The organism is Maritimimonas sp. 2405UD52-3, from assembly GCF_056591715.1.
In genome coordinates this window covers 288358-337729 of record NZ_JBWQOL010000005.1, presented here as the reverse complement: position 1 = coordinate 337729, position 49372 = coordinate 288358, and the positions used below count along the sequence as shown (strand labels likewise).

General features: G+C 33.8%; 47 protein-coding genes (1 of these 47 cut by a window edge). 18 read left to right on the top strand and 29 right to left on the bottom strand.

What is annotated here, in order from left to right:
• The coding region (gene xerA, locus AC1EU5_RS13415; protein WP_480192915.1) for a site-specific tyrosine recombinase/integron integrase at positions 1-1177 on the bottom strand (1177 nt) is incomplete at its 3' end.
• A 16-nt stretch (positions 1178-1193) separates the two neighbouring features.
• The gene (locus AC1EU5_RS13410) at positions 1194-2471 is read right to left on the bottom strand and encodes a metal-dependent hydrolase family protein (protein ID WP_480192914.1); all 1278 of its coding nucleotides are present in this window, start codon (positions 2469-2471) and stop codon (positions 1194-1196) included.
• Between the two features lie 79 nt (positions 2472-2550).
• Between AC1EU5_RS13410 and AC1EU5_RS13405 the strand changes: the two genes are divergently transcribed.
• Genes AC1EU5_RS13405 through AC1EU5_RS13390 form a run of 4 tightly spaced genes read left to right on the top strand, consistent with a single transcriptional unit; the run spans position 2551 to position 6351 of the window.
• Positions 2551-3228, top strand: a complete 678-nt coding sequence (locus AC1EU5_RS13405) for an SDR family NAD(P)-dependent oxidoreductase (protein WP_480192913.1) — start codon at positions 2551-2553, stop codon at positions 3226-3228.
• A gap of 3 nt (positions 3229-3231) precedes the next feature.
• Positions 3232-3825, top strand: coding sequence for a SprT-like domain-containing protein (locus AC1EU5_RS13400; protein ID WP_480192912.1), 594 nt, complete (start codon positions 3232-3234; stop codon positions 3823-3825).
• A complete protein-coding gene (locus AC1EU5_RS13395) occupies positions 3825-4898 on the top strand; it encodes a mannose-1-phosphate guanylyltransferase (RefSeq protein WP_480192911.1) in 1074 nt (357 codons plus the stop codon). The genes AC1EU5_RS13400 and AC1EU5_RS13395 overlap by 1 nt, the downstream gene beginning before the upstream one ends.
• A gap of 25 nt (positions 4899-4923) precedes the next feature.
• The gene (locus tag AC1EU5_RS13390; RefSeq protein ID WP_480192910.1) at positions 4924-6351 is read left to right on the top strand and encodes a DUF389 domain-containing protein; all 1428 of its coding nucleotides are present in this window, start codon (positions 4924-4926) and stop codon (positions 6349-6351) included.
• A 7-nt stretch (positions 6352-6358) separates the two neighbouring features.
• Here AC1EU5_RS13390 and AC1EU5_RS13385 read toward each other — a convergent pair whose 3' ends face one another.
• Positions 6359-7129 (bottom strand): ABC transporter ATP-binding protein, encoded by a 771-nt coding sequence (locus AC1EU5_RS13385; RefSeq protein WP_480192909.1) that lies wholly within the window; start codon positions 7127-7129, stop codon positions 6359-6361.
• On the bottom strand, positions 7129-7866 hold the full coding sequence (locus AC1EU5_RS13380) for an MlaE family ABC transporter permease (protein ID WP_480192908.1): 738 nt from the start codon (positions 7864-7866) through the stop codon (positions 7129-7131). The genes AC1EU5_RS13385 and AC1EU5_RS13380 overlap by 1 nt, the downstream gene beginning before the upstream one ends.
• 110 nt (positions 7867-7976) lie before the next feature.
• Between AC1EU5_RS13380 and pafA the strand changes: the two genes are divergently transcribed.
• Positions 7977-9608, top strand: a complete 1632-nt coding sequence (gene pafA, locus AC1EU5_RS13375) for an alkaline phosphatase PafA (RefSeq protein ID WP_480192907.1) — start codon at positions 7977-7979, stop codon at positions 9606-9608.
• Between the two features lie 167 nt (positions 9609-9775).
• On the opposite strand, the gene AC1EU5_RS13370 is transcribed toward pafA, so the two are convergent.
• The 5 genes from AC1EU5_RS13370 to porU form a co-directional block, all read right to left on the bottom strand.
• Complete coding sequence (locus tag AC1EU5_RS13370; protein WP_480192906.1) at positions 9776-10837, bottom strand: 3-oxoacyl-ACP synthase III family protein; 1062 nt, start codon at positions 10835-10837, stop codon at positions 9776-9778.
• 124 nt (positions 10838-10961) lie between these two features.
• Positions 10962-11345, bottom strand: a complete 384-nt coding sequence (locus AC1EU5_RS13365; protein ID WP_480192905.1) for a group III truncated hemoglobin — start codon at positions 11343-11345, stop codon at positions 10962-10964.
• Between the two features lie 5 nt (positions 11346-11350).
• Positions 11351-11833: a cytidine deaminase gene (gene cdd, locus AC1EU5_RS13360; RefSeq protein WP_480192904.1), complete on the bottom strand. Its 483-nt coding sequence runs from the start codon at positions 11831-11833 to the stop codon at positions 11351-11353.
• 72 nt (positions 11834-11905) lie between these two features.
• The gene (gene porV, locus AC1EU5_RS13355) at positions 11906-13048 is read right to left on the bottom strand and encodes a type IX secretion system outer membrane channel protein PorV (RefSeq protein WP_480192903.1); all 1143 of its coding nucleotides are present in this window, start codon (positions 13046-13048) and stop codon (positions 11906-11908) included.
• A gap of 27 nt (positions 13049-13075) precedes the next feature.
• Positions 13076-16534 (bottom strand): type IX secretion system sortase PorU, encoded by a 3459-nt coding sequence (gene porU / locus AC1EU5_RS13350; protein WP_480192902.1) that lies wholly within the window; start codon positions 16532-16534, stop codon positions 13076-13078.
• 176 nt (positions 16535-16710) lie between these two features.
• On the opposite strand from porU, the gene gldJ reads away from it, so the two are divergent.
• Both gldJ and AC1EU5_RS13340 read left to right on the top strand, forming a co-directional pair.
• Positions 16711-18501, top strand: coding sequence for a gliding motility lipoprotein GldJ (gene gldJ / locus AC1EU5_RS13345; protein ID WP_480192901.1), 1791 nt, complete (start codon positions 16711-16713; stop codon positions 18499-18501).
• Positions 18502-18570: 69 nt separating this feature from the next.
• Complete coding sequence (locus AC1EU5_RS13340) at positions 18571-19842, top strand: UDP-N-acetylmuramoyl-tripeptide--D-alanyl-D-alanine ligase (RefSeq protein WP_480192900.1); 1272 nt, start codon at positions 18571-18573, stop codon at positions 19840-19842.
• A gap of 103 nt (positions 19843-19945) precedes the next feature.
• Here AC1EU5_RS13340 and AC1EU5_RS13335 read toward each other — a convergent pair whose 3' ends face one another.
• The 3 genes from AC1EU5_RS13335 to AC1EU5_RS13325 form a co-directional block, all read right to left on the bottom strand.
• Positions 19946-20704, bottom strand: a complete 759-nt coding sequence (locus tag AC1EU5_RS13335) for an alpha/beta fold hydrolase (RefSeq protein WP_480192899.1) — start codon at positions 20702-20704, stop codon at positions 19946-19948.
• 1 nt (position 20705) lies between these two features.
• Complete coding sequence (locus AC1EU5_RS13330) at positions 20706-21134, bottom strand: hypothetical protein (protein ID WP_480192898.1); 429 nt, start codon at positions 21132-21134, stop codon at positions 20706-20708.
• Positions 21135-21211: 77 nt separating this feature from the next.
• On the bottom strand, positions 21212-21646 hold the full coding sequence (locus AC1EU5_RS13325) for a nuclear transport factor 2 family protein (protein ID WP_480192897.1): 435 nt from the start codon (positions 21644-21646) through the stop codon (positions 21212-21214).
• A gap of 57 nt (positions 21647-21703) precedes the next feature.
• On the opposite strand from AC1EU5_RS13325, the gene AC1EU5_RS13320 reads away from it, so the two are divergent.
• Positions 21704-22381, top strand: a complete 678-nt coding sequence (locus AC1EU5_RS13320; protein ID WP_480192896.1) for a peptidoglycan DD-metalloendopeptidase family protein — start codon at positions 21704-21706, stop codon at positions 22379-22381.
• A gap of 6 nt (positions 22382-22387) precedes the next feature.
• On the opposite strand, the gene AC1EU5_RS13315 is transcribed toward AC1EU5_RS13320, so the two are convergent.
• The 3 genes from AC1EU5_RS13315 to argS all read right to left on the bottom strand — a co-directional run bounded on the left by AC1EU5_RS13315 (position 22388) and on the right by argS (position 27349).
• On the bottom strand, positions 22388-23653 hold the full coding sequence (locus AC1EU5_RS13315; protein ID WP_480192895.1) for a DEAD/DEAH box helicase: 1266 nt from the start codon (positions 23651-23653) through the stop codon (positions 22388-22390).
• 261 nt (positions 23654-23914) lie between these two features.
• Positions 23915-25237 (bottom strand): glycoside hydrolase family 2 TIM barrel-domain containing protein, encoded by a 1323-nt coding sequence (locus AC1EU5_RS13310; RefSeq protein ID WP_480192894.1) that lies wholly within the window; start codon positions 25235-25237, stop codon positions 23915-23917.
• 327 nt (positions 25238-25564) lie between these two features.
• On the bottom strand, positions 25565-27349 hold the full coding sequence (argS, locus tag AC1EU5_RS13305; RefSeq protein ID WP_480192893.1) for an arginine--tRNA ligase: 1785 nt from the start codon (positions 27347-27349) through the stop codon (positions 25565-25567).
• Between the two features lie 211 nt (positions 27350-27560).
• Here argS and AC1EU5_RS13300 point away from each other — a divergent pair, with 211 nt between their 5' ends.
• The 5 genes from AC1EU5_RS13300 to AC1EU5_RS13280 all read left to right on the top strand — a co-directional run bounded on the left by AC1EU5_RS13300 (position 27561) and on the right by AC1EU5_RS13280 (position 30630).
• Positions 27561-27929, top strand: coding sequence for a cupin domain-containing protein (locus AC1EU5_RS13300; RefSeq protein ID WP_480192892.1), 369 nt, complete (start codon positions 27561-27563; stop codon positions 27927-27929).
• Positions 27926-28345 carry a VOC family protein gene (locus tag AC1EU5_RS13295; protein WP_480192891.1) on the top strand — a complete coding sequence of 140 codons (420 nt, stop codon included), beginning with the start codon at positions 27926-27928 and terminating at the stop codon, positions 28343-28345. Before AC1EU5_RS13300 ends, AC1EU5_RS13295 begins: the two co-directional genes overlap by 4 nt.
• Before the next feature lie 5 nt (positions 28346-28350).
• Positions 28351-28779 carry a DUF1801 domain-containing protein gene (locus AC1EU5_RS13290; protein WP_480192890.1) on the top strand — a complete coding sequence of 143 codons (429 nt, stop codon included), beginning with the start codon at positions 28351-28353 and terminating at the stop codon, positions 28777-28779.
• 82 nt (positions 28780-28861) lie between these two features.
• On the top strand, positions 28862-29443 hold the full coding sequence (locus AC1EU5_RS13285) for a hypothetical protein (protein ID WP_480192889.1): 582 nt from the start codon (positions 28862-28864) through the stop codon (positions 29441-29443).
• 68 nt (positions 29444-29511) lie between these two features.
• On the top strand, positions 29512-30630 hold the full coding sequence (locus AC1EU5_RS13280) for a DEAD/DEAH box helicase (RefSeq protein ID WP_480192888.1): 1119 nt from the start codon (positions 29512-29514) through the stop codon (positions 30628-30630).
• 61 nt (positions 30631-30691) lie between these two features.
• Here the strand turns inward: AC1EU5_RS13280 and folD are convergent, their stop codons facing one another.
• The 5 genes from folD to AC1EU5_RS13255 all read right to left on the bottom strand — a co-directional run bounded on the left by folD (position 30692) and on the right by AC1EU5_RS13255 (position 36040).
• On the bottom strand, positions 30692-31567 hold the full coding sequence (gene folD / locus AC1EU5_RS13275; RefSeq protein WP_480192887.1) for a bifunctional methylenetetrahydrofolate dehydrogenase/methenyltetrahydrofolate cyclohydrolase FolD: 876 nt from the start codon (positions 31565-31567) through the stop codon (positions 30692-30694).
• A gap of 171 nt (positions 31568-31738) precedes the next feature.
• Complete coding sequence (gene ffh / locus AC1EU5_RS13270) at positions 31739-33067, bottom strand: signal recognition particle protein (protein ID WP_480192886.1); 1329 nt, start codon at positions 33065-33067, stop codon at positions 31739-31741.
• Between the two features lie 54 nt (positions 33068-33121).
• Positions 33122-33733 (bottom strand): SGNH/GDSL hydrolase family protein, encoded by a 612-nt coding sequence (locus tag AC1EU5_RS13265; RefSeq protein WP_480192885.1) that lies wholly within the window; start codon positions 33731-33733, stop codon positions 33122-33124.
• 46 nt (positions 33734-33779) lie between these two features.
• Positions 33780-34691 carry a hypothetical protein gene (locus AC1EU5_RS13260; RefSeq protein WP_480192884.1) on the bottom strand — a complete coding sequence of 304 codons (912 nt, stop codon included), beginning with the start codon at positions 34689-34691 and terminating at the stop codon, positions 33780-33782.
• Positions 34692-34825: 134 nt separating this feature from the next.
• Positions 34826-36040 carry a DUF418 domain-containing protein gene (locus AC1EU5_RS13255; protein ID WP_480192883.1) on the bottom strand — a complete coding sequence of 405 codons (1215 nt, stop codon included), beginning with the start codon at positions 36038-36040 and terminating at the stop codon, positions 34826-34828.
• 113 nt (positions 36041-36153) lie between these two features.
• On the opposite strand from AC1EU5_RS13255, the gene AC1EU5_RS13250 reads away from it, so the two are divergent.
• Positions 36154-36969 (top strand): methyltransferase domain-containing protein, encoded by an 816-nt coding sequence (locus AC1EU5_RS13250; protein ID WP_480192882.1) that lies wholly within the window; start codon positions 36154-36156, stop codon positions 36967-36969.
• An 89-nt stretch (positions 36970-37058) separates the two neighbouring features.
• Here the strand turns inward: AC1EU5_RS13250 and AC1EU5_RS13245 are convergent, their stop codons facing one another.
• From AC1EU5_RS13245 to AC1EU5_RS13225, 5 genes are all read right to left on the bottom strand, one after another.
• On the bottom strand, positions 37059-37583 hold the full coding sequence (locus AC1EU5_RS13245; RefSeq protein WP_480192881.1) for a DinB family protein: 525 nt from the start codon (positions 37581-37583) through the stop codon (positions 37059-37061).
• Between the two features lie 51 nt (positions 37584-37634).
• The gene (locus AC1EU5_RS13240) at positions 37635-38150 is read right to left on the bottom strand and encodes a DinB family protein (protein WP_480192880.1); all 516 of its coding nucleotides are present in this window, start codon (positions 38148-38150) and stop codon (positions 37635-37637) included.
• Positions 38151-38159: 9 nt separating this feature from the next.
• Complete coding sequence (locus AC1EU5_RS13235) at positions 38160-38714, bottom strand: DUF1572 family protein (protein WP_480192879.1); 555 nt, start codon at positions 38712-38714, stop codon at positions 38160-38162.
• 66 nt (positions 38715-38780) lie between these two features.
• Complete coding sequence (gene msrB / locus AC1EU5_RS13230; protein ID WP_480192878.1) at positions 38781-39284, bottom strand: peptide-methionine (R)-S-oxide reductase MsrB; 504 nt, start codon at positions 39282-39284, stop codon at positions 38781-38783.
• 3 nt (positions 39285-39287) lie between these two features.
• Positions 39288-40154, bottom strand: a complete 867-nt coding sequence (locus tag AC1EU5_RS13225) for an alpha/beta fold hydrolase (protein ID WP_480192877.1) — start codon at positions 40152-40154, stop codon at positions 39288-39290.
• 59 nt (positions 40155-40213) lie between these two features.
• Here AC1EU5_RS13225 and AC1EU5_RS13220 point away from each other — a divergent pair, with 59 nt between their 5' ends.
• From AC1EU5_RS13220 to lhgO, 3 genes are all read left to right on the top strand, one after another.
• Positions 40214-41032, top strand: a complete 819-nt coding sequence (locus AC1EU5_RS13220) for a M48 family metallopeptidase (RefSeq protein ID WP_480192876.1) — start codon at positions 40214-40216, stop codon at positions 41030-41032.
• 70 nt (positions 41033-41102) lie between these two features.
• The gene (locus AC1EU5_RS13215) at positions 41103-42401 is read left to right on the top strand and encodes an MFS transporter (protein ID WP_480192875.1); all 1299 of its coding nucleotides are present in this window, start codon (positions 41103-41105) and stop codon (positions 42399-42401) included.
• Positions 42391-43590: an L-2-hydroxyglutarate oxidase gene (lhgO, locus tag AC1EU5_RS13210; protein WP_480192874.1), complete on the top strand. Its 1200-nt coding sequence runs from the start codon at positions 42391-42393 to the stop codon at positions 43588-43590. The genes AC1EU5_RS13215 and lhgO overlap by 11 nt, the downstream gene beginning before the upstream one ends.
• Positions 43591-43597: 7 nt before the next feature.
• Here lhgO and AC1EU5_RS13205 read toward each other — a convergent pair whose 3' ends face one another.
• Together AC1EU5_RS13205 and AC1EU5_RS13200 are read right to left on the bottom strand one after the other, a co-directional pair.
• Positions 43598-45286 (bottom strand): DEAD/DEAH box helicase, encoded by a 1689-nt coding sequence (locus AC1EU5_RS13205; protein ID WP_480192873.1) that lies wholly within the window; start codon positions 45284-45286, stop codon positions 43598-43600.
• Between the two features lie 119 nt (positions 45287-45405).
• A complete protein-coding gene (locus tag AC1EU5_RS13200) occupies positions 45406-46797 on the bottom strand; it encodes a TlpA family protein disulfide reductase (protein WP_480192872.1) in 1392 nt (463 codons plus the stop codon).
• Between the two features lie 169 nt (positions 46798-46966).
• Between AC1EU5_RS13200 and AC1EU5_RS13195 the strand changes: the two genes are divergently transcribed.
• Positions 46967-48583: an ABC-F family ATP-binding cassette domain-containing protein gene (locus tag AC1EU5_RS13195; RefSeq protein ID WP_480192871.1), complete on the top strand. Its 1617-nt coding sequence runs from the start codon at positions 46967-46969 to the stop codon at positions 48581-48583.
• A 55-nt stretch (positions 48584-48638) separates the two neighbouring features.
• On the opposite strand, the gene AC1EU5_RS13190 is transcribed toward AC1EU5_RS13195, so the two are convergent.
• Positions 48639-48911 (bottom strand): HU family DNA-binding protein, encoded by a 273-nt coding sequence (locus tag AC1EU5_RS13190; protein WP_480192870.1) that lies wholly within the window; start codon positions 48909-48911, stop codon positions 48639-48641.
• Positions 48912-49100: 189 nt separating this feature from the next.
• Positions 49101-49372, bottom strand: partial view of a methionyl-tRNA formyltransferase gene (gene fmt, locus AC1EU5_RS13185; protein WP_480192869.1) — the final stretch only. 673 nt of this gene lie beyond the right edge of the window; 272 of the gene's 945 nt are visible here — the last part of the coding sequence; the start codon falls outside the window, past its right edge; it ends in the stop codon at positions 49101-49103.

Here is a 49372-nt window from a genome sequence, read left to right as displayed (position 1 = left end):
ATATATCCGTTTTATGGTTAATTTGTTTAAAATCAGTAGTGTTAGATTCTATAAAAGTGTCTAACGGACTTTTAATCTTAGCCAGAACCTTGTTACTTACATGCGTATAAATTTCTGTAGTTTTACTACTTCCGTGGCCTAAAAGCTTTTGTATATATCTTAAATCTAACCCTTGCTCTAATAAATGTGTTGCAAATGAATGTCTTAGCATATGTGCACTTACATTTTTTTCTATTCCTGCCTTTTGAGCCATATTCTTAATAACTTTATTTACACTAGAACTACTGTATTTTGTACGATTAGGGCTTTCAACTAAATAGTACTTTGGTTTATATTCTTCCAAATATATCATAAGTAATTTTTTCAAACGAGCTGATAAAATGGTTGTTCTATCTTTTCTACCCTTACCTCCTCTAACAAAAATAATATTTTTGGTAAACGAAATATCTTCTTTTCTGAGTGCCAATAATTCACTTATTCGTAATCCGGCTGAATATAAAGTGCATATAATAACCTTGTGTTTTAAATTATCACATACCCAAATCATTTTTAAAATATCAACTTCAGATAAGACTTTTGGTAATTTCTTTTCCTTTTTAGGACGCTCTATAGCATAATAGAACTTTTCCCATCCTTCAATGTTTTCATAATAACATTTTAATGCATTTATGGCCTGATTTTGAGTGCTAATAGATGCTTCTTTATTTTTTATCAGATAATTGATATATCTTTTCAAATGGTTTTCCGTTACCGTTTGTAACTTTAGTGGATAGATAAATCTTGAAAAGTCAAGGATAAAAGAACAATACGTTTTAATGCTGTTCTCACTATACCTTCGCCTTTTCATAAAAAGGATAAATTCTTTTGGAACCGCTATTTTAGCTTCTGGAATGTTTTGCTTTCTTTGTTGTCCAGTAGTGGGTTTTTCACTTGCTTCTTTAGCAAATAAAGAAGAAGCATCAACAATGGCTTTCCCTCTAAAAGATGCAAAAATAACCTTCAAATTAGCTGGAGTATTATGAATGTACCATGTCTTTTTACTGGCACTCCATCTTGAACCAGAAATTGATCGCACTACATCAATAAGGTCTTTATTATATGCAAAGCCTACAAATAATTGATTTTCTCCTCTGTGCTTTCCTTTTGTAATAGTAACAATTGGTAATTTCTTTTTCATAACTTTAAATATAAACTTATTGTTTATATATTTTTCCGTCCTTCATTACAAAACGCACATTTTCCATAGTTCTAATATTCTTTATTGGGTTTTCATCTACAGCAATGATATCCGCCAGTTTTCCTACTTCAATAGAGCCTAATTGGTCTGTCATTTCTAGAACTTTAGCATTTGTAACTGTAGCTGACTGTATAGTTTCCATAGCGGGCATACCAGCCTCAACCATATAACCAAATTCCTTACCGTTGTCACCATGATCAAAAACACCGGCATCTGTGCCAAAAGCTATGGCTACCCCTTTTTTATATGCCTTACCAAAAGTATCTTGAATTTTAGGGCCTATTGCTAAGGCTTTAGGTACAATAATTTCCGGAAAATAACCTTTGATTTTTGCTTTAGCTTCAACAGATTTACCAGCTGTAATGGTAGGTACATAATACGCATTGTGTTTTTTCATAAGTTCCATAGTTTCCTCACTCATAAGTGTACCATGTTCTATGGTCTTTACACCGCCAATTACCGCCCGTTGCATACCTTCATCGCCATGCGCATGTGCCGCTACGTGCATTCCGTAATCTTTAGCAGTTTGAGTAATAGCTTTAATTTCTTCTAAAGTAAATTGCGGATTCTGCCCACTCTTTGCCACACTTAATACACCACCAGTGGCAGTAATCTTGATCATGTCAGCACCATTTTTATAACGTTGTCGTACTGCTTTTTTAGCATCATCAACACTATTAACAACACCCTCTTTAGGACCCGGATTTCCCATCAGCTCTTTACGTCTTCCATTAGTTGGGTCAGCATGTCCACCAGTAGTCCCCAATGCTTTTTCAGCAGTTATAATTCTTGGTCCATCTACTTTGCCTGCATTAATAGCATTTCTAAGTGATACATTAACACCACTTCCGCCAAGGTCACGCACCGTTGTAAAACCAGCCATCAATGTAGTTTTAGCATTTTTTTGGGCATTATAAGCAATATCAGCATCATTCAATACAAATGGTTCTACATAACTTTTTGGGTTCAATTCACCCTCAATATGCACATGCATATCTATCAAGCCTGGTAGCACAGTTTTATTCTTAAGGTCTATTACCTGGCTAGATGTTGATGTCGGATTTTGATATCCTTTTTCAACACTCTTTATTTTGTTGCCAGAAACCACTACTGTCATTTCTTTGAGAATCTTGCCTGATTTTGTATCAATCAATTTTCCGCAGTGCAAGTAAGTATCTTGTGCATGAATTAAAAAGCTAAAAGCAAGGCAAATGATAAAAAGTAGGTGTTTCATGAGTGTATAAATTATTAGTTAGTGCCATAAAAGTATCAAAAAAAAGTGGTAGATTTCTCTCATTATCGCATGAATTAAAATGAAACAAAAAAATATCATTATAACTGGTGCCAGCAGGGGTATCGGTTTTGAGTTGATAAAACAACTAACCAATTCAGGTTACAGTGTATTGGCGCTTTCACGGAATGTGAGTACATTAACTGAATTACCTTCAGAAAATATATCGGTAGATATTGGTAATGAAGAAGAACTAGAAAAGGTCAAAACATTTGTTGAAAATAATTGGCAAAAAGTAGATATACTTATCCATAATGCAGGAAAGCTCATCAATAAACCTTTTGCCGAAACTAGTACGCAGGATTTTTTGGATGTATATAAAGTTAACGTATTTGCAGTGGCTGAATTAACTAGAATCTTATTACCATTTTTAAAGAATGAAAGCCATGTGCTTACTATCAGTAGCATGGGCGGTATTCAGGGTAGTATGAAGTTCCCTGGTTTAGCTGCCTATAGTTCATCTAAAGGTGCCGTCATTACATTAACAGAATTACTAGCCGAAGAATATAAAGAAAAAGGTATAGCATTTAATGCATTGGCGCTAGGTGCTGTGCAAACCGAAATGTTAGAAGAGGCTTTTCCGGGCTTTAAAGCACCTAATACAGCTGCAGAAATGGCAAACTATATTGCTGATTTTGCTTTAACAGGTCATCAATTCTACAACGGAAAAGTGTTACAAGTATCTTCAAGTACACCTTAGTGAATGAGAGAGATTCTACAAAAGTATATTCCTGATGCTGCTTTAGATCAAGTAATAGTGTTGCTTGAAAGGTACCCTTGCAAACTTAAAATAGTTAATAAACGTAAGACCAAACATGGTGATTTTAAGAAATTGCCAAGTGGTATACCCCAAATAACAATTAATAATGACCTGAATCCGTATCGGTTTTTATTAACACTCATTCATGAAATAGCACATTTAGTTACGTTTCAAGAAAATGGGCGTGTAAAGCCACACGGTAAGGAGTGGAAAATAACCTTTCAACATTTAATGTTGCCTTTTTTGAACCCAGATATTTATCCAGAGGACGTGCTGTCAAAATTGGCATCTTATTTTAAAAACCCAAAAGCTAGCACTGATACAGATGTGCATTTGTCATTGGCCTTAAAGCATTATGATTCTCCTAGTAACGCCAATTATATTTTTGAAATACCATTGGCTAAAAAATTTATGTATAATAAACGTATTTTTGTTCGTGGTGAAAAAAGGAGAACACGTTATGGTTGTAAAGAACTGGCAACAGGCAGACTCTATTTATTTCATCAAAACGCTGAAGTTAAATCAATTGAAAATTAATGAATAAAAATTACTATGCAGTAATAATGGCAGGAGGTGTTGGCTCACGATTTTGGCCCGTAAGTACTCAAAATTTTCCTAAGCAGTTTCATGATATGCTAGGTGCAGGAAGATCGTTGATTCAGAAGACATTTGATCGTTTAGAAAGATTAATACCACAAGATCAAATTTTAATTTCTACTAATGAACGCTATAAAAAATTGGTGTTAGACCAGTTAAATATAACTGAAAAGCAATTGGTTTTAGAACCGGCCATGCGCAATACAGCACCTTGTATTTTATATACAGCCTTAAAAATTTATCAAGAGAATCCTGATGCCGTTATGATTGTGGCACCTTCTGATCATTGGATAGAAAATGAACCCGAGTTTATTGAAAATATTGAAACTTCATTTAAAGCGTGCTCAGAAAGAGATATTTTAATGACCTTAGGTATACAACCTTCATACTCCAATACGGGGTACGGTTATATTCATTTTGATAAGGAAAACACTACTATAAAAAAAGTTAAACAATTCACTGAAAAACCAGACCTTGAAACCGCTACTGAATTTTATAATAGTGGTGAATACCTTTGGAATGCAGGTATTTTCATCTGGAGTGTGAAAAGCATTCTAAAAGCATTTGAAAATTATTTACCTGAAATGTATACGCTATTTTGTGAAGGCAACAGTGTTTACAATACTGAATTTGAAGATGACTTTATTAGGTCAAACTATGAAAACGCCAAGAATATTTCAATAGATTTTGGTGTCATGCAAAGTGCCAATAATATTTATGTATTACCTGTAGATTTTGGATGGAATGACCTTGGTACCTGGAGCTCTTTATATGAAAAGCTTTCAAAGGATGCCGCTAAAAATACTATTGTAAACGGCGAGGCTATCTTTGAAGATGCCTCTGGAAATATGGTCAGAACCTCACCGGGTAAAAAAGTAGTCATTCAAGGCTTAAATGATTATATTGTAGTTGAAAAAGATGATGTTTTATTAATTTGCCCTAAAAAAGAAGAGCAACATATCAAACAATTGGTTGCTAAAGTTAAAGATGAATTTGGTGACAATTTAACCTAATATTCTACAACCAAACCTATAAGTTATGGAAGAAGATAAAAAAGTAGAAGTAGAATTTGATGTCAAAAAAGAACAGGTAAAAAAGGACTTTTCTGGTTTTTTTGGCAGTGTAAAACACTTTTTAAGAGACCTACTTGAAATACGTCATGATACCAATAAAGATGGTACCATTCAGCAGATAAAAGATGGTATTTCAATGAAAGGCCATACCGCTTGGATTTTGGTTTTTTCCATCACAATAGCTTCCATTGGTCTTAATGCAAACTCAACAGCGGTAGTTATTGGTGCTATGCTTATATCACCGTTAATGGGGCCTATTTTAGGTGCCGGTTTGGCCATTGGTATTAACGATATTGACACCTTAAAGCGTTCTATGACCAATTTAGGAGTGATGATAGGCTTGAGTCTATTAACTTCTTTTTTGTTTTTCAGCATTCCTTTATTTCAAGATGCAACCCCAGAAATCTTAGCCAGAACACGTCCTGATGTACGTGATGTATTTATTGCACTGGCTGGTGGACTGGCATTGATAGTTGCTGTAAGTAGACCTTCTGCCCAAACAAATACGGTAGCGGGTGTGGCAATTGCCACAGCTTTAATGCCACCTTTGTGTACTGCAGGTTATGGCTTGGCAACAGGTAACTTAGCTTATTTTGGTGGTGCCATGTTCCTATTTACTATCAATACTATTTTTATAGCGCTAGCAACTTTTGTTATTGTAAAGTATTTGCGCTTCCCTATGGTGAAGTATATCAATTCAGCTAGAAGAAAAACAATAGCCAGATTTGCTTCTGTGGTAGCTTTTGTAATTTTTGCAGGTAGTATTTACTCGTTTTATAACTTATTTAAAGAAAATCAGTTTAAGCAAATTGCCAGTAGTTTTATTACTGAGTTAAAAGATGGCGGAGTAGCTATTTTAGGTGAGGATGAAGAAAATATAGACTATTTAAATAGAACTATAACACTTCCTATATTAGGAAGCATGAGACCTGATTCTGAAATTGATGGATGGAAGGTAAAGATGCAAGAAATGGGCTTAGATGAAGTAAGATTAGATGTGCAGCAAGGCGATGACTCTGAAATTCGGCAGCAAGTTCAAGATCTTCAAGATCTGTATTCGCAGAATCAAAAAATTATCAACTCTCGCGATGAAACTATTAAAGAAAAAGACGAAAAAATACGATTGTTAGAACAGCAACTGTTCAAGTTCAATGAAAAAAGTGTACCACTTGTTCAAGTAGGGAAGGAGGCACAGGTATTATTCTCTGCATTACAGCAAATATCATATTCAGATAGAATAAACAATAATTTTAAATTAATTGATACAGTCAGGGTTTTTCATTTTAAGTGGTATGATTCCATTTCAAATAAGATCGCTAGGCAGCAAGACCCTGAATTGAGAAAATGGTTAAAAACAAGATTAAACCTTGATACGGTAAGGGTAGGTAGATAAGTACTGTTTAGTGGTGATCTTCTCGTATTTGTGCTTCTCTAATTTTTTTGAAAAGGTTAGAAGAATATACAAAATCGGTTACAGCTTCATTATCAGTTTTAAATAAGGTTTCATTTGAACCTTCCCATGCTTTAAGTCCATCTTTCAGAAAAATGATCTTTTCACCAATCTCCATAACAGAGTTCATATCATGAGAATTAATCATAGTAGTGATATTGTATTCTCTAGTAATCTCTTGAATTAAATTATCAATAACAATAGCCGTTTTTGGGTCTAAACCTGAATTAGGCTCATCACAAAATAAGTATTTAGGATTATTCACAATAGCCCTTGCAATAGCTACACGCTTTTGCATTCCACCAGAAGCTTCACTAGGCATTTTTTTATGGGCATTTGGTAGGTTAACACGTTTCAATACAAAATCTACCCGGTCTTCCATTTCACTTTTACTTTGCTTGGTAAACATTCGTAAAGGGAACATCACATTTTCTGCAATGGTCATAGAATCAAATAAGGCACTACCTTGAAATACCATACCCATATCACCTCTAAGGTCACTCTTTTCATTGTCAGTAAGGTCAGAGTATAATCTACCATCATAGCTAATAGTTCCTTTTTCTGGAGTATATAAACCTAGTAGACACTTTAAAAAGACGGTTTTGCCTGAGCCACTTTGCCCAATGATTAGATTGGTCTTTCCGTTTTCAAAAGAAGCACTAATGCCTTTTAATACCTTAGTATTTCCAAATGACTTTTCCAAGTTATCTACTACAATCATTAGCTTAGTAACATTTGGGTTAGTATATAATTTACTAGTATTATGATTACACTTGTCCAAACAAAAGAAGTAGTACTTGCTTTGCCTACTTCTAAGGCTCCCCCTTTCATAAAATAACCATAAAAGGAAGGTATGGTAGCTAAAATGAAGCCAAAGACAACAGTTTTAACGAAAGCATATACAATATGAAAAGGTATAAACTCTGTTTGAATACCTATGATATAATCTTCCATACTTGTAAACCCACCATATACACAAGCGGCTAATCCCCCTAAAATGCCTAAAAACATAGCAATTGATATCACAAAAGGGTAGAGCATCAAAGCAATAAATTTAGGAAATACCAGATAGTTTATAGCATTGATACCCATCACTTCTAAAGCATCAATTTGTTCTGTTACACGCATGGTACCAATACTTGAAGTGATAAATGAGCCTACCTTACCAGCCATAATAATAGAAATAAACGTCGGTGCAAATTCTAAGATTACAGATTGTCGGGTAGCAAAACCAACTAAATAATCAGGAATTAAAGGATTTGTAATATTTAATGCAGTTTGAATAGTAATTACACCTCCCACAAAAAAAGATATAAAAGAAACAATACCTAGAGAACCTATGATGAGGTCATCTATGTCTTTTAAGATCAATGTTCGCATTACTGACCACTTGGTGGGTTTTCTGAACATTTCTCCTATCATTATAAAATAGGTACCAATATTTTCTAGGTACTTCATGTAGTAATATACTATGTTAACAAAAGATCAAGCCTTTTGATGAAACAGTCAAAAATAGGATTTTAAATAGAATTTAAACTACTTTTGAGGAAGATAAAATATGAGCTTATATGAAGAAGGTTATACTACTTCTATTTATACTACTAATTTCTTTTAATGTAGAATCACAAACTATTGAAAGTCAGCGTCCAAAACTGATCGTTGGTGTTGTGGTTGATCAAATGCGTTATGATTACCTTACCCGTTTCTACAATAAATATGGCGATGGCGGATTCAAACGTCTGATGAACGATGGATTTAACTGTGAAAACAATCACTATAATTATGTGCCTACCTATACTGGACCCGGTCATGCATCAATATTTACCGGAACTACACCAAAATACCACGGTATTATTGCAAATAATTGGTATGATAAGGTTACAAAAGAAGAAGTATACTGTGTATCTGATAAAACAGTGAATCCTATTGGTTCAGGAAGCAATGATGATAAGATGTCACCACGAAGAATGTTAACGACTACTATAGCAGATGAAAACAAATTATTTACACAATCAAGAGGTAAATCAATTGGCATTTCAATAAAAGATAGAGGCGCTATTTTACCTGCCGGCCATAGTGCAAATGCTGCATACTGGTTTCACGGAAGCGCTATAGGAAAGTGGGTAACCAGCTCTTACTATATGAAAGAATTGCCTAAGTGGGTAAAAGACTTTAATGCAAGAAAAAATATAAAATCGTACCTCAAAACCTGGAATACTCTTTATGATATAGATACTTATATAGAAAGTGGTGATGATCTTAATAGTTTTGAGCGTGGTTTCGTAGGAAAGAAAACAGCTACATTTCCTTATGACTTGAAAGCACTTAAAGATGAAAATTGGGGATATAGTATCATAAAGTCTTCCCCTTATGGAAATACGTTAACCACTGATTTTGCTTTGGCAGCTATTGAAAATGAAAACTTGGGTCAGGATGAGTTTACTGATGTGTTAACAATAAGCTTTTCAAGTACAGATTATATTGGTCATAATTTTGGTGTAAACTCTAAAGAAGTAGAAGATACATACATTCGTTTAGACAAAGATTTGGAACGCTTACTTATTTATTTAGACACGAAAGTAGGTAAAGGGCAGTACACTATTTTTCTTACCTCTGACCATGGTGCGGTTGAGGTGCCTGCCTACTTGCAAACTAAAGGTATTCCATCTGGATATGTTGATGCTGATGCTACCAAAAAAAGATTTAATGACTTTTTGTCCAAAACATATGGAACGATAGATATTGTTGAAGATATAAGTAATCACCAAGTTTTTATAAATAGAGCTAAAGCTCAAGAACTCAAGTTGACCATTGAATCTATTCAAGAGACAATAGTTAATGAAATCATTAACTATCCTAACATTCAAAAAGTATATACATCACAAACTATAGCCAATGTTAATTTTACTGATGGTATTGAGGCTTTATTACAAAATGGATATAATCAGAAAAGATCTGGAGATATTTTATTTATAAGAGCTCCCGCTATGATCTCTTATGAAAGAACGGGTTCTACTCATGGCTCCGGGTATAATTATGATACACATGTACCATTACTATTTTATGGAAAAGGAATTAAAAAAGGGAACCTGAAGAGGAAGACAGTAATAACAGACATTGCGCCTACATTATCTATGTTGTTAAAAATTGGATTTCCCAATGGAAGTACTGGAACTGTAATTACAGAAGTACTAGATTAAAAGAATTATTTTTTTCTTTTGTGAATAGCTTTTTGCTTTCTTTTTTCAGAAAGTATGATTTGAAATACCATTATAAAAGCAAAAATGATGAGCGATAATATAATTTTATTTGCCATAATATTGGGTTGGTACAAATAAAATAACGTCTTCTTTTGCAATTTATTATGCTAATATTTATAAACAACAGCGTTTATATTCATGCCCGCACCAACTGAAGCCAATACAATTACATCACCTTTATTGACCTCATGATTTTCTAATTTTCCTTTTAAAACTAAATCGAGTAAAGTAGGTACCGTAGCAACTGAACTATTCCCTAACTTATGAATACTCATAGGCATGACATGTTCCGGTACTGCGGCTTTATAGAGTCTAAAAAATCGCTTAATAATAGCTTCATCCATTTTTTCATTGGCTTGATGAATGAACACCTTTTTTACATCCTGAATAGAAACCCCACTTTTATCTAAAGCCGTCTTCATAGCCAAAGGAACATTATTTAAGGCATATTCATAAATTTTTCTTCCATGCATTTTAATATAGCGTACTTTGGGATCAGTATCAGGAATATTTGATTTACCCATAAAGAGATAATTTGCCTCTTCATAAGTGTGCGATTGCGAGGCATGACTCATAATGCCTGATCTCCCATTTTCGCTAAACTCAACGATGCAAGCACCGGCACCATCAGAATAGATCATAGAATCTCTATCATGCATATCTAATACCCTAGACAAAGTTTCTGCACCAATAACAAGACATTTTTTTGCTATACCTGCTTGTATATAAACATGTGCCTGTATAACACCTTCTATCCAACCGGGGCAACCAAAAATGACATCGTAAGCAACACAATTAGGGTTTTTAATTTTTAATAAATGTTTGACTCTTGCAGCCAGACTTGGTAAGATATCTGTTTGTATGGTACCTTTTTTAATATCACCAAAATTCTGTCCTAATATAATGTAGTCTAATTCTTCAGGGTCTATATTAGCATCATCAATAGCTTTTTGGGCAGCTATTGCTGCTATATCACTAGATTGAAGATCATCTGTAACGTAACGACGCTCTTCTATACCCGTAATAGCCTTGAATTTTTCTATAATAATGTCATTTGAGGTCTCAAAAGGTTCATTCTTATCATTATAGAAGCGCTCTTGATTAAAATCAGCATTTGTTTTAGCTATTTTTGGGATATAACTCCCAGTACCAGTAATTACAGAATTCATTAACTTATTAGGGTTTTCAGTTGCCGCGAAACTAAGTTTTTTTTAATTAAACTAATGATTGTGTAGAAAATAGTTTTAAAATCAATTTTATTTTTGTGATAATTATAAAATTGAGTATTTAAAATTAAGAATTTAATAATTTTATTTCCATAATGGTAGCAATTGATTGCGCTCTGGTTTTCGCTAATAAGACTTTTTCACCTTCAAAATAAATGTCTAATGTGGCATTGAAATGAGAAAGCCAGATTTTAAAATGTTCGCTTTCAAACGAGATCTTTTTGTTGAGGTCAAAATGTGGTTTCATGGCATTTTTTTGATAATGATTGGTTCCTAAAAGAATATCTTCCCAAAAGTCAATGATGGTTTCTAAATGTTGAGCAAGGTGATTTTTACTAACAATATGCTGAAAAAAATGACTAATTCGTTGGTCATTTAAGAGTTTACCGTAAAATTCCGTAATAAGCAGATGGATATCTTCTCTTGAGCTAATATCACTCTTATTGTGCATATAAGTTATAACCAAGATTTATCAAATCCAAAAGGTAGTAAATCACTTAAAGAATTTGTTTTAATAATTTTACCTTCTTCACCCATAAATAATATTTCTATGGTTTTTTTTTGTTTTGATTCATATTCTGCGATAGCTTGTCTACAAGCTCCACATGGTCCTACGGGATCAGTAACAAGATTAAGAGAAGATTTAGCGGAAATAGCAATCTTTTTGATGCTTTCATTAGGGTAGTTGGCACCTGTATTATAAATAGCCACACGTTCTGCACACATACCAGAAGGATAAGCTGCATTTTCTTGGTTATTCCCTAAAACTATTTGACCATTTTCTAATAAGATAGCTGCACCTACACTAAACTTAGAATAAGGTGCATAGGCCAAATCTCTACTATCAATAGCTTGAAGCATTAAGTTTTGCTCTTCAGTAGGAAGTTCATCAATGCCTTCATAAACTGTAAAATGTACAATATGCTCTTGTTTTTTCATCTAAAAACAAAAAATCATTTTAGCTAATGTACTAAAATGATTTTTATAATTCTTAAAACGAAGACTGATTTGTTAAAAGTCTTCGTAGGTATCTCCAAAGCTGAATGACAATGAGAATCTAAGTGTATTTTCTAAAGGATTATTCACATCACTTGAATTTATTAGATATGATAAATCTAATTGAGCACTCTTAAATTTAAAACCGGCACCCAATGTAAAATATTGCCTTCCTCCTGCATAGTCACTTTCATTAAAGTATCCAGCTCTAAAACCAAAAGTATCATCATACATATATTCACCACCTAAAGCCCAAGTAAATTCTTTTAGTTCATCACCAAATCCACCAGGAGCATCTCCAAATGATTGAAACATACCACCTAAAAAGCCAACATCATCATCTTTGCCATCAATAATATCACCAGTGGTTTCATCACGTATTGGTGGTGATGGCACTAATAATTTATTAAACTCTAAATTGGCGGTAATAGAATTGAACTCATCTAATATGAATTCAAAGCCGCCACCCAGTCTTAGATTAGTAGGAATAAAGTTATCTTGACCGCCATCAGTTAAAGTAACTTTAGGGCCTATGTTTGATATGTTAAACCCACCACGCCAAATACCATTAAAGCTACCATAGTTTTTCTCTTGAGATTGGTAATAGCCACTAACATCTACTGCAAATGAATTTACAGTATTAATGGTAGAGTTTTCAACCCTCAAGGCATAATCAGATCTCAAATATCTAACCGCTACTGCCATAGAGTATTCAGGACTTAATTTTAAACCATATGATACATCAAGAGCCAATTCGTTAGGGTTTTCAGAACCAATACCTTGGCCATCTATAGCGGTAAGGTCTATAGTTCCTAAAGAAAAATATTTTAAAGAAGCACCAACAGAACTAGCTTCACTAAATCTATTAGAATACGTTAAATAAGCTACAAATACATCATTCGTCAAATTACGTAGCCATGGTGTATAATTAACTCCTATTCTGTGTTGCGCTTCAGAAAAGACATTTTTTGCAGCATTAAAGTGCTGCGAATTAGCATCTGGCGAAGTTGCTGCACCAATGTCACCCATACCTCCTGATCTGGCATCAGGCGCTATTAATAAAAAAGGTGCTGCCGTAGTAATTGGGTTTTCATCTTGGGCATAATTTTTTGAGATACCTAAGGTGAAAATCAAAAGAATTAATGTTAATTTTTTCATGAAATTGAATTAGTGTTTGGGGTCATGTTATTGTAAAATTACCAGTTTTTCAAACGTACTGGCTTTAGCATTTGATAATGTAGAAGTAACATTGAGTTTGTAGACATAAACGCCTTTTCCAATTTTATTACCAAAATCATCTAAACCGTCCCAAGAAAGTTCACGTGACAAATTACCTTCAGTTTGTACAACTTGATTAATAGTCTTAATCAGTTTTCCTGAAACAGTAAATATTTGAACCTGAACTTCTAAAGGCTCATTTGGTTTATTGTGATTAAACCAAAATTGGGTATAATTGATTAATGGATTGGGATAATTCAAAACATTATCTAATACCAAATCTCTGTCATCTACTACAACAAAATTTAACGTAGCTTCTGACGGATTATTGTATGTGTCCCAACATTTAAATGAAATAGTATGAGGTCCAGGTTCTAAGTCTCTAAACGGAAACTTTACTTTTCCCTTCGTAAAGTCATCTAATTCAGTCTGATAAAAGTCATTAAGAATAAATGGATTTGTTTGATCACCATCTAGAATAGCTACAATATCATGATCTACAGAAGTGATAGAGGTATTAATTCCTGATGCATCTTCTAAAACAGCCACAAAAAATGGCGATTCATTGGTATTACCACCATCAACAAAAGACTCATCATTCATAAATAGTTTTACGATAGGGCCAGTAGTATCTTCAGGAGCATTTTCATTAATTCCGCCTACGATAATATCTTGATTTAATCCTGACTTGTCTATTTCTTGATTTTCAGCATACATACTTATTTTAGACTTTCCAAAGGCTACACGGATGTCTTTAGGTACTATAAAGTCAAATTTAAAAGCTCCATTAGTCACAGATGCCTGCCCTCTAAAAATCTTACTTTCAATAGCATCAAAAGTTAGTGTTCTTCCAAAATTATCATTATCAAGCGTTGTTCTTTCAAGTGACTTATCAAAAATAGTGGTAGAAAGTGTACCATTAAAATCAGTTAAAATAGTATTAGATGAATTCGTAACAACACCTTCTAGAGTAACTCTCGATAAGGCTTTCAAAGTATCTAAAGATTGTGAAATGTCTCTATCGTTGATTTTGGTGAGCCTTATGTTTGGCTTTGGCTGCGCTAATTTCATAGCAGGATCACCAAAATAATATACAAATAGTCGCTGCTCACTATTTGAAGAGGCAGGGTCATTCTTTGTTTGCATTAAGGCCTGAGCCATCGTGTAATCTTCATCATTAAAGGCAAAGAGCTTTCTAGCTAACACCCTATTAAAACGTTGTCCAACACTAATAAAAATTTCTCGTGTTGTTGTGATCATGCTGGTCGCTCCTCCATTGGTATTAAGAAATACTGACTCACCAGCGGTAGGTCTTAGGGGGTTATCAAATCTTGAGAATTCGCAGGTAACGGTTATCAAAAGAGGTAATGTATTTGGGTTTCGCCAATTTTGAATTTGCCCAACATCTAATATACGCTCATTCGCCCAACCATCTTCACCACCATGACCGAAGTAATCAACTACTAAAGTTCCAGTTTCAATTACATTGTTGATTGCTTGATTTACATCTGGGTAGCGCTCACCACCTGCTGAGTTTTGTTGTACAAAGGCATCAGCGTATATTTTTGAAATATTGAATTCGGGTTTATTAAGAGTTATTTCATCGGCAATTTCTTCAACCGTTTGTTGCAAGATAAATTCACCGGCATTGTCAGGGTCATCAGCCACAAATGCTATTCTATTGCGCCAGTCACCAAAAGAAGAGGTAGCATAATAACTTAAAACTTTGTCAACTGCTGTCCGCGCTTCAGAAATGGTTGATACAGGAAACCTTCCTGTAGCTACATCTTGTGTATCACTAATTCTCAGCAGTCCTTCATCTTCATCCATTATACCATAATAGTCATCAGTAACAAAAGAATTTGCGAGATTAAAACTCTGAAAAGATTGAACTGCAGGCACTAAATTGTTATTACCTGTAATTCTATCCTTATAATCAAATGATGCATCTCCAAAAAGGGCTACAAATTTAATTCTGTTTTCGGTAGACGTAGCATTTACATATAGGTGTCTCACAAAATCGCGTATGGCTGTTAAATCAGGTGAGCCTGAGCTAAATTCATTATATACATATTGAAGATCAATAACCCGAACATCTAAACCTGAATTTGTTCTATGATATTCAGCCAGACGTTCAGCTTGTTGTATTAGAAAATCAGGAGAAACAATTACATAATCAATATCTTGTAAAATGTGTAAATTTTGATTTGGAATGGCACCATTAGAGATGATTTCAGGAGTGAAATAATCATTTTCATTTAACACAATAAATTCTTTTAGAACACCACCATTGGTGTTAAATGAGAAATTAGTATCAACAGACTCATTATTAATATTTATGGGATTGATATAATCTGTGACATCCCAAATTTTTGTAGTTGAAGTTGTGTTTTCAATACTATAATTTATAATATCTGTAAATGAAGTATTTGCCGCATTAAAGTTTCTAAATGAGAATTGTTTGTTCGTCAGAGCAACCAGCCTTTTTGTTCCAATAAGTTCTATATAATCTAAATGCCCTTTTGCAGAGGGGTTTCCATTATTATTGAATGTTACTTCTACTGATATCTGATCATTGCTTACAGCAATTCCTCTTTCTAATTCGCCCGGAGTAGCTAAGGTTAATGAGTTAGTAATTGCATTAAAATTAATAATCCCAAGATTTTGACCATTTACATTGAATTGCATTTGAGTAGGTGTAAATGATTCGGTTACACCTCTGGCTCTAACAAAAACATTTTCTGAAGCTTCAATATTTGAAAAATCAAAATTAATTGTTGTCGTATTATTGAAAGTCAAATTTTCTCCGAGCCACTGCTGGCCATTAGCGAACAAATTTACTTCGTCAATTTCATGTACTAAATAATCATTATAGGTAGTTACTTGCAATGTTTCAGATCCACTTACTGGAGTATTGTTTAGTAAGCGCTTACCAATTCCATTATCTACCGTGATAAAATAGTAAGCTTTATCTGAATAGATATTATTTCTATGTCTTGTTTGTTCGGGTTGTTGTGCGTTTACCTGCCAATCATAAGGCCCTTTACCGTAAAAAAGAATAAAGTCACCACTATCAAAACTATTATCCTCTTCACCTTCTACATAAATAGCATTTTCTTGTAATCCATCATACCTGAACTCACTATTTAATTCAGGTAATAGCTGTCCACCATTTCCAAAAATTCGAATGTTTTTTGGATTTAACTCAGAAGTATTAATACCTAATTGTTGTAAAAAAGAAGCATCAATTCTGAAGATTCCAGTTGTATCAATAGCAAATTTATACCAAGTACCTTGAGATAGAACAGAGTTTTTTACTGTAGCGTGCTTGTATTCAACCTTAGATTGTTTTGCTATGTCTTGAGCAGAAATACAAAGGCAAATAGATAAAAATAAGAACAGAGTTAAGTTTCTAATTTTTGGCATCATTATTCAAAACGCGGTTGTAAACAGTTATTTTAATATTTTGCAAGGTTACATATAATAAAGAAATAAAACAATCGTTATACATGCAACTGATGCCATTTTTTGGCTAGAGTAAAGTAAATAATAAAGTAAACAGAATAGGACTTTTTAACCCCTAAATTAAACATTAAATAAATATGAAAAGGTTTATTGTAAGAAATGTGGTATTAACCATTCTGGTAGCGGGCTTTTTAGCTAGCTGCGGTAGTAAAGGAAGATCTAGATCAGATTTGACAGGTTGGAACTTTAATGACCCAACTTATGGTGGTTTTACAGCTAATACTAACTATGCCGGTCAGAAGACGCCTCCTGGAATGGTGTTGATTGAAGGTGGTACATTTACTATGGGTAGTGTACAAGATGATGTTATGTTTGACTGGAATACAACTCCAACTAAACAACAGATCAGGTCATTTTATATGGATGAGGCTGAGGTAACCAACCTTGAGTATTTATTTTATCTACAATATTTAGAAAAGGTATTTCCTCCGTCTGATGATACGTACCGTAAAATTTATCAGGCTGCTTTGCCAGATACATTGGTTTGGAGAGATGCTTTAGGTTTTAATGAATTATTATCAGAAACCTATTTGCGTCACCCTTCATATGCAGATTATCCAGTGGTTGGTGTATCATGGATACAGGCTACAGATTACTGTAAATGGAGAACCGACCGTGTAAATGAAAAGATACTTTATGATAAAGGTGTATTAAAGAAATTATTTGACCAAGATTCTTTAAAAGTAGAAGGTAAAAATCGTTTTGACACTAGTGCTTATTTGGCAAACCCTGAGTTGTTATTTGATGGTGACGAGAGTATTTATGGAAAAGGATTGCCAGACTATTCTCAAAAGCCAAGTAAAAAGAAAAGTAGAAAAGAAAGAAAAGCCGAAGCAGAAGACGCTGGTGATGATGTTGTAGCTGAAGCTGAAGAGGATACTGGAAGAAAGGCAAGAAGAAAAAGAGGTAAGGAGCAACAAGGTTTTACAGGAAGACATGTAAAAACATCAGATGGTATTTTAACACCTCGTTTTAGACTGCCAACAGAATCTGAGTGGGAATATGCTGCCAAAGCTTTAATTGAAAATAGAGAGTATAATACTATTAGAGGTAGAAAGAAATATTCTTGGAATGGCCGTTATACAAGAGACAGGTCTAAAAGAAGAGCTGGTGATCAGTTAGCAAATTTCAAACAAGCCAAAGGAGATTATAGTGGATTGGCAGGATGGAGTAATGATGGTGCAGATATTACTATTGAAGTAAAATCTTACGACCCTAATGCTTTTGGATTGTATGATATGTCTGGTAATGTTGCTGAATGGGTAGCTGATGTATACAGACCAATTGTAGATAATGAAGCTAATGACTTTAATTATTTTAGAGGAAATGTATTTAAGAAACCTTTAATTGATGCTGAGGGTAAGGTAGTAGTAGTAGATTATAATACTGTAGAGTTTGATACTTTAGATAATGGTAAGATTGTAGTAAAAGATTTACCTGGTAGTGTAAAGTATGTGCCTATTACAAAGAGTGATGCTTTCATGAGGCCTAACTACGAAAAAGCGAATAACATTGATATTAATGATGGTGACTTAGCTTCTACAAAAGAATACTACAGAAATCTTGAAGAAGAGGATGAAGAGTATAAACCTAGAATGTATAATTCACCTAAGACGCCTCGTCAAATAGGAGAGAGTGGGTTGATTATTCAGCAATATGATACTAAGAAACGTAATACGTTAATTAGCAATCAAACAAGAGTTTATAAAGGTGGTTCTTGGAGAGATAGAGATTACTGGTTAGACCCAGCGCAGCGTAGATATTTACCAGAATATATGGCAACTAATTTTATTGGTTTCCGTTGTGCAACAGACAAGTTAGGAGCTATGACGCATAAGCGTAGAAGAAAGCACCCTATGAAAAATTAAATAAGAATCAATTTATATATAATTAAAGCTCGAGACTAAAAAGTGTCGAGCTTTTTTTATTTTTAGCCAATGAAAATAGCTGAACTCTACCAACATTATTGCAAATCTTATTTAGTAAGTACTGATACAAGAAAAATCACTCAAGATTGTATTTTCTTTGCTTTAAAAGGCGATAATTTTAATGGTAATGCTTTTGCCGAAGAAGCTTTAAAAAAAGGAGCGTCTTATGCCGTAGTTCATGAGGAGGAATTCAGGACCAATGAAAGGATATTGTTAGTAGAGGATGTTTTAGAGACACTTCAAAAATTAGCTAGGTATCATAGGAGACAATTGAAAGTTCCTATTATTTCATTAACTGGAAGCAATGGCAAAACAACAACTAAGGAATTGATAAATGTTGTGCTATCTAAGAAGTATACAACAACAGCCACTTTGGGTAACTTGAATAATCATATTGGTGTGCCGTTAACCTTATTATCAATGACACCCGAAACAGAACTGAGTATTGTTGAAATGGGAGCAAACCACCAAAAGGAAATAGAGCTTTTATGTACCATTGCAGAGCCAGATTATGGCTATATTACAAATTTTGGAAAAGCACATCTTGAGGGTTTCGGAGGAATAGAAGGTGTTATAAAAGGTAAGACAGAATTATATCAATACCTAAAAGCTCATGAAAAGATGGTTTTTGTGAATGGTAAGGATACCAAGCAACTTGAAAAGTCTGAAGGTATGCGAAGGATCACTTTCAGTAATAATAATTCTGATATTCAAATTGATTTTGTGGAGGCCAATCCATTTGTAAAAACCAATTATAACGAAATGGAAATAGAAAGTCAACTTATTGGGGCGTATAACTTTAATAACATTGCTGCTGCCATTACTATTGGTAATTACTTTAATGTTAATGATACTTTGATTAAAGAGGCTATTGAAAACTATGTACCCTCTAACAACCGATCACAGATCATTCAAAAAGGATCAAATAAAATAATTTTAGATGCCTATAACGCAAACCCAAGTAGTATGCATGCAGCGTTACAGAATTTTAATGACTTAAGCAATACTAATAAAATTGCCATACTTGGTGATATGTTTGAACTTGGAGATGAGGCAGAAAAAGAACATCAAGAAGTAGCTGATTTAGTGTCTGAATTAGATATCAATGAAGTATTTCTATTGGGAGAGAATTTTTATAAAGTTACTACTTCTGGAGTTAAGTGCTATAAATCCTTTGAAGACTTTAAAAATTATTTTTCAGGCCGAACGATTAGAGACTCCACTTTATTAATTAAAGCTTCTCGGGGTATGGCGCTAGAGCGCGTGTTAGATTTGTTATGATGCTTTATATTGATATTGTCATCCTAAACTTGATTCAGGACCCAATTAATTTATAAAGAGTAGATTCCGGATCAAGTCCGGAATGACAAGTGATACCATGTGTTTACTTATTCTCCAATAAAAATCGCTTAAATGCCTGCCAATACCCCTCATAACCTTCAGTAGTTTCCCATACAGCACGTGAACCGTGAATGCCTTTTTCTATAGGTTTATAATGAGTTATATACGACGGTTTTACGTTTCGAAGAAGCTTTTCCACTGGCCCGATTTCTCGCTTTGAAGAAGTTATAAAAACAGGAATCTTTATAGGTTTTATAAGTTTTGCTAAGTTTTTCCCTTTTAAATATTCTCCTGGACTAAAAGCCGCTACTGCTTTTACTTTTTTATTTCGTTCACCGGCAATCCATAAAGCTAAAGAAGCCGAGTAGGAGCTACCCACAACTAGTAAAGGTTGATTTCCATTTAACTCATATAAATAATCTATGGCTGCCAATAAATCTTCCTTGGCACCAGCAAAACCAACATTCATTCGTTTACCGTTAGCATTAATGGCAGTCTGATTTACAATACCATTTACACCTTTACCAGATCGTTGGTCTATAGCCATACAAGAAAACCCTAAATCATTTATTTTTTTTGCAGTTTCTATATACTCCCCTCTACTATAACCTGCTTGGTGGCAAAGTAATATAGTGGGTGAAGTATTTTTTATAAAATAAGTGTCAGCAGTAATTAAAACAGAGTCTTGAGCATAAAAAGTGATAGAATTTCTTAACTCATCAACACCTTCAGAATATGTTGCTTGTGCTAAACTTGAAGATAATGAGACCAATAAAAATAAAGAAAACAGGTATTTATTCATATCAATTAAGATGTTTAACGGGTTCTTTGCCAAAAGCTACCTTTCTAAACTGATTGGGTTTTTTATCGTTCAGTAACTTTAATCCGCCGCTATTTCCAATAAGTTCTTGAAAATGCTCTTCTCTTTTATCATATTGTTCTTGATTAGCATAAGTTGTGATTAATATCAATTGAATTTTGCTATCATTTGTGATAGGGGCTTGTAATAATTGAAACGATAAAATATAGTTTTTATTTATTGCTTTTTCTCGTAAAATCTTCCAATTATTGTTGTAATAGTATAGTGCTTCTTCTATATTATCATTCACAATTTCTACAAAATCAATGGTTGAAATACGATCATCTAAGTCAGGCGAATTTTTAGCATTAAATTCTTGTGAATGACTTGTAACGCTAACTAAAAGTATCAAAAAGAAAATTAAATATTTCATTATATAGCCTTTATGAAGACCAATTTACTTAATAAGTATTTTCAAATGAAAATTTTAACAAGCCTTTAGCATTTTAGTTATTTCAATAACAAATTTCCAGTAGCATAACGCAGATTATACTTCATTTTTTCAATACGCCACCCTTCGGGATTTTTAACAAGACTTAATTCGTAGGTTCCTACAAAATCACGAGTATTCCCCTTTTTTGCTTTTTCTTTATAATGGGTAGCTGTGGCGTAGGCAAAAACATCTGCTTTATGGCCATGAATAGTTACCAAATAATTTCCACCAAGATGATTTATTGCATCCAAATCTTTAAAACCGTTTTGCCAATTATCACAAATCTCACTTGATAATAACTCTCTAGCTTCACCACCCATAGAAGTCATATCTAGATTCACAAACTTGGTAAAGACTTCGTTTTGTAATTTATCCCAATAGAGGTGATCTGTATAAATAAATAGTTTGTTAACTACTTCAACAATTTGCTCTCTTTCCGTAAATGCTGTCATAAAAACTTTTTCTTAAAAATACAAAGTATTAGTTTAGTTACCTAATTGTTAATATAGATGGATTTTAAAGAATTTTTTAAACGTATTTCTCAAGAATCATTGAAAGTTCTAGATACAAATATTCCTTTAAATTACTATGTTGCTATTGACTTATCGGTTCATAATAAAGAACTATATAGTGTTAACATTTCGTCTGCCACTGCCTGTGAAAACTATATAACAGATTATTTGAAGATTAGAAATGCGCAAATAGCATATGGAGGTTATTTAGAAGAACGAAATTTATATCAAGGAAGTCATAATTTCATTGGAAAAGAAGAACGAAATATACATTTAGGTATTGATTTTTGGTGTGAAGCAGGTACAAAAGTGTTAGCAGTTTTAGATGGAGAAATCCATAGTTTTCAAAATAATAGCAGTCTAGGAAATTATGGACCAACAATTATTTTAAAACACAATTTTAAAGAGGTAGACTTTTATTCATTATATGGGCATTTAAGTATAGAATCACTTAAGGGATTAAAAGTAGGGCAGAAGGTATATCAGGGCAACGAGATTGCTAAACTTGGCTCTCCAGAAATCAACGGTGGGTATGCACCACATCTACATTTTCAACTCATTAAAGATATGCAAGGAAAGTTTGGAGATTATCCAGGGGTTACAAACAAAGAGAATTTAGATTTTTACCGTAAGAATTGCCCTAACCCCAATTTTTTATTGAGGCTATCTAATTAAGTTATTTTAAGAGTTTCTATTTCTTGATCTATTTCCATTCGATTTCTTTCTATAATTATTTTTACTACCCCTGCGAAAGTTTCGAGATTTAGAATTCTGATCGGGTTGTTTCTTTTCGGCTTGAACTTCCTCAACATCATAAATAAAAGGATGCTCTTTTATTATAGGAATTTGCTGCTTTATTAATTTTTGTATACTTCGTAGATAAGGACGCTCATCTTTGTCACAAAATGATAATGCAATACCACTTGCTTTAGCTCTACCAGTTCTTCCAATACGATGAACATAAGTTTCTGGTATATTAGGTAGGTCATAATTAATAACAAATGCCAAAGCAGATACATCTATACCTCTAGCAGCAATATCAGTAGCAACCAAAACTTTAGTAGTGCCTTTTTTAAAATTTTCAAGTGCTTTCTGTCGAGCTCCTTGCGATTTGTTACCATGTATAGCTTCTGCTTTTATAGTTGCCCTATCAAGTAATTTTACAATTTTGTTGGCACCATGTTTTGTGCGTGAAAAAACAAGAGTAGATCCCGTAATTTTAGTTTCAAGTAAATGGATCAGCAGTTTAATTTTTCCTTTTTTAGAGACAAAATATACTGCCTGATCTACTTTTTCAGCAGTTGCTTGTTGAGGTTTTATGGTTACTTTTTCATACTTGCCCAATATTTTTTGAGATAGCGCAATAATACTGCTAGGCATGGTAGCAGAAAAAAATAAAGATTGACGTTTAGGGGGTAGTTTTGCTATAATTTTTCTGATGTCATGTATGAAGCCCATATCTAGCATTTGGTCGGCTTCATCAAGAACAAAATATTCAATATCTCTTAGAGATATAAAGCCTTGTTGCATTAAATCTAATAGTCTACCTGGTGTTGCAACTAAAATATCAATACCTTCTTTTAAGGCTTTTGTTTGCGCACCTTGTTTTACGCCTCCAAAAATAACGGTGTTTTTTATACCAGTATATTTACCATACGCTGTAAAGCTTTCAGCAATTTGTATAGCTAACTCCCGAGTGGGTGTAACAACCAATGCTTTTATTTTACGTTGCTTATCTCTAAGTTTTATATTGTTATAAAGATGTTGTAAAATAGGTATTGAAAATGCCGCAGTTTTACCAGTACCTGTTTGTGCACAGCCTAATAAATCTTTATTACGAAGTAAAATTGGAATTGATTGCTTTTGTATAGGAGTTGGGTGGGTATAGCCTTGATCTTCTAAGGCTCTCAATATAGGTTCAACTAAACCTAAGTCTTTGAATGTCATATATTTTTTCTACAGACGCCAAAGGTAGTTGAATAGTATGGATAAGTTATTTTTTATTTTATATAAATTCAAATAGTTTTTCTTTATGATTTAAAAACTGCATCTATCAGTTTGCTATTAAATAGGGCAGATTTGATATTACTGGATTTAGATTCAATACGTTCCTAAAAATCTTTATATACTTTCCTATATATTTTATCAGTCATTAAAATTTATTACTATTTTAAAGCCGAAGAGATATGAAATTGAGCATTTAATAATTTAATCTTTTACCAAAAATGGGATATTGGCATGAGCAGTATGATTATTACCATCTTCTACATTAATGAATAATCGATAAGCTCCAGGTTGAGATGGAGCTACAAAATTGGTAGTACTATCGGCATTTTTTGAAAATTGGCCATCTATAACTGCTGGAATATATTCTGCATCTCCTCCTGAGTTAGTTGAAGTGCTTTCTTTCATAATTTCCCAATGAAAAGTTAACTTGTCATTATCAGGATCGCTTACTTTTACTATTGCTTTGTAGGTATCACCAGCTTTCAGTTTAATGTTATTTTTAGCTCTTTTGCCTTCGAGAGTAAAATCAATCAGCCTAGTGGTTCGATTGTCTGGCCATTTACCGTTCCAGGCATAATGCATTACATCAACAGATTCAGTTTCATTACCATCAGGCATGAACATTCCAAACCAGGTAGGTGTTCGTTCTTGTTTTTGACCCCATAGGAATACAAAAGAGCCCATTACTTGTTGTGATTGAGATAGAATAGAATTCTGATATCTACTAAGGTAACCATCTGCTTTTTCTGAACTATTGTTCTCTATAGGCGCCCCCCATTCAGTAGTACCAACTTCCCAATAACCTGTTGCTCCCCACTCAGTAACCAATAAAGGCCCTTTATAATTTGATTTTGCAATAAGTTCGGGAAGAATTTCAATTGACCTATACATTTGAATACTCAAAAAATCTAAATCTGGCGCTCTATCTGCAATTAAATCCACATATTTCTTATCTATTCCTGATAAACATGTAGTAGTTAAATGGTGAGGATCTACTTTGTGGATCATTTTAGATATGTCATTTACCGCATCCCAAACTTTTAGATTTTGCGATTGCAGATTCATTTCATTTCCAATTCCCCAAGCTATTAATGCAGGATGATCCTTCAACTCTATAACACTCTTTCGGATGCTTTCTAATTGTTCTTTTACAGCTACTTCATTATCATAATCGAATCCATGACGCTCCAAACCAACCCAAATACCCATCATTACCTTCAGTCCTAGTTCTTCAGCTTGATCTAAAATTTCTCTACCATTTTCAGTACTCCAGGTTCTAAAAGAATTTGCTCCGTGTTTAGCCAATGATTCTAAATTACCTTTGTCCACACCTGCTCCTTGAATGTAGAAAAGCTCTCCGTTTAAAAAGATACGGTAGCCCTCATCTGTTAGACGGATTTCAGATTTAGTGATTGGAATTATTGATTTCTTTCTATTTAAATAAAAGCTACTTAATAAGATAAATAGAAAAACAAACAGAAAGAAAAATGACACATAACGATTTTGGTAAATAGGATCTTTCATTTTTTTCTTTTTTTGTTTAATGAATATTGACTAGGACTTGTATTTTTTTATTAGAACTTCAGTTATTAATATAGGTTGAGGCATCTTCAATTATATCATTGAAGTCTTCCTATGTATTAAAGTATTGAATGTTATTTTCTTCACATGATTTTTTAATTTTTTAATCTAACCTTTTTTGACTTGTAGTTATTGCTAAAGCTTAAAATATGATTCTCTTTTAGTACTGAAGAATTCAATTCTAATTAATAGACTATACTAGTCAATACTGAATCAAGTTAAGTACAGGTAAGCGAAGTTCGAAGAAAAATAGGTAAGATGCAAACTAAATTACATCCTCTCCGGCACATCAATACCCAATAATGTAAAGGCAGCTTTAATGACATCAGCTACTTTTTTAGACAATTGTGTTCTAAAGATTTTTTCTTGTTCATTTTCCGAACCAAGAATAGGTACACTTTGGTAGAAGGAATTATATTCTTTTACAAGATCATACGTGTAATTCGCTATTAATGCAGGGCTGTAATTAGTCGCTGATTGCTGCACTGTTTCGGGAAATAATGCCAATTGCTTTAAAAGATTACGTTCTTTTTCATGGAAAGATTCTTCGACTCCGCTTAGGGCGACACTATAGTCAAAATCGGCTTTACGAAGAATAGATTGAATTCTGGCATAGGTGTACTGAATAAACGGACCAGTATTGCCCTGAAAATCAATAGAGGCAACAGGATCAAATAAGATTCGCTTCTTAGGATCAACTTTTAAAATAAAATATTTTAAAGCACCTAGACCTATGGTTTTATAGAGTGTTTCTTTTTCTTGGTTAGTATACCCATCAAGTTTACCCAACTCTTCAGAAATTTCTTTAGCTGTATTAGCCATTTCTATAATAAGGTCATCTGCATCCACAACAGTACCTTCTCGAGATTTCATTTTACCACTCGGTAAATCCACCATTCCGTAGCTTAAGTGATACAAATTTTCAGCCCAATCAAACCCTAATTTCTTAAGGATTAAAAACAATACTTTAAAATGATAATCTTGCTCGTTACCCACAGTGTATACCAATCCACCTACATCGGAGTGGTCTTTAATACGTTGTATAGCAGTGCCAATATCTTGGGTCATATAAACAGCTGTACCATCCGAGCGTAAAACAATCTTCTCATCAAGACCTTCATCAGTCAGGTCACACCAAACTGAACCATCTTCCTTTTTAAAAAAAACACCACTTTTGAGTCCTTCGGCAACAAATTCTTTCCCTAATAGATAGGTGTCACTTTCATAATACAAAGTATCAAAATCAACGCCTAGGTTTTTATAGGTAATATCAAATCCATCATACACCCAACCATTCATTTTTTTCCAGAGATTAACCACTTCTTCGTTACCACCTTCCCATTTCCTCAGCATTTCTTGAGCTTCAAGTAGTATAGGAGCCTGCTTTGTGGCCTCTTTTTCAGAGATACCCTCGGCAACTAGTGCCTTTATCTCCTTTTTATATTCCTGATCAAACTTTACATAATAGTCTCCTACTAGCTTATCACCTTTGAGTCCCGTTGATTCAGGTGTTTCTTCATTTCCCCATTTTTGCCAGGCTAGCATTGATTTACATATATGAATGCCCCTATCATTAATTATCTGAGTCTTATATACTTTTCTGCCAGAAGCCTTTAAAATTTCAGCTACTGAATAACCCAACAGGTTATTACGTATATGACCCAGGTGTAAAGGTTTATTTGTATTTGGAGAGGAATATTCAACCATTACAGCTTTTTCACCAGCGCCAAGTGTTGAAATACCGTAATTTTCTATCTGATATATCGTGTTAAACTGCTCTAGAAAATAGGCATCACTCAATTCAAGATTTAAAAAACCTTTTACCACATTGAAATTAGCAACCTCAGAAACATACTCTTTAATATATTCACCTAATTTGGTGGCAATTTCAACGGGATTTCCTTTGACCACTCTTAAAAATGGAAAAACAACTACTGTGATGTCACCCGCAAAATCCTTTCGTGTAGCTTGAAATTCAACGGTATCTATTTCTTGATCGTAAATAGATTTGAACGCTTCCTGAATAGTTGATTTTAGTGTTTCTTGGATTGGCATAAATTATCTCCCTAGTTTAAGACCTTTCGACTTACTTCGTAAGGTAGCTTCGTTCAAAATATATTTTGACCTCGCTAATGCTCAAGATGACAATTGTAAATTGTGCACCTTTCTGGTCGAGCGGAGTCGAGACCGATTTTCTAAAAAATGAACGGCAAAATTAAGTATTTGATCATCAAATTACTATTTTTAGTGAAGCTAATTCACCTCTATGAATAAAAAGTATAACATCCAAAAATCACCATTTGTAGTGCCTACTGATGACGGAAAATTAATAGAAGAACATTTTGGAAACGCAACAGACGGTAATTCCAACATCAGTATTGCACATATGATCGCACCACCGGGCTGGAGCGAACCATTTCAAACACCTGAATTTGATGAATATACCTACATCATTCGCGGTAAAAAACAGTTTGTAATTGAAGGGGAGACTATTATTTTAAAAGCAGGAGAATCCATCAAGATCGAGAAAAATACTCGAGTACAATACTCGAATCCATTTGACTCAGAATGTGAATATTTAGCCATTTGCACTCCTGCCTTTTCAATGAATTTAGTCAATAGAGAGGAAACATGAATGTACAACCATTTCATATAGCAATTCCGGTTCATAATTTATCTGAATGCAGAACTTTTTACAGAGATATTCTAGGTTGTGAAGAAGGTAGAAGCTCTGACCATTGGGTGGATTTTAATCTATTTGGGCATCAGTTGGTGATTCATTATAAACCTAAATCCGAAGAATCTCTTCATACAAATTCGGTTGATGGAAAAAGTGTACCGGTACCGCACTATGGTGTGGTCTTAGAATGGAATCAATTTCATGCTTTCGCGGATGAATTAAAATCTAAAGGGATTGAATTTATTATTGATCCTTATCTTCGTTTTGAAGGCGAGGTAGGAGAACAGGCTACCATGTTCTTTTTAGATCCGGCAGGAAATGCTTTAGAGTTTAAGGCGTTTAAGGATATTTCTCAATTATTTGCTAATTAGTATAGATGAAAGGTTTAAAAATTACTACAAACCCTGAGGTGGAATTCGTTTTTGAAAAGTATCCAAATATTGCTAAAAAGAAATTAGTAGCTCTAAGGTCATTGATCATTGAAGTTGCAAAGGAGCTGGAGGATATATCAAGTTTAGAAGAAACACTAAAATGGGGTGAGCCTAGCTATATTTCAAAAAGAGGAAGTACTATCAGAATAGATTGGAAAACAAAATCACCAGACCGATATGCTATATATTTTCAATGCACTAGCAAATTGATTCCAACTTTTAAAATGTTGTATAAAGATAGATTTAAGTTTGAAGGCAGTGGAGCTATTGTATTTCAACTCAATGATAAAATCCCAAAAGAAGAACTAAAGAACTGCATTAAGACTGCATTGAGATATCATAAAGTTAAACACTTACCAACTTTAGGAATGTAAGTTAAATTTTTCCTAAATAAACATTCCTTAACATTTTTGGCTTTGGTTTATAGCTACTTTTAGGTATCAAAACCTTAGTACCATGCTAGTTCGCCTTATTCTCGCCATTATATTATTCTTTCTGTCTTTTATTATAAATGCTCAAAATTTATCAATGGAGTATGAGCCTTCTAAGGATGCTCCTTTTGGAAAAGTAAACCCTAATGCACCAGAGCAACTCAAAGACTTTGCACCACTTATTGGAGTCTGTAACTGCAAATCAGAAACAAGAAATAAAGACAAATCTTGGGCTGATCCTATAGATATGACTTGGAAGTTTAAATACATCATGAATGGTATGGCAGTGCAAGATGAAACACTAAAAGAAGATGGTAGTAGCTCCGGGAGCATTCGTCAATATAGCCAAGATAGCGCCCGTTGGTATGTGCATTACTATACTACAAAATCAATAGCTAATAGATTATCTACTTGGGAAGGAAACAAAAAAGGAGATGACATTGTTTTGTATAGAGAGCAAAAGGCACCAAATGGTATGGATGGTTACTACAGATTAACATTCTCAAATATTTCTGATGATGGATTTGATTGGATAGGTGAGTGGGTAACGAAAAATGAGTCCTTCGCCTACGCAACATGGAAAATTAAATGTAGAAAGACCAAATAAAATTAAAAACACTTTATTTAAGAACGTTCTGGCTATAAGAAGCATATATTTGCATTTTACCGTAAAACATGCTAACATTTTCAGACTTAGGAGTTCATAAAAAGTATTTAAAAGCTTTAAAGGAACTTGGTATTACTTCACCAACAGAAATCCAAGAAAAAACGATACCTGTTTTATTGAATTCTAAATCTGATTTTATTGGTTTAGCTCAAACTGGAACAGGAAAAACAGCAGCTTTCGGATTACCTGTTTTACATCAAATAGATGACTCAAAAGCCCTGATTCAAGCACTTATTTTAACACCTACTCGTGAACTGGCACAACAGATAAAAAAGCAGTTATTTAGATTCACAAAATATACAGACACTAAAATTTTTGTGGAAGCGGTTTATGGGGGTGAGAAAATAGATATTCAAATAAACAAGTTAAAAAGACCTACACATATTGTAGTTGCTACGCCGGGTCGTTTAATTGATTTGATAGAAAAGAAATCCATTAGTATAAGAAGTATTAAAACTTTGGTTCTAGATGAGGCCGACGAAATGCTAAGTATGGGTTTTAAGCAAGAGTTAAATGCCATTTTAAAATACACTACAGGGTCTAGAAATACATGGCTTTTTTCTGCTACAATGCAAGAGGAAGTTAGAAAGATCATCACGAAGTATATGAGTGATGATATTGCAAGAGTTGAAGTGAATAGAAATGGATTAGTGAATACTAATATTTCCCACACATATGTACTCACTTCAACTAAAAATAAAACCAATAAACTTATTCAAATACTTGAGGGTAGAACCAATGAACGCGGTATTATATTCTGTAGAACAAAGTTAGGAGCCCAAAGTTTAACGAAAGAATTGACTGAAGAAGGATTTTCTGTTGGAGCCTTAGAAGGTGATATGCAACAAAAGGAACGTGACAAAGTTATGAGAGCCTTTAAAAATGAGAGTTTACAATTTTTAATATCTACTGATGTTTCTGCAAGAGGGATTGACGTAACCGATTTAAATTTTGTAATTCATCATCAACTGCCAGAAAGTTTAGAATATTATACACACAGAAGTGGCAGAACAGCAAGAGCTGGTAAAACAGGTGATTCTATAGCTCTAATTTTACCTAGCGAGTTGCAACGTATACATGAAATTCAGAAAGAATTAGACATAAAGTTCGAAGAATCTATTATTTGATGATGGCAACTACAAAACAAATAATATTTTCAATCAGAATCTTACAAAGAGCTGTTTCAGTTTAACTCCTTCTTTTACAGGCCAACAAAGTATTTTTTAATAACATGGCAATGGTCATAGGACCTACACCACCAGGTACAGGTGTAATATAACTTGACTTTTCACTTACGCTTTTAAAATCTACATCACCCACCAAACGAAATCCGTTTTTCTTTGAAGGGTCCGCAACTCTGGTAATACCAACATCTATAATAACAACATCTTCTTTAACCATGTCTGCTTTTAAGAACTCTGGTATTCCTAATGCGGCAATAATAATATCGGCTTTTTTGGTAAATTCATTTAAATCTTTAGTTCTACTATGAGTGATGGTTACCGTGGCATTGCCTACTTTTCTCTTTTGAGACAGTAAAATACTCATAGGGCTACCAACAATATGACTTCTGCCAATAACTACAACATTTTTACCTGAAGTTTCTACGTTATATCGGTCTAGCAGTTCTAAAATGCCAAATGGCGTGGCAGAAATAAATGTAGGTAAATTCAGTGCCATTTTACCAACATTGGCGGGGTGGAACCCATCTACATCTTTATCAGGATTCACAGCCATAATGACTTTCTGCTCGTCTATATGTTTTGGTAATGGCAATTGAACAATAAAGCCATCTATATCATTATCAATGTTTAAAATGGCAATTTCATTTAGTAATTCTTCCTCTGTTGTTTCTTCAGGTAATCTAACTAAGGTGGATTCAAAACCAACACGTTCACAAGCTTTTACTTTGGCATTTACATAAGTGAGACTAGCTCCATCACTACCAACAATGACAGCTGCCAAATGCGGTACTTTTAAATCTCGTTCTTTCATGTCAGCAACTTCTAAAGCAATCTCTTCTTTAATGTCTGCGGCTGTTTTTTTTCCGTCTAGTAGTATCATAGTAGTTTATGTCTTCAACTTGAAGTTCGAGTAAGAGTTTTATAATTTCTGTCATTCCTGTGAAAGCAGGAATCCATAGCATTTACATTCTATCTGGATTCTGCATCAAGTGCGGAATGACAAGTAAAAGTTAACCAATTCGCAATTCAGCACTCTTAACTAATAACTGGTTTACCTCATTCCCTTCATCATTTGCATCATACGTTTTCCACCACCGCCTTGCATCATTTTCATCATTTTGCTCATTTGATCGAATTGTTTCATGAGTTGATTTACCTCTTGTACTGAAGTACCTGAGCCTTTGGCAATACGCTTTTTCCTGCTTGAGTTTATAATATCAGGTTTACTTCTCTCAGAAGGCGTCATAGAATGAATAATAGCTTCTATGCCTTTAAAAGCATCATCATCTATATCAATATCTTTCATAGCCTTTCCAACGCCGGGTATCATTCCCACAAGGTCTTTCATATTTCCCATTTTTTTGATCTGCTGGATCTGCTTTAGGAAATCATCAAAACCAAATTGATTCTTAGCAATTTTCTTTTGAATCTTACGTGCCTCTTGCTCATCAAATTGTTCTTGCGCACGCTCAACCAAAGAAACCACATCACCCATACCTAAAATACGATCGGCCATACGATCTGGATGGAACACATCAATAGCTTCCATTTTTTCACCAGTACCAATGAATTTGATGGGTTTATCTACTACAGATTTAATAGATAAAGCGGCACCACCGCGTGTATCACCATCTAATTTTGTAAGAACTACGCCTTCAAAATTTAAGATATCATTAAAAGCTTTGGCAGTATTCACCGCATCTTGACCTGTCATAGAATCTACCACGAACAAGGTTTCTTGAGGGTTTACAGCCTTGTGGATGTTTGATATCTCGGTCATCATCTCTTCATCAACTGCCAAGCGACCGGCAGTATCTATAATGACTACATTTTTACCATTAGATTTGGCATGTAGAATGGCATTTTGAGAAATCTCAACAGGGTTTTGATTCCCTTCTTCAGCATATACTTCTACACCAATTTGTTCACCAACCACTTTTAACTGATTGATTGCTGCTGGACGATAGACGTCACACCCAACCAATAAAACTTGTTTTGTCTTTTTATTTTTTAGATAGTTCGCTAACTTTCCTGAGAAAGTGGTTTTACCTGAACCTTGCAGACCAGACATTAAAATAACAGTTGGCGAACCGCCCAGGTTAATGCCAACGGTTTCACCACCCATCAATTCGGTCAATTCATCTTTTACGATCTTAACGAGTAACTGCCCCGGGTTTAAAGTGGTTAATACATTTTGACCTAATGCCTTTTCTTTTACACGATTGGTAAAATCTTTGGCTATTTTATAGTTAACATCAGCATCTAAAAGAGCTCGGCGTACTTCTTTTAGTGTCTCTGCAACATTTATTTCGGTAATTTTTCCATGCCCTTTTAAGACATGAAAGGCTTTATCTAGCTTATCACTTAAATTATTAAACATAATCCTGCGTCATTTTTTGTAAGTGGCAAAGATAGGTATTTGAAAGAAGAAATCTTAATCAGAAAAGAGTGTTTTTACAATGATTTCAGCAGCTATTTGGCTGCCTTTAAAGGAAGGATGGAATCCATCTGCACCATAGTACGAAAAGTCTTCTGTACTATCAAAATGTGCTTTCCAAACTTTGCCTACAGGGCAGAGAATGGCATTATTTTTTGCGGCAGCATCTGTATGATTTTTTATAACGCCATCAAATGTATGGTAATAGTGTCTAGATGGCCATACCATAAAATAGACCAGTTTTGTGTTGTTTTGATCACAAAGCTTTTTAAGCTTTTCACCATATTCTAATAGACTATTTCTACCATAAGCCTGTGAAGACGGCCCTTGCTGAATAATCACATAGTCATAGTTACCTTTATTAATTAACTTTTGAACCTTTCCATCATTCCAATGATCTTCTAATCCATAATTAGGAAAAGCAATTATCTTTGTATTAACTATGATTCCTTTTCTTTTAGCTTTTTTTTGAACCAGTTTTGGTAAATCATTGGTATAGGTTAGGCTATTACCAATAAAAAGTATAGTACTTTTTGAATCAACTTGAGAGAATCCCAAATATGAGAATAAAATTAGTAGTTCAAAAATAATCACTTTTGAGTACATCATAAGGAATAGTTTATTGGTATGCGTATTGAAAACTAGAAATGCTGTCTTACCAGTTGCTAATTGTTTCTGTTAAGAATGGATGCACTTCATTGGAAATTTTTTTTCTAAATTCTTCTTCTGACATCTTTTCTTTCCAGCTCTCATCATATTTGATGATAAAATCGTTAAGAGGTTTTAATATTTCACTACCTAATGAGTCAATCAAAACCTGAGCTACTTTTGTGAACTTCATTTGATAATGTCCATAATTCTGAGGGTTCATATCATAATAATGAGAATTAAAATCAGAGAGACTGGTGTATTTTAAATCAGGAGGAGGATTTTCTAAGCTAAATTTTACCAAACCTAAAATGTATTTTAATTCACTTGGTTTTTTGAACTTAAAGTAAGCATATAACCCCATATTTGCATGAATTTCTTCGAGCCACCTACTCATTGAATACTTCTCTATATTTTTAGGGTCTTGAAAATTATGTGTTAGTTCATGAATTGAAAGTTTATCAAAAAAAAGACTCATGTCAAATTCTTCTTGATTATTAGTGTAAGTGGCAATTAAACCACTTGTCATTTCTTTTGGAAGTAGTCTAATCATTTCTTCATAACCTAAAGCCATATCGTTTTGTCCCGAGCCAACAATTAGATTTCCTCTATAGTATTCAGGCATATCTACAACGGGTGAGTAGGCATTTCTTTCCCAGTCTTCGTTGGCTATTACCAATAAACAAAAATCCTTTTTTTGTCCCATAATTTTCGAAAGAAACTGATATGCATCAGCAACCAATGCAGCTTGCTTTTTTGCTTGATTCTTCTCTCCATTACTGTACAAAGTAAGGAATGGATGATTTGCATCAAGTTTAGATAGTCCTTGATGTTTAGATTTATCAATCTCAATTTTCTTTTCGGAAGAATTGCATGAGAGTAAGATTATTACCACCAACAAATGATATATCTGTTTCATATAAATAATTTACCTAGGTCCATCATTTCAGCGAATATGATCTTCTTTTATAAACCTTATTTCATTGTAAATGAATAATTTAAATTTATGTTAGCTAAGTTCGAAGAAAACTCGTTAAGAAACAAACCAAATTATTACTCGAGTACAGTTTTCTTAAACGGAAATACTTTAAAATAGGTCAGGCTCCGCCATAGCCATTCTAAAGGGCCATATTTAAATCGCTCTAGCCACCAATTACTAAAGAACATTTGTAATATTATAATAACTATACCTATTAAAAAGGTATATATGTTTCTTAACTCGCCTAAATAGCCCATTCCCCAACCATAGAGTATAGCAGTGCCCAGTACCGTTTGAAACACATAGTTGGTTAGTGCCATTCTTCCATAAGGTGCAAACTTTTGCAAAAAGCGTTCACCTTTTATTTTCATATAAATGAGTAGAAACCCAAGAATTAAAATAAAGGTCATAAACAGGTTTGAAAGATCGTAGGCCGTCAAGGCAAACATAGTTGTCCAGCTATCAAAGTTAGGACCTCCTCCTTGATTACCTTGAGAAAACAGGAACCCCATTAAAACGCTAAAAACAATGAACAACCCAATAGACCAGTATAAGCCTTTCAATAATTTTTTTCTATTTTCTCTAAAGCTCTCAAAAAACTTCAATTTACCCGCATATAATCCCAATAAAAAGAAAGCAAATGTTAAATAACCTCTACCAAAAACGCCTAATTGAAAATCGAACTTCATCAAATGACCTTCAGTTGCGTTTGTGGCAAATACTTCCATTAAACTTCCATTTTTAATGGTATTGAAATAGTTTAAAATAATAGGGTTTTCAGGATTAAATTCTACACCAGAAAATAGTGATTCATTACCTGCAAAAGCAAAAACAAGAAAACGCCCCAGACCTAAAAATAAGATACCAGTCAGTGCTAGAATCCATTTTGGCTTCATCCTATAAAAAGGGATTAATACTATTCCTAGTAACGCATAAATAGTCAAAATATCACCTCTATAAAATAAGTGATGTACATACCCAATCCCCAATAATAATATCAATCGCCATAAGAAACGACCTTCAAAACGTGTACCTTTTTGGGCACCTTTATCCATTTGAATAAAGAAACTCAATCCAAAAAGAAATGAAAATAAGGCAAAGAACTTACCCCGTATGAATAAGAACAGAAAACCTTCAACAATACTATCTAAAATGCCTTGGTTTGTTGCAGCCATGACATCGGCAGGTGGCAAGCTTCCAATATAGTTTTCTACCATATGAACAATGACTATTCCTGCTAAGGAAAAACCACGAAGTGCATCTACAGATTGGATTCTATTTTTTGACATAATTGATGAGTTAGTTGATAGTAAGACGATTAAAGCTTCTGAAAGTTAACAATTGAGACTATAAAAATGTAATGTTCTGTAAATTTTATAATTTAGTTAACATAATTGAGTCTATGTCAGAACAAGAATTAAATGCCTATATTTTGGGTACAGAAACCAAAGAATTACATCGTTTAGGCTTACAACATCAGGTATGGTCAGGCGAAGCCATTAAAGGTTGGGAATTAGCAGGTTTTACTGCAGGACAAACCTTGTTAGATTTGGGTTGTGGTCCGGGTTTTTGTACTACAGAACTAGCCTATATGGCAGGAGAACAAGGCAAAGTAATTGCTGTAGACAAATCAGCTTATTATATTGATTTTCTTGATAGCGTTAAAGATCTATATGCTTTAAATATAGAAACGCAGTGTTGTGATTTTGATCATATGCAATTAGAAGATAATAGCTTAGATGGTGTTTATACCCGATGGGCATTGGCATGGGTTCCGAATCCTAAAGAAATTTTGTCAAAAATTCATAAAGCCTTAAAGATAGGAGGAGTAATGGTAACTCAAGAATATTTTGACTGGTCTACCTTACAAACGGAACCTCATATTCCTGCATTAGCAAAAGGAATAGCTGCCGCTTTACAAAGTTTGCGAGATCAAAATGACATTGATGTAGGTAGAAAATTACCTAAATATTTTGAAGAATGTGGTTATGAAGTGATTCATACGAGACCTTTAACAAAAATGGCTACACCTAATCAATTTATTTGGAACTGGCCCAAGAGCTTTTTTCATATTTATTTTCCGAAATTGGTTGAAACGGGCTATTTAACTCAAAAAGAAGTTGAGAATGCCTTAATTGCTTTTGGTGAGCTTGAAAAAAAGCCTGGAGCTACTATTTTTACTCCCGCCATGCGAGAAGTGATAGCAAGGAAAAAATAATGGCGTCACTGCGAGTTTTATTTTTAGTAAAACGTGGCAGTCTGTTTTAAAAGATTGCTTCAGTCATTTTATTCCATCGCAATGACCTCCTAATAATCCTTTTGCAAAGTATTAGTGTGATGTTCTACATGATGCGCAGTCCACATAATAATTTCTCTAATAGGCATTTTACCCATCAGAGGATGTGGTAATATTAACTCATCAAGATCTTTATCTTTTATTTTGCGAGTTTTATATTGTAACTTTTTATTCTCTGTTTTTAATCTATTTAAAATATAGTTCTTATCATTTACCTTAGGAGTCTTTAGTTTCTCATTAAAAACCTTTGCTCTATCCAAGTTTTCAGAAAGTCTCTCCTCATATCTATTAGCTACCACTTCATAAGACCTGACTTCCCTATTATTTTTTCCATATCTATATCGCAGTAAGAATCGTGGCATACTTAAAGCATCATTAAGAGGTTTTATACTCTTCAACAAATGCAATGCATGTTGCCCTGTGGTCCACCTGTCTTCAGGTCCCTTTCCCCATTGATCATCAGGCTGTATTTCTAACCATTCAAAAAGCGCTTGATGCTTTTCTTCTAATACATCGGCAATAGCTTCTCTATCCATAAATCAAATAATTTGGATTTTAAAGATATAAAAAACAGGAAATTATCATAATTACTTATAAGATTCTAGAATTTCATAGATACTAGCCATATGATGATCATCATGCTCAGCAGTAAAAAATGCCATGTCTACAATCTTCATAGGTGCTTTCAAACGAGGGTGTGTGGCTACAAAATTTTGCGTTTCATCATCAAGATCTTGCAATGATTCAATAAATTCTTTTCTTTTTATTCCAAACTCTGAAACAAGCTCATCAATAGACCTTTTATTATGATTTGCATCATAGATTTTTTTATTGCTCATATCCGCCGCCCTCAATACAGGTTTTCTATAGATGAAATCTAAAATTCTACCAGAATGCAGTTCTTCAAGATCAATTAAGTGACCTATATGTTCTTTGATGCTCCATTTATCATCTGGTTGATTACTTAATTGTTCATCAGTTAAATTAGATGCTATAGTTCGTAACCGAATAGTCACTCCGTCTAATCGGGTTATAATGTTTGGTAACCATCCTGAAGGGATGTCTAAATTAAATTTTCTATCTACCCATTTTGCGCGTTCCATAGATATGAATTAAAGCTCATCTGTAAAATGACCTCTATGCTTTTCTTTACTAAATTTATCCTTGTTATAAGCTTTCGATTGACCTTTTGGTACCGATAAACTTTTCCAATCTTCACCTTTTATCATTCTTCCAACATAAACCAGTTGCCCAACGTGATAGGAGTAGTGACACAGTTGCCTGTTAATGGCTTCTAATACCGTATGACCAATATTTCGTATATAAATAATACGCTCTAAGTCATTTGCTTCTAATGGATTAATAATCTCAAAAAGACAATTCCAACCTTTTTCCCAAGCCTTTAGCATTTCTGCTTTTGACGTATAAGGACCTTCAAATTCTGTGTCTCTATGGCGCCATTCTTTTTCACCGTCTTCGGTATAAAAGTTCGTCCAGCGAGATAGCATATTACCAACAATATGCTTTACAGTAATTGCAATATTATTACTGTCTTCATTGTATTGCCAATAAATTTGCTGATCTTCTAATTGTTCAAATGTTTTATCTCCTAAACTTTTGTAGTAGTTAAATTGTTTCTGAATGCTTTGTATATAATTTGTATTCATGTCATAAAAAAAATAGAGTCCCCAGTAGTACTGAGAACTCTAAATTTAGACAAAATAATCCAAAAATTACTTTGACTTCACAAACTTTATAGAACTGGTATTCACGCAATAGCGTTTACCTGTAGTCTCCTTTGGCCCATCATCAAAAATGTGCCCTAAATGACCTTCACAACGAGCACAAGTAATCTCTGTACGGATCATTCCATGACTATAATCTGGTGTGAAAATAATGGTACCATCAATAGCATCATCAAAAGAAGGCCATCCACAATGTGATTCATATTTGCTGCCAGATTCAAATAACTGAAGATCACAAGCACGACATAAATAAGTGCCCTTTTCAAAATGTTTGGTATAGCCCTCATTTCCAGGTCTATCTGTTCCTTTTTGACGTAGTACGTAGTATTCTTGGGGAGAAAGCTGTGCTTTCCACTCTTCTTCAGTCTTCACTATTTTTTCTACTTTTTTTGTCATTTCTTTTTTGGTAGTTCCTTTTGATTTTTTTTCTTGAGCATTAGATGTGCAACCAATAAACAAGCACATCAAACTAATAAAAAACAAGTGCCTCATATTTTATGTTTTGATAAATTCAATAATTCGTTGAATAACTTTAGCGTCTCGTAAAATTTTTCGATGTCCTAAACCATTTGTAATTAGTAAAAGGCCATTCTTCAAATTTTGACGTAATCTAAAGGCACTACTTACATCAACATCTTTATCATGAGTATCATGAAGCACTAAGGTTGGCGCGTCAATTTTTTTGGCAACTGTATATGGTGATAATGACTCCACATCACTTTTAAAAGCAATACCAATTTGTTTTTTTGCTCTTGTTGCTACTTTCTGTTTTAATCGGATTCTTTTAGTGAACTCATCAATAATAGTACCTATGGAACCTTCAATACCAATAGTAACTATTTTTTTAAACATAGGTTTTTCTGCTTGCACATTTAAAATGGTAATTCCTCCAAAAGAATGACCTATTCCCACATCAAAAGGGCCGAAGGTTTCATTAATATGTTTTAACGTTTTTATGCATTCAGGCAAATCTGTTTGCTTTCCTTCTGACTGACCATGGGCTGGTGCGTCATATGCAATCACCATCATGCCATTTTCTAATAGTTTATCTGCTATTTCATATAACTGAGTACCGCGACCTGCCCAACCATGTGCCAATAAAATTTTTGTTTGTGAATAGCCATATTCATAAACCGTTACTTCTTTATCAATACTTGGCACTTTTAAAGTATGATTTTTAGCACTTTTACGCATCATCAATTCGCGTTCAGGTGTTTTAAATTTTGGTGGAGTGGTAAAAAGCTTAAATGTATATTTTGCTGCCATACCTGTAGATAAAAACTGTAAGAATTTACCTGTATTTATGATAGATGCTGGAATGCTAAAATTGTTGCTGTTGTTAGGTTGTTCTTTAGGATTCATGAATACGAATTTATGCAAAATTTGTATATTTACCCTTCAACCAAAAAACGAATAGTCAAATGAAAAAAAGTATTTCTTTAATTGTAGTATTTCTTTTTCTGGTAAGCTGTAGCACAGTACCAATAACGGGAAGGAAACAATTTAGTTTGGTAAGTGATGCACAGTTGCTTCCTATGGCATTTCAACAGTACCAAGGTTTTTTAGAACAAAATAAACTTTCACCTGATGCATCAAAAACAAATGAACTCAAAACAGTAGGGAAGCGCATTTCAGGAGCTGTAGATAGATATATGCGCGCTAATGGAATGGCTGATAAAGCAAATGCATATAGATGGGAATTTAATTTAATTGATGATAATACAGTCAATGCCTGGGCGATGCCTGGAGGTAAAGTAGTATTCTATACAGGTATTTTACCTATCGCCAAAAACACTGATGGTATAGCTGCTATCATGGGTCATGAAGTAGCGCATGCGTTTGCACGTCATGGAGCTGAACGAATGTCAACAGGTATGTTAGCACAAGCTGGTGGTTTAGCTGTTGCTCTAGCCACTGGGGGTAAGAATCCTCAACAACAGCAGCTTTGGATGACAGCCTATGGTATAGGTTCTCAATTAGGGCAATTAAAGTTTAGTAGAACACATGAGACAGAAGCTGACAAATTAGGTGTGGTCTTTATGATCATGGCTGGGTATGACCCGGCAGAATCTGTAAATGTATGGGTGCGCATGAGTCAAAGAGCAGGAGCAGGGCAAGCGCCGCCTGAAATTTTAAGTACGCACCCTTCTAATCAAACACGTATTAAAGCGTTAACAGAATGGATACCTCAGGCAAAAGTAATTGCCAAAAGATTGAATGCTCAAACAATGACCAATTAGCATTCAGATCATAATAAATTAGTACATTGTGAGCCGTTCATTTGAACGGCTCATTTATTTTATATGAATTATGCTAAAAAAAGGAGATAAAAAATTAATTAATGCCTGGGCATTTTATGATTGGGCAAATTCGGTATATTCCTTAGTTATTTCAACAGCAGTCTTTCCAATTTACTATGCTTCAATAACCACAGGAGAAACGGTTTCTTTTTTAGGAATGCAATGGAAGCATCCTGATGCATTATTTAGTTATTCTATTTCATTTTCAATGTTAGTGGTAGCGTTTATTTCTCCTGTGCTATCAGGTATAGCTGATTACACAGGTAATAAACTGAATTTTTTGAAAGCTTTTTGTTTGATAGGCTCTTTAGCTGTAATGAGCTTGTTTTTCTTTGATGGTGTTGATACGGTATGGGTGGCCATTGTATTTTCAATAATAGCGAGTATAGGATTTTGGGGAAGTATTGTATTTTACAATGCATATTTACCTGAAGTTGCGTATCCTGAACAGCAGGATAAAGCGAGTGCTAAAGGATTTATGTATGGTTATATAGGTTCTATTTTATTATTATTATTAAACCTTGTAATGATTCAAAAACCGGAATTGTTTGGTTTTGAAAATGCTGCAATGCCCACACGAATAACATTTGTATTGGTTGGTTTATGGTGGTTAGGTTTTGCACAAATTACATATAAAAGATTACCAAATAATGTATTCAAAAGAAAGCCGGAAAAAGATTATATAAAGAAAGGTTTCAAAGAGTTGAAGAAAGTGTATGATGAGGTAAAAAAATACCCTCAGTTAAAGATTTTTTTGATTTCTTTTTTCTTGTTTAGTGTAGGGGTACAAACCATCATTTATATGGCAGGTATTTTTGGTAGCAAAGAACTAGGTTTGCCTACTGCTCATTTGATAGCAGCTATTTTGCTAGTTCAGATAGTAGCTATTCTTGGAGCATTTATTTTCTCAAGATTGACTTCCAGCATTGGAAATATAGCCGCTTTAAAAATTACTATTGCCATTTGGGGATTAGTTTGCTTTGTTGCTTTTATGCTTAATAAGGAGAGTGAAAGTATAGCCTTTCAATTTTATGCATTGGCTGGTTTGATAGGTTTGGTGATGGGGGCTATTCAATCGCTATCAAGGTCTACGTATTCTAAATTACTTCCTGAAACGCATGATCACGCTACATATTTTAGCTTTTATGATGTTACAGAAAAAATAGCCATTGTATTGGGTACTTTTGTTTTTGGGGCATTAATAGCCTTGACGGGATCTATGCAATGGAGTGTTTTATTCTTAGCTATTTTCTTTTTAGCATCCTTCATTATATTGAGTTTTGTGAAGAAAACAAAATATGTTAGCTAAACATTATGACTTCACTATTGTTGGTGGTGGCATTATTGGATTAGCTACTGCTTATAAACTGCAACTAAAACACCCGAAGAGATCTATTGTTGTTCTTGAAAAAGAAGATAAGATTGGTATGCACCAAACGGGCCGTAATTCAGGGGTTATACATTCAGGTATTTATTATACACCAGGTTCTTATAAAGCAAAAAATTGTAAAAATGGTAGGGATCAGCTAGTTGCTTTTGCTAAAGAAAATAATGTTGATTATGAAGTTTGCGGTAAAGTAATTGTAGCTGTTAATGAAGAAGAAAATCTTTTACTAGATGATATTTATCGAAAAGGAATAAAGAATGAAATAGAAGGCATTACTTTTCTTGATTCTGAACAGATTAAAGAAAAAGAACCTTACATCAAAGGTGTTAAGGCTATTTGGGTACCTACAGCTGGTATTATAAATTATGTGCAGGTATGTGAGCGATTGGCAGAGAATATCACTAAAACAAATAATACAAGTTCAGTCATTACCAACTGCAAATTTTTGAATTCCAATGTGCATGCAAAGGGAAATATTATCTATACTTCTTTAGGTGAATTTTCGAGTGGCAGGATTATTTTTTGTGGAGGTTTACAAGCTGATAAACTAGCTGAAAATCATCATAAAAAAATTGATATGAAAATAGTTGGTTTTAGAGGCGATTACTATGAATTGAAAGAGCATGCAAAGCATAAGGTTAAATCACTAGTATACCCTGTACCTGATCCTAACTTTCCATTTTTAGGTGTACATTTTACTAAAATGACAGATGGTAGGATAGAGTGCGGACCCAATGCAGTTTTCACTTTTAAGCGAGAAGGCTATGGCCTTACTAGTTTTAGTGTTAGAGATACTTTTGATGCTTTGAGTTATAAAGGTATCTGGAAGTTATTCTTTAGACACTGGAGAAAAGGTATTGATGAATATAAACGAGCTTTCAGCAAAATTTTATTTGTAAAAGAACTTCAGAAAATGATGCCGTCATTAACCTCTGATGATGTCGTTAGAGCCCGTTCTGGAGTAAGAGCTCAGGCATTAGATATACATGGTAATTTAGTAGATGATTTTAAGATCAAAAATATTGATGGTAATATTCACGTAATAAATGCACCATCACCTGCAGCTACCTCATGTCTGGCAATTGCTGATGAAGTAGTAAGTAGAATTTAGCAGAGCATTACCTTCTTCTCTTTTTACCTTTATGCTTGAAAGAATTTGTAGCATTAAATTTTCTACCTCCAGAACCTTTTCTATTCCTTGTACGCTTTTTTTGCTTTTTAGTGATCTCTACTATAATACCTCGTCCGTTGAACTCAGTATTTAAAAAAGAGCTTAGAATTTGCTTTTCATAAGATTTATCTATCTCAAAAAATGAGAAATTACGTAAAATTTCAATTTGACCTATTTGTACATCACCTTTCTTTAAATTTTCATTGATCAAGCCCATTAACCTTGCAGGGTTAAGCTTATCAATCTTACCTAAATTAATATAAAAACGCGTAAAATTTTCATCATCGCTTCTTCTTCGTTCTCTAGAAGTATCTCCATTTAGATCTTCTGAGTCTTGATAGTACGCCAGAAACTGATTAAACTCAATAGATACAAATCTTCGTATTAACTCTTCTCTGTCAATACCTTCTAATTTTGAATATACACTCTCTAGATAGCCTTCTATCTGAGTATCATTCACTTCTACATCCTTTATTTTTTCTATAAGGCTAAATAACTGTTTCTCGCAAATTTCAGCACCACTAGGCACTTGTTTTGCAGAGAATTTTCTATTTAATTTCCTTTCAATAGGTGTTAATTTTCTTTTTTCGCCATTAGTAACTATCGCAATAGAAATTCCCTTGTTGCCAGCTCTACCTGTTCTTCCGCTACGATGAGTATATGATTCTGCTTCATCAGGTAATTTATAGTTAATTACATGTGTAAGATTGTTAACGTCCAACCCACGTGCAGCAACATCAGTAGCCACAAGTATCTGTAAATGTTTATTTCTAAATTTTTCCATAACAATGTCACGCTGCGCTTGCGATAAATCTCCATGCAAAGCATCTGCATTGTAACCATCATCCATTAACTTAGCAGCAACATCTTTGGTCTCTCTTCGCGTTCTACAAAAGACAATACCATAAATATTTGGATTGATATCTGCCAACCTTTTTAAAGCTGCGTATCTGTTTCGTTCTGAAACCAAATAATATTCATGCGAAACATTTTCTGAACCTGTATTTACAATACCTGCACTAATTTCAACAGGCTTGTTCATGTAATTTTTAGCAATGGCATTAACCTCTTTAGGGAAAGTTGCCGAAAACAGTAATGTTTGTTTGGTATCTGGAGTTGCTTCTAACACCTTGTCAAGATCTTCCTTAAAGCCCATATTAAGCATTTCATCTGCTTCATCTAGTACTAACCACTTAACATTTTGAAGTTTTAATTGCTTGCGCTTTATGAGATCTACAGTTCTACCTGGTGTACCAACAACAATTTGCACTCCTTTTTTTAAAGCTCTTATCTGCTTTTCTATATCAGATCCACCATAAACGGTTAACACCTTGATTCCAGGTAGATTCTTTGAGAATTCTTCAATATTCTTTCCTATTTGAATGGCTAATTCTCTTGTAGGAGAAAGAATGATTGCTTGCGTATCTTTTGAAGAAGTGCTTACTTGCTCTATGATAGGTAAACTAAATGCTGCTGTTTTTCCTGTTCCAGTTTGCGCAAATGCTTTTAAATCTGTTGAAGAATCTAAAACTTGTGGTATGGCTTTTTCTTGAATAGGAGTAGGTTTTTCGTATCCTAAATCTGAAAGTGTAGCAGTAATCTCCTGGCTAAGGCCAAGTTGTGTGAATTGAGACATGTTTTTTAATATTTAGCTAAACTAAGACTCCAAGATAATTGCGCGTCTAGCAAATAAATAAGTCTCTTGTTCTAATGAAGCGGCAAAAGTAAGGTAATTTTTAGAAATGAAGTTAAAAACTAGTTCTTTTTCAGCTTTTTAAGTTGATATTCAAATTTACCATTTGAAAGATGAGTAAAGCCATTGTGTACTATTCCATTTGCATCTACGAGTATAGCCCTAGAAAAGTCTAAATATAACAAATCATTTACATCAGACTTTTCCTGCAATCTATATTGTTTTGTTGGGTTAAGCTTGTTGTTTTTGATAGCCTGTTTCCATTCATAATCATTTGATTTGGTTGAAATTCCTACAAAAGAAATATCAGGATATTTCCTTTCTAAATAGCTAACACGCTTCGCTAGATTATCTACTTGTCTATCTTTTTTAGGCCAGAAATAAATAACAGTATTCTTGTCTTTGGTAATCTCATTTAATGACAATTCCTCTTTTTCACCATTTACAACTGTCATTTCGGGCAGAGCTTCTCCTTTTTTTGGATAGCTAGAGGCTTCCATCAAATGCTTCACATCCTTTTTAAGTTTCGTATCAGAACAATTATCAAAAAATAATTGTTCGGCTTTTTCTTTTTGCCCAGATCCCATCTTATTGTCAAGTAAAATGTGCCACATACCTTCAGTCAGCAACTTATTTTTTAAATCATCTACAGTTATATGATTGGAAGTGACCTCCATAAAGTTAACCATCATATCACTACCTTCATTAATCAACTGTTTTTCATGACTTAAATGAAATAAATAAGTTCTAATATATTCATAGTAAGCATAGAAGTTTTGCAATTCTTCATTATTAAAGTTTACTTTCTTTCTAAACTTATAGAATGTAGGGTCTATTTTTGGGTACTGATCTAACTTCAATGCCCGTTTATTTCTGTAAGGGTATGCTTCTTTTTTTCTGTATAAAGGATAGTGCATAGCCGTCTGTACATATTGGTCAAATAGGGCAGCATCATTCTCAACTACCTGTTCTTTATAATGTTTATAGAGTAACTTCTTAAGTTGTAATAAGGAGTCTAGCTTTATATCAAATAGACTATCGCTTAAAGAATAATATTTTAAAGCCACTTTATCTTCTAATTCATTTTGAAGAAATAAATTGATCAGCAAATTATTCTTTTCTGCACCCTTACCACTAAATACTAAGGATTCATCAAAATCCCATGTATTTAAACGAAGCAAAAGGCTGTCAGCGGGTTCTAAGAAAATAAATTGCACTTCAGGCCCATGTTCAAAAGTGTATAAGCCTACTTGTATAGAATCAAACTTAAAAAGAAACTTATTTTTGTGATTTAACTCTGCTGAATCTAAAAGCTTGTCACCTTTATAGAACTTAACTTTTTTAGATTTTGGGTTAATTATCTTACCACCAAAATACGTAGTTTCAGCAATCTTTTTATCGCTTACACATCCAGAGAAAACCAATAAAGAGAGTAAGAGTAATTTATATTTCAATAGCCGTTGTGTTAATAAAAAATCCATCAAAAACTTCATAATCCTTCTATCAAACAAAATTACTGATATGCGGTATCGTAATTTGTTAATTAGATGTTAAATATTAGAGTTTAATTAAGCCTTAAATACATGCATTTTACTACTTTTGCCAAAATTTTAAACAGAGAATATGTTATCAGTATCAAACCTATCTGTTCAGTTCGGAAAACGCATACTTTTTGATGAGGTAAACACTGTTTTTACACAAGGTAACTGTTACGGAATTATAGGTGCAAATGGGGCAGGAAAGTCTACCTTTTTAAAAATCCTTTCCAGTGATATGGATCCCACCTCAGGCCATGTTACCCTTGAGAAGGGAAAACGTATGTCTGTACTCACGCAAGATCACTTTGCATATGATGAGTTTCCAGTATTAGAAACTGTGCTAAAAGGTAATAAACCTTTATATGCTGTGAAGACTGAAATGGATAAACTCTATGAGAGTTATACAGATGAAAATGCTGATAGAATAGGAGAGTTGCAAGTGCAATTTGAAGAAATGGATGGCTGGAACGCTGAAAGTGATGCTGCGGCTTTACTTTCTAGCTTAGGAATTAAAGAGGATAGCCATTACACATTAATGAAAGACATTGATGGTAAGTCTAAGGTACGTGTTTTGTTAGCTCAAGCATTGTTCGGAAATCCAGATGTTTTGATTATGGATGAGCCCACCAATGACTTGGATTATGAAACTATTAGTTGGTTGGAGAATTTCTTAGCTAATTATGAGAATACAGTGATTGTAGTTTCACATGATCGTCACTTTTTAGATGCGGTTTGTACACATATTTCTGATATAGATTTTGGTAAAATAAATCACTTTTCAGGTAATTATACGTTTTGGTATGAATCTAGTCAGTTGGCAGCTCGTCAAAAACAGCAGCAAAATAAGAAAGCTGAAGAAAAGAAAAAGGAATTAGAAGAGTTTATCAGACGTTTTTCTGCAAACGTAGCAAAATCAAAACAGGCTACCAGTAGAAAGAAGATGATAGAGAAATTAAATATTGAAGATATAAAACCTTCAAGTAGGAGGTATCCAGCTATTATTTTTGAACGAGATAGAGAAGCCGGAGACCAAATACTGAACATAGAAGGTTTGAGCAAGTCCTTAGATGGCGAGTTATTATTTGATAATATTGATATTAACTTAACCAAAGGGGATAAAGTAGTAGTATTTTCGAGAAACTCAAAAGCTGTGACTGCGTTTTTTGAAATTATCAATGGTAATTTAAAACAAGATAATGGGAAATATGCCTGGGGAGTTACTACAACACAGTCATATTTACCATTAGACAATTCGGAGTTCTTTGAAAGTGATCTTACATTAGTAGATTGGTTACGTCAATGGGCAACCACAGAAGAAGAACGAGAGGAAGTTTATATTCGCGGTTTTCTTGGTAAGATGATATTTAGCGGTGAAGAAGCGCTAAAAAAATGTAATGTACTTTCTGGGGGTGAAAAAGTACGCTGTATGCTTTCTAGAATGATGATGTTACGTGCCAATGTGCTAATGCTTGATGAACCTACAAATCACTTGGATCTTGAGTCTATTCAGGCATTTAACAATTCACTAAAGAATTTTAAAGGCACCGTATTACTTTCTACTCATGATCATGAATTTGCCCAAACAGTAGGGAATAGAATTATTGAACTAACACCCAAAGGTGTTATTGATAGGCATATGACCTTTGATGAGTATTTTCAGGATACCAAAATTAAAGTGTTAAGAGAGAAAATGTACTCTTAAAAAATGAAAAAGCCGGCAAATCGCCGGCTTTCTAGCTTGTATTGATTTTCAGTAATTAATTTACTGCACCTTTTAATTCAGCACCTGGCTTAAACTTCACTACATTTTTTGCAGCAATCTTAATGGTTTTACCAGTTTGTGGGTTTCTACCCTCTCTTGCAGCTCTTTTAGAAACTGACCAAGAACCAAATCCTACTAAAGAAACTCTACCTCCTTTTTTCAGTGTCTTTTCAACTGATCCCATCATGCTGTCAAGAGCTTTTTTAGCAGCTGCTTTAGAAATCCCTGCGTCTGCAGCCATTGATTCTATTAATTCTGATTTATTCATAATAAAAAATTAAAATTGGTTAAATAATCGTTATTTGCTTTTTTAAAAGCTGAACAAATATATATTTTATGGGAGTTCACGCAAGATTTGCTAAGAAAAAACAGTCAATTTGTTGATAAATTAGGGTGTTTTGTTAATAAACCCACTCTACAACGATTGAAATTTAACAAAACCGCATAAATAAAGGGCTTAACGCACCTTTGAATTTTCATTCAGCTTAAAACCATTTAATAGGTCTTTTGTAGCCATTTTGCGTTTACCGGGTACTTGAAGTTCATCAATATAGATATACCCTTTTTTAACAGCAATTTTTAATTCTTTTTTTGTTACATTAACCGAACCAATTTCTAAAGAATGCTTCTCTTTTTCCTTACGAGCTTTATAAATTTTTACTTCTAATTTCTGATCACCATTTTGTAAATACGTCCAAGCTGCTGGATAAGGACTTAATCCTCTTATCT

Excerpts from the sequence above, each read along its gene's own strand:
- AC1EU5_RS13205 (WP_480192873.1), bottom strand. The coding sequence starts at position 45,286 with ATGTCTCAATTCACACAACTTGGCCTTAGCCAGGAGATTACTGCTACA.
- AC1EU5_RS13405 (WP_480192913.1), top strand. The coding sequence starts at position 2,551 with ATGAAACAAAAAAATATCATTATAACTGGTGCCAGCAGGGGTATCGGT.
- cdd (WP_480192904.1), bottom strand. The coding sequence starts at position 11,833 with ATGAAAAAACAAGAGCATATTGTACATTTTACAGTTTATGAAGGCATT.
- AC1EU5_RS13245 (WP_480192881.1), bottom strand. The coding sequence starts at position 37,583 with ATGGATAGAGAAGCTATTGCCGATGTATTAGAAGAAAAGCATCAAGCG.
- AC1EU5_RS13280 (WP_480192888.1), top strand. The coding sequence starts at position 29,512 with ATGCTAACATTTTCAGACTTAGGAGTTCATAAAAAGTATTTAAAAGCT.
- AC1EU5_RS13215 (WP_480192875.1), top strand. The coding sequence starts at position 41,103 with ATGCTAAAAAAAGGAGATAAAAAATTAATTAATGCCTGGGCATTTTAT.
- AC1EU5_RS13395 (WP_480192911.1), top strand. The coding sequence starts at position 3,825 with ATGAATAAAAATTACTATGCAGTAATAATGGCAGGAGGTGTTGGCTCA.
- AC1EU5_RS13335 (WP_480192899.1), bottom strand. The coding sequence starts at position 20,704 with ATGAATAAATACCTGTTTTCTTTATTTTTATTGGTCTCATTATCTTCA.
- AC1EU5_RS13295 (WP_480192891.1), top strand. The coding sequence starts at position 27,926 with ATGAATGTACAACCATTTCATATAGCAATTCCGGTTCATAATTTATCT.
- AC1EU5_RS13195 (WP_480192871.1), top strand. The coding sequence starts at position 46,967 with ATGTTATCAGTATCAAACCTATCTGTTCAGTTCGGAAAACGCATACTT.
- AC1EU5_RS13250 (WP_480192882.1), top strand. The coding sequence starts at position 36,154 with ATGTCAGAACAAGAATTAAATGCCTATATTTTGGGTACAGAAACCAAA.
- AC1EU5_RS13370 (WP_480192906.1), bottom strand. The coding sequence starts at position 10,837 with ATGAATTCTGTAATTACTGGTACTGGGAGTTATATCCCAAAAATAGCT.
- AC1EU5_RS13235 (WP_480192879.1), bottom strand. The coding sequence starts at position 38,714 with ATGAATACAAATTATATACAAAGCATTCAGAAACAATTTAACTACTAC.
- AC1EU5_RS13260 (WP_480192884.1), bottom strand. The coding sequence starts at position 34,691 with ATGAAACAGATATATCATTTGTTGGTGGTAATAATCTTACTCTCATGC.
- AC1EU5_RS13330 (WP_480192898.1), bottom strand. The coding sequence starts at position 21,134 with ATGAAATATTTAATTTTCTTTTTGATACTTTTAGTTAGCGTTACAAGT.
- AC1EU5_RS13315 (WP_480192895.1), bottom strand. The coding sequence starts at position 23,653 with ATGACATTCAAAGACTTAGGTTTAGTTGAACCTATATTGAGAGCCTTA.
- gldJ (WP_480192901.1), top strand. The coding sequence starts at position 16,711 with ATGAAAAGGTTTATTGTAAGAAATGTGGTATTAACCATTCTGGTAGCG.
- AC1EU5_RS13220 (WP_480192876.1), top strand. The coding sequence starts at position 40,214 with ATGAAAAAAAGTATTTCTTTAATTGTAGTATTTCTTTTTCTGGTAAGC.
- AC1EU5_RS13240 (WP_480192880.1), bottom strand. The coding sequence starts at position 38,150 with ATGGAACGCGCAAAATGGGTAGATAGAAAATTTAATTTAGACATCCCT.
- AC1EU5_RS13225 (WP_480192877.1), bottom strand. The coding sequence starts at position 40,154 with ATGAATCCTAAAGAACAACCTAACAACAGCAACAATTTTAGCATTCCA.
- AC1EU5_RS13400 (WP_480192912.1), top strand. The coding sequence starts at position 3,232 with ATGAGAGAGATTCTACAAAAGTATATTCCTGATGCTGCTTTAGATCAA.
- AC1EU5_RS13310 (WP_480192894.1), bottom strand. The coding sequence starts at position 25,237 with ATGAAAGATCCTATTTACCAAAATCGTTATGTGTCATTTTTCTTTCTG.
- AC1EU5_RS13320 (WP_480192896.1), top strand. The coding sequence starts at position 21,704 with ATGGATTTTAAAGAATTTTTTAAACGTATTTCTCAAGAATCATTGAAA.
- porU (WP_480192902.1), bottom strand. The coding sequence starts at position 16,534 with ATGCCAAAAATTAGAAACTTAACTCTGTTCTTATTTTTATCTATTTGC.
- ffh (WP_480192886.1), bottom strand. The coding sequence starts at position 33,067 with ATGTTTAATAATTTAAGTGATAAGCTAGATAAAGCCTTTCATGTCTTA.
- AC1EU5_RS13390 (WP_480192910.1), top strand. The coding sequence starts at position 4,924 with ATGGAAGAAGATAAAAAAGTAGAAGTAGAATTTGATGTCAAAAAAGAA.
- lhgO (WP_480192874.1), top strand. The coding sequence starts at position 42,391 with ATGTTAGCTAAACATTATGACTTCACTATTGTTGGTGGTGGCATTATT.
- AC1EU5_RS13255 (WP_480192883.1), bottom strand. The coding sequence starts at position 36,040 with ATGTCAAAAAATAGAATCCAATCTGTAGATGCACTTCGTGGTTTTTCC.
- folD (WP_480192887.1), bottom strand. The coding sequence starts at position 31,567 with ATGATACTACTAGACGGAAAAAAAACAGCCGCAGACATTAAAGAAGAG.
- AC1EU5_RS13290 (WP_480192890.1), top strand. The coding sequence starts at position 28,351 with ATGAAAGGTTTAAAAATTACTACAAACCCTGAGGTGGAATTCGTTTTT.
- AC1EU5_RS13285 (WP_480192889.1), top strand. The coding sequence starts at position 28,862 with ATGCTAGTTCGCCTTATTCTCGCCATTATATTATTCTTTCTGTCTTTT.
- porV (WP_480192903.1), bottom strand. The coding sequence starts at position 13,048 with ATGAAAAAATTAACATTAATTCTTTTGATTTTCACCTTAGGTATCTCA.
- AC1EU5_RS13300 (WP_480192892.1), top strand. The coding sequence starts at position 27,561 with ATGAATAAAAAGTATAACATCCAAAAATCACCATTTGTAGTGCCTACT.
- msrB (WP_480192878.1), bottom strand. The coding sequence starts at position 39,284 with ATGAGGCACTTGTTTTTTATTAGTTTGATGTGCTTGTTTATTGGTTGC.
- AC1EU5_RS13325 (WP_480192897.1), bottom strand. The coding sequence starts at position 21,646 with ATGACAGCATTTACGGAAAGAGAGCAAATTGTTGAAGTAGTTAACAAA.
- AC1EU5_RS13385 (WP_480192909.1), bottom strand. The coding sequence starts at position 7,129 with ATGATTGTAGTAGATAACTTGGAAAAGTCATTTGGAAATACTAAGGTA.
- AC1EU5_RS13410 (WP_480192914.1), bottom strand. The coding sequence starts at position 2,471 with ATGAAACACCTACTTTTTATCATTTGCCTTGCTTTTAGCTTTTTAATT.
- AC1EU5_RS13365 (WP_480192905.1), bottom strand. The coding sequence starts at position 11,345 with ATGCACAATAAGAGTGATATTAGCTCAAGAGAAGATATCCATCTGCTT.
- AC1EU5_RS13190 (WP_480192870.1), bottom strand. The coding sequence starts at position 48,911 with ATGAATAAATCAGAATTAATAGAATCAATGGCTGCAGACGCAGGGATT.
- argS (WP_480192893.1), bottom strand. The coding sequence starts at position 27,349 with ATGCCAATCCAAGAAACACTAAAATCAACTATTCAGGAAGCGTTCAAA.
- AC1EU5_RS13265 (WP_480192885.1), bottom strand. The coding sequence starts at position 33,733 with ATGATGTACTCAAAAGTGATTATTTTTGAACTACTAATTTTATTCTCA.
- AC1EU5_RS13340 (WP_480192900.1), top strand. The coding sequence starts at position 18,571 with ATGAAAATAGCTGAACTCTACCAACATTATTGCAAATCTTATTTAGTA.
- AC1EU5_RS13380 (WP_480192908.1), bottom strand. The coding sequence starts at position 7,866 with ATGAAGTACCTAGAAAATATTGGTACCTATTTTATAATGATAGGAGAA.
- pafA (WP_480192907.1), top strand. The coding sequence starts at position 7,977 with ATGAAGAAGGTTATACTACTTCTATTTATACTACTAATTTCTTTTAAT.